The 52258-nt window shown below is 65.8% G+C and carries 61 protein-coding genes and 1 tRNA gene (2 of these 62 only partly in view); 32 read left to right on the top strand and 30 right to left on the bottom strand.

Annotated elements, in window-relative coordinates; translation table 11 throughout:
- Nucleotides 1-418, top strand: partial view of a cob(I)yrinic acid a,c-diamide adenosyltransferase gene (locus tag HAPAU_RS07675; protein WP_066381266.1) — the 3' portion only. It extends 116 nt beyond the left edge of the window; only the last 418 of its 534 coding nucleotides appear in the window; the start codon falls outside the window, past its left edge; its stop codon occupies nucleotides 416-418.
- Here the strand turns inward: HAPAU_RS07675 and HAPAU_RS07670 are convergent.
- A complete protein-coding gene (locus HAPAU_RS07670) occupies nucleotides 412-2115 on the bottom strand; it encodes an adenine deaminase C-terminal domain-containing protein (RefSeq protein ID WP_066381265.1) in 1704 nt (567 codons plus the stop codon). The genes HAPAU_RS07675 and HAPAU_RS07670 overlap by 7 nt on opposite strands.
- A 140-nt stretch (nucleotides 2116-2255) precedes the next feature.
- Here HAPAU_RS07670 and HAPAU_RS07665 point away from each other — a divergent pair.
- Nucleotides 2256-2330 (top strand) — tRNA-Val (locus tag HAPAU_RS07665).
- Nucleotides 2331-2792: 462 nt separating this feature from the next.
- Here HAPAU_RS07665 and HAPAU_RS22760 read toward each other — a convergent pair.
- Together HAPAU_RS22760 and HAPAU_RS07660 are read right to left on the bottom strand one after the other, a co-directional pair.
- On the bottom strand, nucleotides 2793-2918 hold the full coding sequence (locus HAPAU_RS22760) for a hypothetical protein (protein WP_281177874.1): 126 nt from the start codon (nucleotides 2916-2918) through the stop codon (nucleotides 2793-2795).
- Nucleotides 2919-2966: 48 nt separating this feature from the next.
- Nucleotides 2967-3605 carry an SOUL family heme-binding protein gene (locus HAPAU_RS07660; RefSeq protein WP_066381264.1) on the bottom strand — a complete coding sequence of 213 codons (639 nt, stop codon included), beginning with the start codon at nucleotides 3603-3605 and terminating at the stop codon, nucleotides 2967-2969.
- Between the two features lie 124 nt (nucleotides 3606-3729).
- On the opposite strand from HAPAU_RS07660, the gene map reads away from it, so the two are divergent.
- Nucleotides 3730-4626: a type II methionyl aminopeptidase gene (gene map / locus HAPAU_RS07655; RefSeq protein WP_066381263.1), complete on the top strand. Its 897-nt coding sequence runs from the start codon at nucleotides 3730-3732 to the stop codon at nucleotides 4624-4626.
- A gap of 138 nt (nucleotides 4627-4764) precedes the next feature.
- On the opposite strand, the gene HAPAU_RS07650 is transcribed toward map, so the two are convergent.
- Nucleotides 4765-4965 carry a DUF7835 family putative zinc beta-ribbon protein gene (locus HAPAU_RS07650; RefSeq protein WP_066381261.1) on the bottom strand — a complete coding sequence of 67 codons (201 nt, stop codon included), beginning with the start codon at nucleotides 4963-4965 and terminating at the stop codon, nucleotides 4765-4767.
- Nucleotides 4966-5081: 116 nt separating this feature from the next.
- Here HAPAU_RS07650 and HAPAU_RS07645 point away from each other — a divergent pair, with 116 nt between their 5' ends.
- From HAPAU_RS07645 to HAPAU_RS07635, 3 genes are all read left to right on the top strand, one after another.
- Nucleotides 5082-5618, top strand: a complete 537-nt coding sequence (locus tag HAPAU_RS07645) for an HIT family protein (RefSeq protein ID WP_066381259.1) — start codon at nucleotides 5082-5084, stop codon at nucleotides 5616-5618.
- Between the two features lie 39 nt (nucleotides 5619-5657).
- On the top strand, nucleotides 5658-6581 hold the full coding sequence (locus HAPAU_RS07640) for a cation diffusion facilitator family transporter (RefSeq protein WP_066381257.1): 924 nt from the start codon (nucleotides 5658-5660) through the stop codon (nucleotides 6579-6581).
- Nucleotides 6582-6654: 73 nt separating this feature from the next.
- The gene (locus HAPAU_RS07635; RefSeq protein ID WP_066381255.1) at nucleotides 6655-7539 is read left to right on the top strand and encodes a mechanosensitive ion channel family protein; all 885 of its coding nucleotides are present in this window, start codon (nucleotides 6655-6657) and stop codon (nucleotides 7537-7539) included.
- Here the strand turns inward: HAPAU_RS07635 and HAPAU_RS07630 are convergent.
- The 5 genes from HAPAU_RS07630 to HAPAU_RS07610 all read right to left on the bottom strand — a co-directional run bounded on the left by HAPAU_RS07630 (nucleotide 7536) and on the right by HAPAU_RS07610 (nucleotide 14555).
- Complete coding sequence (locus HAPAU_RS07630; RefSeq protein WP_066381253.1) at nucleotides 7536-8780, bottom strand: tRNA (N(6)-L-threonylcarbamoyladenosine(37)-C(2))-methylthiotransferase; 1245 nt, start codon at nucleotides 8778-8780, stop codon at nucleotides 7536-7538. The genes HAPAU_RS07635 and HAPAU_RS07630 overlap by 4 nt on opposite strands.
- A gap of 46 nt (nucleotides 8781-8826) precedes the next feature.
- On the bottom strand, nucleotides 8827-10638 hold the full coding sequence (locus HAPAU_RS07625; protein ID WP_066381252.1) for a formate/nitrite transporter family protein: 1812 nt from the start codon (nucleotides 10636-10638) through the stop codon (nucleotides 8827-8829).
- Between the two features lie 73 nt (nucleotides 10639-10711).
- Nucleotides 10712-12967: an amino acid permease gene (locus tag HAPAU_RS07620; RefSeq protein ID WP_066381251.1), complete on the bottom strand. Its 2256-nt coding sequence runs from the start codon at nucleotides 12965-12967 to the stop codon at nucleotides 10712-10714.
- 192 nt (nucleotides 12968-13159) lie between these two features.
- A complete protein-coding gene (gene deoC / locus HAPAU_RS07615) occupies nucleotides 13160-13795 on the bottom strand; it encodes a deoxyribose-phosphate aldolase (RefSeq protein WP_066381250.1) in 636 nt (211 codons plus the stop codon).
- A 79-nt stretch (nucleotides 13796-13874) separates the two neighbouring features.
- Entirely contained in the window at nucleotides 13875-14555 is a 681-nt protein-coding gene (locus HAPAU_RS07610; RefSeq protein WP_066381249.1) for a helix-turn-helix domain-containing protein, read from the bottom strand.
- Between the two features lie 266 nt (nucleotides 14556-14821).
- Here HAPAU_RS07610 and HAPAU_RS07605 point away from each other — a divergent pair, with 266 nt between their 5' ends.
- The 4 genes from HAPAU_RS07605 (at nucleotide 14822) to HAPAU_RS07590 (ending at nucleotide 18581) form a co-directional block, all read left to right on the top strand.
- The gene (locus HAPAU_RS07605) at nucleotides 14822-15610 is read left to right on the top strand and encodes a DUF63 family protein (RefSeq protein ID WP_066381248.1); all 789 of its coding nucleotides are present in this window, start codon (nucleotides 14822-14824) and stop codon (nucleotides 15608-15610) included.
- 152 nt (nucleotides 15611-15762) lie between these two features.
- Entirely contained in the window at nucleotides 15763-16491 is a 729-nt protein-coding gene (locus tag HAPAU_RS07600; protein WP_066381247.1) for a nucleoside phosphorylase, read from the top strand.
- Between the two features lie 41 nt (nucleotides 16492-16532).
- Nucleotides 16533-17531 carry an AI-2E family transporter gene (locus HAPAU_RS07595; protein ID WP_245634052.1) on the top strand — a complete coding sequence of 333 codons (999 nt, stop codon included), beginning with the start codon at nucleotides 16533-16535 and terminating at the stop codon, nucleotides 17529-17531.
- Nucleotides 17532-17573: 42 nt separating this feature from the next.
- Nucleotides 17574-18581 (top strand): AI-2E family transporter, encoded by a 1008-nt coding sequence (locus tag HAPAU_RS07590; RefSeq protein WP_066381958.1) that lies wholly within the window; start codon nucleotides 17574-17576, stop codon nucleotides 18579-18581.
- On the opposite strand, the gene HAPAU_RS07585 is transcribed toward HAPAU_RS07590, so the two are convergent.
- Together HAPAU_RS07585 and HAPAU_RS07580 are read right to left on the bottom strand one after the other, a co-directional pair.
- Nucleotides 18578-19735, bottom strand: coding sequence for an NAD-binding protein (locus tag HAPAU_RS07585; RefSeq protein WP_066381245.1), 1158 nt, complete (start codon nucleotides 19733-19735; stop codon nucleotides 18578-18580). The genes HAPAU_RS07590 and HAPAU_RS07585 overlap by 4 nt on opposite strands.
- Nucleotides 19736-19796: 61 nt before the next feature.
- Entirely contained in the window at nucleotides 19797-21014 is a 1218-nt protein-coding gene (locus HAPAU_RS07580; protein WP_066381243.1) for a cation:proton antiporter, read from the bottom strand.
- 130 nt (nucleotides 21015-21144) lie between these two features.
- Here HAPAU_RS07580 and HAPAU_RS07575 point away from each other — a divergent pair, with 130 nt between their 5' ends.
- Genes HAPAU_RS07575 through HAPAU_RS07565 form a run of 4 tightly spaced genes read left to right on the top strand, consistent with a single transcriptional unit; the run spans nucleotide 21145 to nucleotide 24009 of the window.
- The gene (locus HAPAU_RS07575) at nucleotides 21145-21624 is read left to right on the top strand and encodes a cation:proton antiporter regulatory subunit (protein ID WP_066381240.1); all 480 of its coding nucleotides are present in this window, start codon (nucleotides 21145-21147) and stop codon (nucleotides 21622-21624) included.
- 38 nt (nucleotides 21625-21662) lie between these two features.
- On the top strand, nucleotides 21663-22769 hold the full coding sequence (locus HAPAU_RS07570; protein WP_066381236.1) for a potassium transporter TrkA: 1107 nt from the start codon (nucleotides 21663-21665) through the stop codon (nucleotides 22767-22769).
- On the top strand, nucleotides 22766-22933 hold the full coding sequence (locus tag HAPAU_RS20885; RefSeq protein ID WP_157078433.1) for a hypothetical protein: 168 nt from the start codon (nucleotides 22766-22768) through the stop codon (nucleotides 22931-22933). Before HAPAU_RS07570 ends, HAPAU_RS20885 begins: the two co-directional genes overlap by 4 nt.
- Complete coding sequence (locus tag HAPAU_RS07565) at nucleotides 22930-24009, top strand: potassium transporter TrkA (protein WP_066381234.1); 1080 nt, start codon at nucleotides 22930-22932, stop codon at nucleotides 24007-24009. Before HAPAU_RS20885 ends, HAPAU_RS07565 begins: the two co-directional genes overlap by 4 nt.
- Here HAPAU_RS07565 and HAPAU_RS07560 read toward each other — a convergent pair.
- Nucleotides 23991-24218, bottom strand: a complete 228-nt coding sequence (locus HAPAU_RS07560; RefSeq protein WP_066381232.1) for a TrmB family transcriptional regulator — start codon at nucleotides 24216-24218, stop codon at nucleotides 23991-23993. The genes HAPAU_RS07565 and HAPAU_RS07560 overlap by 19 nt on opposite strands.
- A gap of 147 nt (nucleotides 24219-24365) precedes the next feature.
- On the opposite strand from HAPAU_RS07560, the gene HAPAU_RS07555 reads away from it, so the two are divergent.
- The gene (locus tag HAPAU_RS07555) at nucleotides 24366-24656 is read left to right on the top strand and encodes a ubiquitin-like small modifier protein 1 (RefSeq protein WP_066381227.1); all 291 of its coding nucleotides are present in this window, start codon (nucleotides 24366-24368) and stop codon (nucleotides 24654-24656) included.
- Here the strand turns inward: HAPAU_RS07555 and HAPAU_RS07550 are convergent.
- Both HAPAU_RS07550 and gatD read right to left on the bottom strand, forming a co-directional pair.
- Nucleotides 24631-25533: a GNAT family N-acetyltransferase gene (locus tag HAPAU_RS07550; RefSeq protein WP_066381225.1), complete on the bottom strand. Its 903-nt coding sequence runs from the start codon at nucleotides 25531-25533 to the stop codon at nucleotides 24631-24633. The two genes, HAPAU_RS07555 and HAPAU_RS07550, sit on opposite strands and share 26 nt — an antisense overlap.
- Nucleotides 25524-26774 carry a Glu-tRNA(Gln) amidotransferase subunit GatD gene (gene gatD / locus HAPAU_RS07545; RefSeq protein ID WP_066381223.1) on the bottom strand — a complete coding sequence of 417 codons (1251 nt, stop codon included), beginning with the start codon at nucleotides 26772-26774 and terminating at the stop codon, nucleotides 25524-25526. The genes HAPAU_RS07550 and gatD overlap by 10 nt, the downstream gene beginning before the upstream one ends.
- A 91-nt stretch (nucleotides 26775-26865) precedes the next feature.
- On the opposite strand from gatD, the gene HAPAU_RS07540 reads away from it, so the two are divergent.
- A complete protein-coding gene (locus HAPAU_RS07540; RefSeq protein ID WP_066381221.1) occupies nucleotides 26866-27312 on the top strand; it encodes a hypothetical protein in 447 nt (148 codons plus the stop codon).
- Here HAPAU_RS07540 and HAPAU_RS07535 read toward each other — a convergent pair.
- Together HAPAU_RS07535 and HAPAU_RS07530 are read right to left on the bottom strand one after the other, a co-directional pair.
- On the bottom strand, nucleotides 27309-27962 hold the full coding sequence (locus tag HAPAU_RS07535; protein ID WP_066381215.1) for an ArsR/SmtB family transcription factor: 654 nt from the start codon (nucleotides 27960-27962) through the stop codon (nucleotides 27309-27311). The genes HAPAU_RS07540 and HAPAU_RS07535 overlap by 4 nt on opposite strands.
- A gap of 50 nt (nucleotides 27963-28012) precedes the next feature.
- Nucleotides 28013-28639 (bottom strand): DUF1405 domain-containing protein, encoded by a 627-nt coding sequence (locus HAPAU_RS07530; protein ID WP_066381214.1) that lies wholly within the window; start codon nucleotides 28637-28639, stop codon nucleotides 28013-28015.
- 117 nt (nucleotides 28640-28756) lie between these two features.
- Here HAPAU_RS07530 and HAPAU_RS07525 point away from each other — a divergent pair, with 117 nt between their 5' ends.
- Together HAPAU_RS07525 and HAPAU_RS07520 are read left to right on the top strand one after the other, a co-directional pair.
- Complete coding sequence (locus tag HAPAU_RS07525; RefSeq protein WP_066381213.1) at nucleotides 28757-29110, top strand: DUF5802 family protein; 354 nt, start codon at nucleotides 28757-28759, stop codon at nucleotides 29108-29110.
- Nucleotides 29111-29136: 26 nt separating this feature from the next.
- Entirely contained in the window at nucleotides 29137-30015 is an 879-nt protein-coding gene (locus HAPAU_RS07520; protein ID WP_066381212.1) for a Vms1/Ankzf1 family peptidyl-tRNA hydrolase, read from the top strand.
- Between the two features lie 3 nt (nucleotides 30016-30018).
- Here the strand turns inward: HAPAU_RS07520 and HAPAU_RS07515 are convergent, their stop codons facing one another.
- The 3 genes from HAPAU_RS07515 to HAPAU_RS07505 form a co-directional block, all read right to left on the bottom strand.
- Entirely contained in the window at nucleotides 30019-31905 is a 1887-nt protein-coding gene (locus HAPAU_RS07515) for an SLC13 family permease (RefSeq protein ID WP_084383680.1), read from the bottom strand.
- A gap of 103 nt (nucleotides 31906-32008) precedes the next feature.
- Nucleotides 32009-32206, bottom strand: a complete 198-nt coding sequence (locus HAPAU_RS07510; RefSeq protein ID WP_066381211.1) for a hypothetical protein — start codon at nucleotides 32204-32206, stop codon at nucleotides 32009-32011.
- 110 nt (nucleotides 32207-32316) lie between these two features.
- On the bottom strand, nucleotides 32317-33492 hold the full coding sequence (locus HAPAU_RS07505; RefSeq protein WP_066381209.1) for an inorganic phosphate transporter: 1176 nt from the start codon (nucleotides 33490-33492) through the stop codon (nucleotides 32317-32319).
- A gap of 174 nt (nucleotides 33493-33666) precedes the next feature.
- Between HAPAU_RS07505 and HAPAU_RS07500 the strand changes: the two genes are divergently transcribed.
- The gene (locus HAPAU_RS07500) at nucleotides 33667-34680 is read left to right on the top strand and encodes a DUF1611 domain-containing protein (protein WP_066381207.1); all 1014 of its coding nucleotides are present in this window, start codon (nucleotides 33667-33669) and stop codon (nucleotides 34678-34680) included.
- The gene (locus HAPAU_RS07495) at nucleotides 34677-35711 is read left to right on the top strand and encodes a dipeptide epimerase (protein ID WP_066381205.1); all 1035 of its coding nucleotides are present in this window, start codon (nucleotides 34677-34679) and stop codon (nucleotides 35709-35711) included. Before HAPAU_RS07500 ends, HAPAU_RS07495 begins: the two co-directional genes overlap by 4 nt.
- Here the strand turns inward: HAPAU_RS07495 and HAPAU_RS07490 are convergent.
- Together HAPAU_RS07490 and HAPAU_RS22230 are read right to left on the bottom strand one after the other, a co-directional pair.
- A complete protein-coding gene (locus HAPAU_RS07490) occupies nucleotides 35700-36197 on the bottom strand; it encodes an FxLYD domain-containing protein (RefSeq protein WP_066381203.1) in 498 nt (165 codons plus the stop codon). The two genes, HAPAU_RS07495 and HAPAU_RS07490, sit on opposite strands and share 12 nt — an antisense overlap.
- A 139-nt stretch (nucleotides 36198-36336) precedes the next feature.
- Complete coding sequence (locus tag HAPAU_RS22230; RefSeq protein WP_245634051.1) at nucleotides 36337-37026, bottom strand: hypothetical protein; 690 nt, start codon at nucleotides 37024-37026, stop codon at nucleotides 36337-36339.
- Between the two features lie 28 nt (nucleotides 37027-37054).
- Between HAPAU_RS22230 and HAPAU_RS22225 the strand changes: the two genes are divergently transcribed.
- Entirely contained in the window at nucleotides 37055-37414 is a 360-nt protein-coding gene (locus tag HAPAU_RS22225) for a hypothetical protein (protein WP_245634050.1), read from the top strand.
- A 1-nt stretch (nucleotide 37415) separates the two neighbouring features.
- Here the strand turns inward: HAPAU_RS22225 and HAPAU_RS07480 are convergent, their stop codons facing one another.
- Entirely contained in the window at nucleotides 37416-37607 is a 192-nt protein-coding gene (locus HAPAU_RS07480; protein WP_066381202.1) for a hypothetical protein, read from the bottom strand.
- A gap of 43 nt (nucleotides 37608-37650) precedes the next feature.
- Nucleotides 37651-38679: a hypothetical protein gene (locus HAPAU_RS07475; RefSeq protein WP_066381201.1), complete on the bottom strand. Its 1029-nt coding sequence runs from the start codon at nucleotides 38677-38679 to the stop codon at nucleotides 37651-37653.
- Between the two features lie 180 nt (nucleotides 38680-38859).
- On the opposite strand from HAPAU_RS07475, the gene HAPAU_RS07470 reads away from it, so the two are divergent.
- The gene (locus HAPAU_RS07470) at nucleotides 38860-39876 is read left to right on the top strand and encodes a hypothetical protein (protein WP_066381200.1); all 1017 of its coding nucleotides are present in this window, start codon (nucleotides 38860-38862) and stop codon (nucleotides 39874-39876) included.
- A gap of 15 nt (nucleotides 39877-39891) precedes the next feature.
- Here HAPAU_RS07470 and HAPAU_RS07465 read toward each other — a convergent pair whose 3' ends face one another.
- Nucleotides 39892-40920 (bottom strand): hypothetical protein, encoded by a 1029-nt coding sequence (locus tag HAPAU_RS07465; protein WP_066381199.1) that lies wholly within the window; start codon nucleotides 40918-40920, stop codon nucleotides 39892-39894.
- Between the two features lie 107 nt (nucleotides 40921-41027).
- Here HAPAU_RS07465 and HAPAU_RS07460 point away from each other — a divergent pair, with 107 nt between their 5' ends.
- Nucleotides 41028-41525, top strand: coding sequence for an HPP family protein (locus HAPAU_RS07460; RefSeq protein WP_066381193.1), 498 nt, complete (start codon nucleotides 41028-41030; stop codon nucleotides 41523-41525).
- A gap of 64 nt (nucleotides 41526-41589) precedes the next feature.
- Here HAPAU_RS07460 and HAPAU_RS07455 read toward each other — a convergent pair whose 3' ends face one another.
- Nucleotides 41590-42438, bottom strand: coding sequence for a PspA/IM30 family protein (locus tag HAPAU_RS07455; protein WP_066381191.1), 849 nt, complete (start codon nucleotides 42436-42438; stop codon nucleotides 41590-41592).
- Between the two features lie 50 nt (nucleotides 42439-42488).
- Here HAPAU_RS07455 and HAPAU_RS07450 point away from each other — a divergent pair, with 50 nt between their 5' ends.
- The 5 genes from HAPAU_RS07450 (at nucleotide 42489) to HAPAU_RS07430 (ending at nucleotide 46458) form a co-directional block, all read left to right on the top strand.
- Nucleotides 42489-43079: an alpha/beta hydrolase gene (locus HAPAU_RS07450; protein ID WP_066381189.1), complete on the top strand. Its 591-nt coding sequence runs from the start codon at nucleotides 42489-42491 to the stop codon at nucleotides 43077-43079.
- A gap of 142 nt (nucleotides 43080-43221) precedes the next feature.
- Complete coding sequence (locus HAPAU_RS07445) at nucleotides 43222-44865, top strand: CTP synthase (RefSeq protein ID WP_066381186.1); 1644 nt, start codon at nucleotides 43222-43224, stop codon at nucleotides 44863-44865.
- Nucleotides 44865-45782 (top strand): glutamine-hydrolyzing GMP synthase, encoded by a 918-nt coding sequence (gene guaA / locus HAPAU_RS07440; RefSeq protein ID WP_066381182.1) that lies wholly within the window; start codon nucleotides 44865-44867, stop codon nucleotides 45780-45782. The genes HAPAU_RS07445 and guaA overlap by 1 nt, the downstream gene beginning before the upstream one ends.
- Nucleotides 45779-46093, top strand: a complete 315-nt coding sequence (locus HAPAU_RS07435) for a DUF7126 family protein (protein ID WP_066381181.1) — start codon at nucleotides 45779-45781, stop codon at nucleotides 46091-46093. Before guaA ends, HAPAU_RS07435 begins: the two co-directional genes overlap by 4 nt.
- Nucleotides 46094-46134: 41 nt before the next feature.
- Nucleotides 46135-46458 carry a cupin domain-containing protein gene (locus HAPAU_RS07430; protein WP_066381180.1) on the top strand — a complete coding sequence of 108 codons (324 nt, stop codon included), beginning with the start codon at nucleotides 46135-46137 and terminating at the stop codon, nucleotides 46456-46458.
- A gap of 6 nt (nucleotides 46459-46464) precedes the next feature.
- Here HAPAU_RS07430 and HAPAU_RS07425 read toward each other — a convergent pair whose 3' ends face one another.
- The gene (locus HAPAU_RS07425) at nucleotides 46465-47079 is read right to left on the bottom strand and encodes a MogA/MoaB family molybdenum cofactor biosynthesis protein (RefSeq protein WP_066381178.1); all 615 of its coding nucleotides are present in this window, start codon (nucleotides 47077-47079) and stop codon (nucleotides 46465-46467) included.
- Between the two features lie 75 nt (nucleotides 47080-47154).
- On the opposite strand from HAPAU_RS07425, the gene HAPAU_RS07420 reads away from it, so the two are divergent.
- Nucleotides 47155-48180: a zinc-binding dehydrogenase gene (locus tag HAPAU_RS07420; RefSeq protein ID WP_066381176.1), complete on the top strand. Its 1026-nt coding sequence runs from the start codon at nucleotides 47155-47157 to the stop codon at nucleotides 48178-48180.
- A gap of 3 nt (nucleotides 48181-48183) precedes the next feature.
- Nucleotides 48184-48429 (top strand): hypothetical protein, encoded by a 246-nt coding sequence (locus HAPAU_RS07415; RefSeq protein WP_066381174.1) that lies wholly within the window; start codon nucleotides 48184-48186, stop codon nucleotides 48427-48429.
- Here HAPAU_RS07415 and HAPAU_RS07410 read toward each other — a convergent pair.
- Nucleotides 48426-48656, bottom strand: a complete 231-nt coding sequence (locus tag HAPAU_RS07410; RefSeq protein WP_066381172.1) for a hypothetical protein — start codon at nucleotides 48654-48656, stop codon at nucleotides 48426-48428. The genes HAPAU_RS07415 and HAPAU_RS07410 overlap by 4 nt on opposite strands.
- A gap of 38 nt (nucleotides 48657-48694) precedes the next feature.
- Complete coding sequence (locus HAPAU_RS07405; RefSeq protein ID WP_066381170.1) at nucleotides 48695-49357, bottom strand: MBL fold metallo-hydrolase; 663 nt, start codon at nucleotides 49355-49357, stop codon at nucleotides 48695-48697.
- A gap of 189 nt (nucleotides 49358-49546) precedes the next feature.
- Between HAPAU_RS07405 and HAPAU_RS07400 the strand changes: the two genes are divergently transcribed.
- The gene (locus HAPAU_RS07400; protein WP_066381168.1) at nucleotides 49547-50113 is read left to right on the top strand and encodes a dihydrofolate reductase family protein; all 567 of its coding nucleotides are present in this window, start codon (nucleotides 49547-49549) and stop codon (nucleotides 50111-50113) included.
- A 95-nt stretch (nucleotides 50114-50208) separates the two neighbouring features.
- On the opposite strand, the gene HAPAU_RS07395 is transcribed toward HAPAU_RS07400, so the two are convergent.
- Both HAPAU_RS07395 and HAPAU_RS07390 read right to left on the bottom strand, forming a co-directional pair.
- Nucleotides 50209-50775 carry an NUDIX hydrolase gene (locus HAPAU_RS07395; RefSeq protein WP_066381166.1) on the bottom strand — a complete coding sequence of 189 codons (567 nt, stop codon included), beginning with the start codon at nucleotides 50773-50775 and terminating at the stop codon, nucleotides 50209-50211.
- A 22-nt stretch (nucleotides 50776-50797) separates the two neighbouring features.
- Nucleotides 50798-51724 carry a diacylglycerol/lipid kinase family protein gene (locus tag HAPAU_RS07390; RefSeq protein ID WP_066381164.1) on the bottom strand — a complete coding sequence of 309 codons (927 nt, stop codon included), beginning with the start codon at nucleotides 51722-51724 and terminating at the stop codon, nucleotides 50798-50800.
- Between the two features lie 51 nt (nucleotides 51725-51775).
- Between HAPAU_RS07390 and HAPAU_RS07385 the strand changes: the two genes are divergently transcribed.
- Nucleotides 51776-52258, top strand: partial view of a CehA/McbA family metallohydrolase gene (locus HAPAU_RS07385; protein WP_066381162.1) — the 5' portion only. It continues 210 nt past the right edge of the window; only the first 483 of its 693 coding nucleotides appear in the window; the start codon lies at nucleotides 51776-51778; the stop codon falls past the right edge of the window.

Below are 52258 nucleotides of genomic sequence, written 5' to 3'. Positions count from 1 at the left end.
CCTGCTCGGGACGGTGAGACCGACGGGCTACGACGACATCGACGAGCAGTTGGCGGGGATCCAGAACCACCTCCACATCGTACAGGCCGACTTCGCGAACCCGGAGCCCGACGAGGACGACCACCGCGTGCGCGAGGACCACGTCGAGCAGTTGGAGGGATGGATAGACGGCTACGACGACGAACTCGATCCCCTCCAGAAGTTCATCCTCCCCGGCGGGAGCGAGGCGGGGGCGAAACTCCACCACGCCCGTGCCGTGACCCGTCGGGCGGAGCGCCGCGCGGTCGCACTTGCGGGCGCGGAACCGGTAAACGAAGCGGCCGTCACCTACCTTAATCGGCTCTCGGACGCGCTGTTCGTCATCGCACGGGCGGTGAACAAACGCGAGGGGAGCCGCGAGGAGAACCCGAGTTACTGAAGCCCGACGAGTTCGTGCGCTCTGATGTCGGCGTACCCCGAAAACGACAGCTTCAGCGACGGCACGCCCGGAAACGAGAGCGTCTGGACCGCGAGCAGCGGTCGGTCGATTCCGACTCCACGCGCCCGGAGTGCGCTCTCGATGGTTCCCAACAGGGTCGCCGTCTCCTCGACGTCGAGATCGGAACAGGTCGCGCCGACCCGGAGGGGGAGTTCAGCGACGATCCCGTCGTCGGCGACGGTCCACCCGCCGCCCATCTCCTCGACGCGCGCTGCGGCACGCGCCATCTCGATCTCGTCGGTTCCGACGACGACCACGCCGGGGCGTTCCCACGTGAGCGAGGTAGCCGCCGCCCCCGATTCGAGGCCGAACCCCGTGAGAAACCCTGTGAAACCGTCGTCGTGCCCTCGCCGCCGGTCCAGAAGCGTGACCTTGAGAACGTCCCCGTCGGGATTGGGCCGGAACTCGCCGTCCTCGACCGGCGGCGAGACGCGCGTCTCACCCGTCAACAGCCCGCCTTCGAGGGAGATCGCACGGACGGACTCTCCGTCGGCGGGAACCGAGAACGTCCCCGGATCGGTGGGGATCGAAACGTCGTCGTAGAACGCCTCGGGATACTCGCGGTTTCGTGGACCGACCGTCGCCGAACCGTTTCTGACGACGACCTCTCCGCCGCTGACGACGGTCTCCACTCGAACCTCCTCCAGATCCGAGAGCACGACCACGTCGGCGACGTTGCCCGGCGCGAGCGAGCCCCGGTCGTCGAGCCCGAAGTGACGGGCCGCCGAGAGCGTCGCCATCCGGATCGCGTCCGTGGGGGCGATGCCGGCCTCGATGGCGCGGCGGATCACGCGATCCATGTGGCCGTCGGACAGGTCCCGCGGCCAGACCCCGTCGCTCGACAGCGAGCACTCGGCGGAGTCGACCCGGTCGGTAGCCGCGGCGAGCGCCTCGATGTCGTCGCGGACCGACCCGCAGCGCCCGACGACGTGGATCCCGTTCTCGGCGCGCTCGATGACCCCCTCGCGGGTGATCGCCTCGTGGTCGTCGTCGATGATCGAGGAAAACGCCGCGAGCTTCTCGCCCCGACAGCCGGCGGCGTGGCCCGTCACCGGCTTGCCGAGTTCGTGGGCACGCTCGTAGAGCGCTTCGGCGGGCGTATCGCGGCCGACGGCGTGGATCCAGTCGGTCTCGCCGACGCCGACGACCCGGTCGTCCTCCAGCAGGTCGATCAGTTCGCTCGCGTCCTCGCCCGTCGCTCCGGGCGGTTCGAAGGTGTCGAACAGCGGGGTCGGCGGGAGCGCCGCCCGGACCGTCACGGGGAGGTAGGCCGTCGCCGCGAGGAACTCCCTGATCCCGCGCGGGCCGAACGCGCCGAAGGCCGAACACTCCGATATCACCGTTGTCGTCCCGCCCTCAAGCGAGTAGTGGTACGCGAGTTCGTAACACTGAAACAGGTCCAGATGGGTGTGTGCGTCGACGAACCCCGGTACGACGGCCCCGCCGTCGGCGTGGATCACCTCCGTATCGGGGCCGATCACCGACTCGGCGTCCTCGGGGAGCGCCGCGACGCGGTTGTCCACGACCGCGACGGCCCGCGACTGGAACTCGCCGAGTTCGGGAAGCAACACGTGTCCGCCCTCGACGACGAGATCGGCGGGCTGGTCGCCGAGTGCGACCGGCTGGAGGTCGTTCATCCGTCGATCACTGCCCAAAGGCACGTCCTCATTGGCACGTGATACCGGAGCGGGGGCTAAACCAGTTGTGTCACAGGAAGTGAGTTTCTCTCGCCGGGAGACAGAATCCTTAAGTCCGGCGCGAGGGAACTACCCGCTGCGGGTTGGTGATCTAGTCCGGCTATGATACCTCCTTCACACGGAGGAAGTCGGCGGTTCAAATCCGCCCCAACCCATTTCTGGCAGTACAATACGACGAGCGAGGCCAGGGGTCTGTACTGTCGAAATGGTACGAAGATTTGAAGCAGGGAGTGAAACGAGCGTCAGCGAGTGGAACGACCGAGGTTCAAATCCGCCCCAACCCACTGAGCATTTCTGACGGTGTCACCAGAATGCGTAGCGTTCGGGCTGATCAACAGGATCGCGTAGCGATCCTGCGGCGAGCGTTTTCACGAGTCGCAGACCCGGCATCGAAGAGCTCTCCGATCGGGACGAAGGGACACGATCGAGACCCATCCACCAGTCGATAGTATAGGACCCCGGCCGGTGACGGCCGAAGGTCTTAGTGGCCGGATGGATTCCGATGGAGCATGAACGCTGGACTCAAAGGCATGCTCAAACGAATCCTCACACTGAAAGCACTCAAGAAACTCCTGCGAAAACTCCGGTGAGCGTCACCGAGTAACTGATCGGAGCGATCAGAACACGAGACCGACGAGCCGATAGAGGAGACCGATCACGAACAGGGCGATCAGCAGGGTCGTCACCACGGGGACGACAGGCGAGAGCGTTCCCGGTTCGAATCCGAGCGTCTCCTCTAGCATACTCGCGGGAAACCCCTCCTGAGCCATAAGCCTTCCCTCGAGCGCGACTCAGGGCTCCTCGATATCGACGGCGACCTCGTTCGTCCGGAAGAACGGCGGGGTCAACGGCGGATCGTAGCGCAGGAGGAACGGCTCCCCCGCCGGAGAGATTCTGTGCCCGGCGAGGGTCTCCTCGAGTCGTGTAGTGACCCGTTCTGTACGCGCTGCCGTCGCGTACCACGAGAACGACGCGACCGCAAGGGTTCGTGTCGGTTCGACGACGAGCCGAACCGACGGGTCCGTCGGAATCGGGGCGCTCGCGGGATCGTACGCCGCGGGGAGGTAGAACGCCATCGTCACCTCGGCTCTCTCGGTTCCGTCGCCGGTTCTGACCGGCGCGGTCATCGGGAGCTCGATGCCCTCCCCGCCCTTGTCGGTACGGACCGGAGCGGTCATTTCCACGTCCTCGCTCGCGTCGTTTGCGCCGCCGAGATACCGAAAGAGGCGGTCGAACGCGGTTCGCCCGTCGGCTGCGGTCGTCTCGACCAGCAGGGTTTGGGGATACCGGCGGAGTTCGACGCCGTCGAGACGGTCGACCACCTCGTAGGGAACGCGCTCGGCCGATCGTCCCTCGTAGACGCGTCTCGCCGAGATCGCCGCGATGACGGCGACGCCTGCGGTCAGAAGGCCGGTAGTTCGACGGTTCATACCGGAGAAATGCACTCGGGTGATAAGTACTATCGGCTGTCATCCGACTCGCGGAGTGGGTACCTCGTGATACCGTCGGAAGGCGCAACGCAAGGGCTTTGGATCGCTCGTCCGAAGCGCGTCCATGCCCAACAGCCGCATCGAACTGGAGAGCGAGGCACACGAGAAACACCGCGAGGCCGGCGAGATCCTCGCACAGGTCCGCGAGGAGGCCGCAGACCGGGTGGAAGTCGGCGCGGGCCACCTCGCAGTCGCCGAGTTCGCAGAGGATCGCATCCGCGAACTCGGCGGCGAACCCGCTTTCCCCGTCAACGTCTCCATCGACGAGGAGGCCGCCCACGCGACCCCGAGCGCCGACGACGAGAGCACCTTCGGCGAGGAGATGATCAACCTCGACATCGGCGTCCACGTCGACGGCTGGCTCGCCGACACCGCGATCACCGTGGACCTCTCGGGCCACGACGACCTCGCGAAAGCGCCCGCCGAGGCGCTCGAAGCCGCCATCGACCTCGTGGAACCGGGCGTCGAGACCGGCGAACTCGGCGCGGCAATCGAGGAGACGATCGAGGGCTACGGTTTCAACCCCGTCGTCAACCTCTCGGGTCACGGACTCGGCCACTGGGACCAGCACACCGAGCCGAGCGTTCCCAATCGCGCGGTCTCCCAGAGCACGACGCTCGAAGCGGGCGACGTGGTCGCGATCGAGCCCTTCGCGACCGACGGCAGCGGCAAGGTGACGGAGGGGAGCGACGAGGAGATCTTTGCGCTCGAACGCGAGGGATCGGTGCGCGATCGGGGAGCGCGCGAGGCCTTAGCGCAGATCACCGAGGAGTTCCGTACCCTCCCGTTCGCGACCCGATGGCTCGACACCTCACGGCCCGAAATGGCGCTTCGGCGCCTGAAATCCCAAGGATTCGTCCACGGCTATCCGGTCCTGAACGAGGACGACGGCACACTGGTCAGCCAGAAAGAGCATACCGTAATCGTTACCGAGGAGGGGTGTGAAGTAACCACTCGCTAAGTTTTAGCGTAGCTTTTGCGAGCGAGTGAAGCGAGCGGAGTAAAAGGTACGAACGTACCGTGATCGTCACCGAGGACGGCTGCGAGGTGACGACGCGGGGCTAACCGCGGTCGCGATTGGAGGGCGACCCGAACCGGATCAGGCGTTGTTCATCCGCTGGCTACGGCGTTCACCACAGCCGAGACACCGCGTCAGGCGGTACGGTTCGCGCGAGTAGTGGTCGGTCTTGGGGTTCGATCCTTCCGTCCGTATCTCGAGCGAGACGGCGTGTTCGGTCTCGCGATCGCAGGTCATACACCACTCGTTCATCGTCTGGGAGGACCGTTCTTTGGCGGCCATTACATTGTTACTAGACCCAATCATAAAAAATCTATCTTTTTTAGAGTGGTATTAATAGGTGTCATCGCCGGCAGCGAGTGGGGTGTAGCTAAGGCCGTGCTCACCGACCCGGGGACATGGAGCAGGTATTCGCCCCGTGGCGCATCGAGTGGGTTGAACGCGACGGGAAGAACCCCGAGGTCGAGTGTGTGTTCTGTGCGTTCGAGGCCGAGGAGACGGACCGAGAGAACCGCGTCGTCGCCCGCAGCGAGCACGCGTTCGTCCTGTTGAACAACTACCCATACAGTCCGGGACACGTCATGGTGATCCCCTCGCGGCACACCGGCGAGTACGCGGCCCTCCCCGAGAACGAACTGCTCGATCACGCGCGGCTGAAACAGCGGACCCTGCGGGCGATCGAGGCTGCGTTCTCGCCCGACGGCGTCAACGCGGGCTACAACTTCGGGCGGGGCGCGGGCGGCTCGATCGACGACCACTTGCATGCCCACGTCGTCCCGCGCTGGGAGGGCGATACGAACTTCATGCCGGTGATAAGCGACACGAAGGTGATCGTCGAGGCCTTAGAGGAGAGTTACGACCGGCTTCACGACGCGTTCGGGGAACTGGAAGGGGCCGACGGGAGTGACGACGAGCGCGCGGTCCGCTTCGGATAGCCCGAAGCCCATTTATTCGCCCGCTGTGAACCCCGTTCCGTGAGTCGGGCCTCGGCCGTACGCAGGGTCGGTTTGCTGGTCCTCGGAGCGAACCTGGGGCTCGTCGTCGCGAAGGCGATCGTCTGGTTTCGAACGGGGAGCCTCGCGGTCGGTTCGGAGGCCGTAAACAGCCTCACGGACGTGATCTACAGCTTCGTCATCCTCGCGGGACTCTACCTGACGACCCAGCCGCCGGACACCGACCACCCCCACGGCCACGAGCGCATCGAACCGCTCGTCTCGCTCTTCATCGCGATGGCCATCTTCGCCGCCGGCGGCGTGATCCTCTGGCAGGCCGCCCGCGCGCTGTACGCCGGGGAGATCGCCGTCACGACCGGCCCTGCCGCGGTCGTCGTCCTCGTCGGGGCCGGTGCGGTGAAACTCGGGCTCTATCGGTTCTGTCTTCGCGTCGGCAACGAGCACAACTCGCCCGCGATCGTCGCGACCGGCCTCGACAGCAGGAACGACGTCCTGACCGTCGTCGCCGCACTCGTCGGCGTTCTCGGTGCCCGCGCCGGCCTCCCGATCCTCGATCCGCTGGCCGCCATCGTCGTCTCGGCCGGGATCTTCTACACCGGCTGGGACGTCCTCAGGGACAACGTCGACTACCTCATCGGCCGCGCGCCGCCCGAGGACCTCCACGCGGAGATCGTCCGCCGGACCATCGTCCATCCCGACGTCGAGGGCGTCCACGACGTCGTCGCCCACTACGTCGGCCCCGAGATCGACGTCTCGTTGCACATCGAGGTCGAGGGCGAGCGAACCCTGCTCGAAGCACACGAGATCGAAAGCGAGATCGTCGAGACGGTGCGTGAACTCCCCGAGATCGACGACGTATTCGTCCACATCGATCCGAAGGAACTCGGCGAGTGGAAGGAGGACGCGGAAGCCGACCGACTACTCGAGTTCGAGAAGGACGACTGAGTAGCCGCCGGATCGCCCGGCGGAGCGGCGTGCCGGGCGAAGGTTTGAGGGGGAGCGTCGCGTCGAACTACCCGTGCCCGTAGGTACCCGCGTTACCGAGTTGCTCTCGGCCTATGCGACCCTCCTCGACAACGTCGCGACGTTCCTCCTCACGTTCGCGCTGGTGTACGCCCTCGGCCGGTTCGTCGTGGTACCGATAGCGGATTCACTGATGGAACTCAAGGGTACGGAGCCGACGCTTCAGCGGGGACTCCAGCAACTGCTCGGGGTCGGTGTCGTCGTTGCGGCCGTCGTGTCCGGGTTGTGGGTCGCCGGACTCGGCCATCTGCTGAATCGCTCGGCGATCGTCGTCGCGGCCCTGACGGTCGCACTCGGATTCGCCGCCCAGGACGTCGTCGGCAACGTCGTCAGCGGCGTCTTCATCGTCACCGACCCGAAGTTCAACATCGGCGACTGGATCCGGTGGGAGGACGGCGAGGGGACCATCGAGGACATCAGCTTCCGGGCGACCCGCGTGCGGACGTTCGACAACGAGGTCGTCACCGTCCCGAACGCCGCGCTCACGACCACGACCGTCGTCAACCCTGTCTTGAACGACCGACTGCGGATCGAACTCCCGCTCGAACTCGGTCACGGCGACGACATAGAGGCCGCCGTCGCGACGCTCGTGAGCGCCGCCGAGGACCACCCGGAGGTGCTCGATACGCCGGAACCCTCGGTCAGAGTCACCACCGTCGACGGGGCGGTTCGACTCTCGGCCCGAATCTGGATAGCCGACCCCACCCGGGAAGCGTTCGCGCGTGTCCGCTCGGAGTACGCCCGCGAGATCGCGACTCGGCTTCGGGAGGCCGGGATCGATCTCGATGGGGCGGGGGCGACCGAACTCGGTGGGGAGGTCGGCGTCGAACTCCGCGGTGGTGGTCCGTACGATCTTGCCGGGGGCTCTGAGGGGCGCTAAACCGGCTTCCCGAACGCGTACATCGTCTGGCTCGTGGTGATCTCCACGTCGAGGAAGTCGCCCGGTTCGACTCCCCACTCCGAGGCGTTCTGCACGATTACCTGCCGGTAGGCCGAGTCCCGGCACTTCACCGAGTCGCCGGTGCCCGGTTCGACACAGAGGACCTCCCGCTCGTCGCCGACCATCCCCTCGTAGACCTCGCCGACGATCTCCCGCTTTAACTCGCTCATCGCTTTTGACCGGTTCTTCTTGACCTGCCCGCCGAGGCCCTTCATCTCGGCGGCGTCGGTCTTCGGTCGCTTCGAGAAGCGTGTGACGTTGACCTTCTCGGGGCGGACCTCTCGGAGGAGGTCCATGCTCAGTTCGTGGTCGGCCTCGGTTTCGGTCGGAAAGCCGACGATGAAATCAGTTGAAAGCGTCCAATAGTCGAGTTCGCGGTCGAAGGTGTCGACGACTTCCCTGAATTTCCCGACCCTGTGTTGGCGGCGCATCTCCTCCAACACCTCGTCGCTTCCCGACTGGACCGGCGCGTGGATGAAGTCGTACAGTTTCTCGTTGTCGGCAAATACCTCGACGAGTTCCTCGTGGATGCCGTGAATCCCGCCGGGGTTCGCCATCCCGAGGCGCACGCGGAAGTCGCCCTCGATCGCACAGATCCGCGAGAGGAGTTCGGGGAGTTTTCGCTCTCCCGTGTCCCAGCCGTAGACACCGGTGTCCTGGCCTGTAACCCGAATCTCCTTCGCGCCGGCGTGGACCAGCGCGCGGGCCTTCTCGACGTTTGCCTCGACGCTCGGCGAGTCCACCCGGCCGGTGGCGTGCTTGGTGATGCAGTACGAGCAGTTCGACATACAGCCCCGTGCGATCGGGAGGATACCGACGACGCCGTCGAGAACGGGCTCGACACCGGGGCCGGGGGTTGGACACTCGCCGTTCAGCGCGGCTTGGGGCACTTCGTCCCAGTGCATCACGCGGGCGTCGATGTCGGCGAAGGCCTCGCCCTGGGCGAGCGCCATACAGCCCGTGACGATCAGATCCGTGGTTTCGTTTTCCAACTCCTCGGCCCGCCGCAGCATGTTCGTCTCGGTCTTCTCGACGACGGTGCAGGTGTTGAGAATAGCGACATCGGCAGTCTCGGGACCCTCCGCCCGGTAGTGGCCGGCGTCGCGCAGCGCGGACTCGATCGCGCGGCTCTCGCCGCGGTTCGAGGTACAGCCGTAGGTCTCGATGTGATACCGGGCCATATCCGAGAGAGCGCTTCGGAGAGGAAAAGCCCGACGGATCGTGTCCCTATCGGCGCCCGAACAGCCGCGCGAGGAGGTTCCGTCCACTCGGGCGTTCTGCGAGCAACAGCGAGCAATCGACCTCGTTGAGCACGTCGAAATGCAGCGTGCCGGTCACGAGCCGCGAGAGCAGGCCCCGTTCGGTCGCCCCGATCACCACCATGGTGTGATCGACCGCGGCCCGTCCGATCGCGTCCTCGATGTCGCCCGAGTCGTCGACGACGAACTCGGCGTCCCCCAGGCCGTGTTCGGTCGCCCAGTCCGCGAGGAATTGCTCGCCCTCTTCGCGCTCCTCGGGACCGTCGACGATGTGCAACAGCGTGACCTCCGAGCCGACGGTCTCCCGGAGCGCGGCGGCGACCTCGGCGCTCAGATCCGAATCCGGCCCGCCGGCGGTCGGCAAGAGGATCCGCGAGGCGTCTTGGCCGCGATCCTTCAGGACGAGGAAGTCACAGGGAAGGCGGCTGGTCAGTTCGCTGAGCGGGCGCTCGGCCCGGGCGGCGGTCCACAGCTGGTTGTCCTCGCCGCCCATCAACACGAGGTCGGCGTTCTCGCGTCCGGCGACGGTGAAGATCTCCTCGAACGACCGCTTGGAGACGATCGTCGAGGTCTCACATCCGACGTCGTATCCCTCGATCGTGTCCCGGACAGTCTCCATCTGCTCCTCGGAGCGTTCGACGATCCGCCCGCGTTGGGTGGCGCCAGCGTTCATCGTTCTCCTGCCGGGCGTCTGGATGATGTGAACCGCGTGGACAGTCGCGTCCTCCTTGCGGCTTGCGAGGGCACACGCGATCTCGACGATCCGCGATTCCGTCCGCGGGTTCGCGATCGGGACCACGATCCGGTATGAGCTGTCGTGGACGACCGGGTCGGTGGTATCGACCATCGGGACGTACGAGCGGCCGATGAGACCGCCGAAGGCCCACTCGCGGGGCGTGAGCTGGCGGTCTGCCCCCTCGAACCGGACGGATTCCAGTCGTTGCTCGGTTGTCTGGAAGTAGTTGACGACCGTTACCAACGCGATCCCGCCGATCGTGTTGCCGAGCAGTACCGGCAGGACGAAGTCGGTCATCCCGACGACGAACCCGAGGTCACCGGCAAAGACCATGAAGATCATCTCCGTGAACGACGTCACCACGTGAAACAGATCACCGAGCGGGATCGCGAGGAACGCGAGATAGACGATCACGAGCCGGGAGATCGTGTCCCGGGAGGCATAGACGATCCAGACGACGCCGGCGACGATCAATCCAGCGAAGGCGGCTTTGAAGAACAACGCCGATGCGCTCGTCTCCAAGCCGTGTTCCGCGTGGTGTATCGCCGCCGCCGCCGCCTCCGGCGAGAACACGCCGCCCCACGCGAGCACCGCGGCGCCGATCGAGCCGCCGGTGAAGTTGCCGACGAGAACGATCAGCCAGTGGCGCAACAGCTGCGGGATGCTCGCCAGCCGTTCGAGGGTCAGCGCGACCGGCGGGAGCGTGTTCTCGGTGTAGAGCTGATAGCCGCCGATGATGATGTAGATGAACCCCAGCGGGTACAACAGCGCGCTCAGGATCGGGTGTTCGTTCGTCGACGCCGTCAACGAGGCATAGAGCATGACCGTGATCGTGATCGCGAAGCCAGCGGCGAGCGCGCTGAAGAACAGTTCGCGGTTCCCCGAGGTGATCTCCTCGTCGGCGACGACGACGATCCGCTGGAACACCTCATCAGCGGAGAAGCGGTCGCGCACGACCGCACCGGCCGCCGGAGCGCCGCTTCTGGACCGTTCGACCGCGTCCCGAACGGCGTCACCGTCGTCGGGACGATCGGAATCACTCATTGGTCGGTCCAACTCGCAGCGGGGACTAAGCAATTGGCTTTTGATCCGATAGTGCGCACCGACGCGGGGGCGGTCAGTTCTCGGCGTCGGAGCCGGACCCGAACAGCCGCTCGCGGATCGAGCGCTTCGAGGGGCGTTCGGCGAGCAGCACGGAACACTCGACCTCGTCGATCACGTCGAAGACGAGCGAGGCGCTGAGCAATCGCGAGAGCAGCCCCCGCTCGGTCGCCCCGATGATGACGAGATCACGTCCTTCGGAAGCCCGCCCGATCGCGTCCTCGACGTCACCCGACTCGTCGATCAGGATCTCCGCACCCGAGAGGCCGTGGCCGGCCGCCCACTCCGTGAGGAACGTCTCGCCCTCCTCGTACTCGTCCTCGCCGTCGACGACGTACAACAACGTGATCGACGAGCCGACATGATCGCGCAATGTACGGGCGATCTCGGCGCTCAGGTCTGAGTCGGGCCCGCCCGCCGTCGGCACGAGGACCCGGTCGACGCTGAGGTCCCTGTCTTTGAGAACGAGGAAGTCACACGGCAGGTCGTGCGTGAGCTCGTCGAAGGTGCCTTCGGCCCGTCCGGCAGCCCACGGACGATCCTCGCTCCAGCCCATGATCGTCACGTCCGCCTCGTAGGTCCGGGCGGCCTCGAAGACCTCCTCGAACCCGCGATGCGAGACGAGCGTGTGGGTCTCGACCGGCACGCCGAAGGTCTCCGCGTTTTCGCGGGCCTGTTCGAGCAGCGTCGTCGAGGTAGCGTCGAGTTCGTCGATGTGGTCTGCGGCGGCCGACAGGGGCACCTGATCGGGCACCTGCACGATGTGGACGGCGTGGACCGTCCCCCCGTTGGCCTTCGCGATGGTGCTTCCGAGCGTGATGAGGTTCTCCTCGGTCCGGGGGTTCGAAACCGGCACGAGAACCCGGTAGTCGGCGGCATCGGGTTTGACGCTTTCTGCGGCCGAGACCGCGGCGTCGGGCATCTCCTCCGAACGCGTGAGGATGTACTCCGAGAGGACGCCCTCGTGTTCGGTCTTGGTCCGGGCGTAGGCGAGATACCAGACCGCCGCGAAGGCGACGAATACCGCACAGAGGACGATCACGGTCGGCTCGATGAAGCCGATCAGCGCGAACGAGAGCACGGCCCCCAGTATGGGGGTGATCGGATATAAGGGGACCGTGAAATCGGGGTCGTATCCCGAGGGATTGGCCTCGCGCATGACGACCAGCGCGACGTTCAACAGGCCGTAGACGACGAGGTGGAGAACGCTTCCCGCCGTTGCGAGCAGTTCGAGGTCGCCGACGACGATGAACAGCAGGATCAACGCGCCGGTGATCGCGATCGAGCGGTACGGCGTCCCGAACTTCGGGTGGATCTCGTTGAGCTTCGGGCTGACGATCTTCTCACGGCCCATCGCGAAGTTGATCCGCGACGACGAGAGGATCGAGGCGTTCGCCGAGGATGCCGTCGCGAGCAGCCCCCCGAACAGCATCGCGGCCCCGCCCAGCGGCCCGATGAGTAGTTCCGCGACCTGCACGACCGCGGTGTCGTTGCCGGCGACGAGCGAGTTGGGCACCGCCGCGAGCACCGCGATCAACACCAGCGCGTAGATCGCCGTCACGATCACGACGCTACCGACGACCGCGATCGGGAGGTTCTTCCCGGGGTTTTTGATCTCCTCTGCGACGGAGGTGATCTGGACGAAGCCGAGATACGAGACGAAGATCAGCCCCGTGACCGGGAGCAGGGCCGTATAGCCGTCGGGTGCGAGCGGCCGGAGCGTCTCGAAGTCGGCGTTCAGAACGCCGAATAAGGTAAACACCACGAGGATCGCGAGCAGCGTCACGACGATGACGTTCTGGAGCCTGCCGGTTTCCTTCGCGCCGACGTAGTTGACGCCGACGAAGAAGCCAGCCCCCAGCAGCGCGACGATCTCCGGGCCCGAGAGCGCGAGAGCCCCGGTGCCGATCCCGGGCACCGAGACGAACGCGGCGACGTACTCGCCGAAGCCGAACATGTAGAACGCCGAGGCGAAGGTCAGCCCGATCCAGTTGCCCCAACCCGCGATCGAGCCAAAGAGCGGCCCGAGCGCGCGGTTGATGTAGAAGTACGCGCCGCCGGCTTTCGGCATCGCGGTGCCGAGTTCGCTGGCCGACAGCGCGGTAAACAGCGCGATGACCCCGCCCAGAACGAACGACGCGGCCGCGAGCGGGCCGGCGATGCTGACGGCCGCCCCCGGGAGGACGAAGATGCCCGCGCCGATCATCGTCCCGATCCCGATGGTGAGTGCCGACAGCAGGCCGAGGTCCTTGGCGAGTTCTTCGTCGGCCATTACCGCTCGTGTCCGTTCGGGTGGACGCTATCGCCTGTGCTACCGCGTTCCCGGTCCGCATAACTCGAAGACGATGACATGGGCGTCCCTTTTCGAGGTAACTCCTTAACAGATTCGAAGCCGGCCAGTCGTTCGACGGGCACGCCGACCGGAAATCGGATCCGTCCGGCCCGTCGGTTCCGACCGACAGTATCAGTCGGGAAACCCTTCGATCAGCGTGACCCCCGAGGAGGCGCCGATCCGCTCGGCCCCCGCCTCGAGCATCGCCATCGCCGTCTCGTAGTCGCCGATGCCACCGCTGGCCTTCACCGGGAGGTACTCCGCGAGCAACTCGACGTCCTCGACGCGCGCCCCGCCCTCGCCGAAGCCCGTGGAGGTCTTGAGCATCGCGGCGTCGGCCTCGACGGCGAGGTCTGCGGCCTGGCGTATCTCCTCGCCCGTCAGCTCGCTCGTCTCGAGGATCACCTTCACAGGAATCGGGACCGCGGCGACGATCTCGGCGAGTTCCTCGTGAAAGCGCTCGGATTCGTCCCCGAGCAGGCGGCCCCGGTTGCAGACCACGTCGAGTTCGTCCGCGCCCGCCCGCCACGCCTCGACGCCCTCCTTGCGCTTGGTCTCGGGCGAGTTCTGGCCGTGGGGGAAACCCACGACGGTCGCAAGCGTCACCTCGGGGCGGTGCTCGCCGGCCTCCTCGACGTAACACGGCGGGATGCAGGCGTTCATTCCGTACTCGTCGGCCTCCTCGACGGTTTCGAGGGCGTCCTCGAGGGTGGTCTCGGGTCCGAGAACGGTGTGATCGATGGCCGCGGCGAACTCCGCTCTGTCCATGCGCCGTCGGAGACGCTCCGGAACCAAATAGGCTACCGATACCGACACCGATTCGCGGACCCACATCGGCCGGCCGGGATCACTGCTCGGGCCGTATCGGGCCGTTGGTCCGGTCGTCGTACGAACGCAGCGTGCGCTCGATGAGCCGCCCGTGGCCGCGACGGAGGCGCTCGGAGAGCGCCTGATGGGAGACACCGAGCGCGTCCGAGAGGTCGGAGAGGGAGACCTCACGGGGGACGTCGTAGTAGCCCATCTCCTTGGCCTTCACGAGCGATGCGTGCTGTGAGTCGGTCAGCCCGTGTTCCGAGCCGTCGCTGCTGTCTGGTTCGTAGATCGCATCGACGGAGAGCGTGAGGCCGTTCTCCTCGCAGAACGCGTAGATCTCCGAGAGCGAGTGGTGTTCGGGACACATCAGCCGGAACTCCCACGCCTCCCCGCCCGTCCGGAGGGCCGTGATCGCCCCGTCCTCTTCGAGCAGGAGGTCGAGGACGAAACCGACATCGTCGCCCCACTCCATCCGGTAGAGCCGCTCGTCGCCGTAGTCGGCGATACAGGAGGCGGCCTCGACGGAGGGATCGACCGCGAGCGCGCGCTCGAACGCCTCGAAATCGTCCGTCTCGACTCGGACGAACGGGATAACGGAATTGGTGGCTTGCACAGCGAAGCGCTCGGCTTCGACGTCGAGTTCCGCCACCGCCTCGAACGTCGTGGCCAACGCGAACCGGTCGAGGGGGATCCGAAACTCGATGATCGATACCATACTGCCGTAACACCGCCGATCGGAATAAGGGTTCAGATCGTTCGGATCCCATACCTGTGTCGGAGGCGCTAGGTCAGAATAGGCAGGACGGGGGCTGTACTGTCCGTGTATGATCGTTCGATCCGATATATTGTCGATCAGACTCTACGAAAGGGTCGGGGACCGTCACGAACGGTCGCCGGAGTCACGGACGGTCCCAACCGTCGCCGGGTGCTCGACGGGGATCGTATCGCAACGCTTTCTATTTCACGGCGGGATGCGTTCGCATGGTCCTCCCCGACGGTTTTTCCCTCCCCTCGATCCCGTATCTCCTCGCCCTGCTCGCCGCGTCTGCGGCGGTCGCGGCGGCACTGTGGCGTCGGCGACCCCCGATCAGGGAGACGACGGTGCTGGCGTTCGTCCCGTGGATGGTCGCCGGGGCGGCCGCACACGTCCTCGAGGTGATCGACGCCGTTCCCCCGACTCTCGCGCCGCTCTTCGGGACCCCGAGCGTCTACGTCAGTACGTTCGTCCTCGCGGGGGCGATCTGGGCGGTCACGGACGACCGGATCCTCGCCACGGCGGGCACGCTCGCGGCGCTGCTCGCGGTCGCGGCGGCCTTCGCCGTCGGCTACACGCGGGGGACGATCACGCCCGTCTGGCCGCTGGTCGCGCTCGCCTGCTCGATCGCCCTCGCGGCGGGGACGTGGGGACTCTTCCGGCGTGCGGTTCCGGGCGTGGCGGCGACGACCGGCGCGGCCGGCGCGCTGGTCGTCCTCGCACACGCCCTCGACGGTGTCTCGACGGCAGTCGGGATCGACGTACTGGAGGTCACCGAACGCTCGCCGCTCCCGCGGGCGATCATGGAGTTTGCCGAGACGCTTCCCACCTCGGAGGCGATCGGCGTCGGCTGGCTGTTCGTCCTCGTGAAACTCACACTGGCCTGTGGGATCGTCTGGCTCATGGCCGAGTACGTCGAGGACGAACCAAGTGAGGGCTACCTGCTGCTCGCGCTGATCGCCGCCGTCGGATTCGGCCCCGGCGTCCATAACCTGCTGCTGTTCGCGGTCGGGTAATGAGTTGTCGGTCACAACTCCGTGAACCGAGTGGAGCCACGGCGGGCGCGGTTCATGCTGGTGTCCGTCGACTCATGCCACCGCAGATAGACTCCCATGGCCGACAGTACGAGGACCGCACGGCTTTTGGCCGGCCCCCGAGAGGCGGGCGTATGGCGAAACAGCCACACCTCTTGGTGGAGCCGGGCGACCTCAATGAGATCGCGCTGATCCCGGGCGACCCCGGCCGCGTCGACCGGATCGCCGGCCTCTGTGATGAAAGCGAGGTCGTCGCCGAAAACCGCGAGTACAAACTCGTCAACACGACCTACGAAGGGACGGACCTGACGATCTGCTCTACGGGAATCGGCTGTCCCTCCGCGGCCATCGCGATCGAGGAACTCGAACGCGTGGGCGTCGAGACGGTGATCCGCGTGGGAACGACGGGCGCCCTGCAAAGCGACATCGAGATCGGCGACATGATCGTCGCGACCGGCGCGGCCAAGGACGAGGGCACGACGAAACGCTACGAGTCGGTCACCTACCCCGCCGTATCGGATTACGGCGTACTCTCGGCGCTGGTCGACGGCGCGGAGAGTCGGGGCGAGGAGGTCCACGTCGGCCCGATCGCCTCCGACGACGCCTTCTACGCCGAGACCGACGCGTACGTCGACGAGTGGGAGCGGGCGGGCATCCTCTCGGTCGAGATGGAGGCCGCCGCCGTCTTCACTCTCGCGCGGCGCAAGGGGATGCGTGCGGGCGCGATCTGCACAGTTGATGGAAACCTCGTCGAGGGGACCCAGAAGGGCGAGACCGACGACGAGGAACTGCCCGAGAAGGCCAAAGACAATGTCGAGCGCGCCATCGGCATCAGCCTCGATGCCGTGGTCGCGCTCTCGTAGCGCCGGGTCGTTTTATCCCCTTCGATAGCGTGTCATCTCGCATGGATGTGAGCAGGGGGTTCATGCTGGTCGTGATCGGCGCGCTCGGCGGGCTGTCGCTCGCGATCGTCTGGCCGTTCCGCCAGTACCTGCTGCTGGCGGTGTTGATCGCGTACCTGCTCACCCCGATCTATCGGCGTCTCGCGCCCGTTACGGGCGAGACGGGGGGTGCACTCGTGTTGATGGGGGGTGCGACGGGCGCGGTCATCCTGCCGTTTGCCGCGTTGGTCTCCTTCGTCGCCAGCGACGCGTTCGATCTAGCCCAGCGCCTGAGCGACAGCGACATCGACCTCGGAGAGGCAGAGGCCGTCATCGCCGATGCGACGGGCCGGGAGGTCGACCTCTCGACGACGCTCGGCACTGCAGGGGAGAACTTCGCGAGCGTGCTCGTCGGGAGCGCCTCGGATCTGGTCGGCGTGTTCACCCATGCCGTGATCGGCATCACCCTCTCGGCGTTCCTGCTGTTTTTCTTCCTTCGGGACGGGCGGTACTTCACGGAGTGGCTGTTCGAGGTCACGCCGCTTCCCGACGTCGTCCTCGAGGAACTCTCGTCGAACGTCGACGACCTCATGTGGGCGGTGCTCGTGGGCCACGTCCTCGTCTCGGCGATCCAGGGGCTGCTGGCGGGGATCGGCCTGGCAGTGACCGGCATTCCGAACGCCGTCTTCTGGACGCTCGTGATGATGCTGCTCGCGCTGTTGCCGGTCGTCGGCGCGTTTCTCGTCTGGGGGCCGGCGGCGGTCTATCTCGTCGTGCTCGGCAACTCGGTCGCGGGTGGCGCGTTGTTCCTCTACGGGGTGACCGTCGTGGGGTTCTCGGACAACTACCTGCGGTCGATCCTCGTCGACCGGCGGGCCCAACTCAACCCCGCGACGATCATGCTCGGGGTCGTCGGCGGGCTCTACCTACTGGGGGTGATGGGGCTGTTTTTCGGACCGGTGATCGTCGGCGCGTTCAAGATCGCCATCGAGACGTTCGATACGTACTACGTCGATCGGTAACGCAAGGCCGCGTTTTATCCGGCGGGCATGTTCAGGACCCGTATGAACATACGACGGGGATTTCTGCTCGGGCTGATCGTGCTGTTGCTCGCGGTCTCGTTCGCGATGATCCAGCCGTTTCTGCAGTACGTGATGCTGGCGCTGCTACTCGCGTTCGTCCTCTATCCGCTCCAGCGCCGGCTCGAATCACGGCTGAGTGAGGGGATCGCTGCATTGGTCCTGATCGTCGGGGCGGTGATCGCCTTTTTCGTCCCGTTCGTCGTGATCGGGGCCACCGTCGCTGGCGACGCGATGGCGCTCGCACAACAACTCCAAAACGGCGGGTTCAGCGGGTTCGGCGTCTCGCAGGTTGAAGCGCTGATCCAGCAGTACGCCGGCGTCCAGATCGATCTCGCCTCACGACTGAGCGGGTACGCACAAAGCGCCGCACGGACGCTGGCCGGGGGCGTGCCCGGCGCGGTCTCGGCGCTCACCCACGTCCTCGTGGGGCTAGGGCTGCTCGTCTTCGTCCTCTTCTTCCTCTTGAAGGACGGCGAGAAGCTCTACAGGTGGGTTCGGACCGTCACGCCGCTGCCGGAGACGGTTCAGGACGACCTCTATACGAGCCTGAACGACATCACGTGGGCGGTCCTGTTGGGCCACGTGCTGGTCGCCACCGTCCAGGGCGGCATCGCAGGGCTCGGACTGATCGTCACCGGGATCCCCAACGCCGTCTTCTGGACGTTCATCATGATCGTCCTGTCGCTGATCCCGATCGTCGGCTCCATCCTGATCTGGGGGCCCGCGGCGATCTATCTCGTCACGAGCGGACGGACGGTCGCGGGGGCGGCGCTGATCGTCTGGGGGATGATCGTGGTGAACGCTACCGACGACTTCCTCCGGCCGATCCTCGTCGACCGCCATGCGAATCTCAACCCGAGCGTCATCATCGTCGGCGTGATCGGCGGAGTCTACCTGATAGGCTTCATGGGGCTGTTCATCGGCCCGATACTCGTCGGCGCGTTGAAGGTCGTCCTCGAGATCTTCGACGAACACTACGAGGCGCTCTAACGGTCGCCCAGCAGCCTGTCGGCGACGTCCTCGGTGTCCTCCCGACCCAGCGCCGACTGGACCATGAGCCGCCCGCCGATGGTCGCGGGACTGATCACCGTATCCGCCCCCGCACGCCTGAGTTTGACGACGTTTTCGCGGTCCGTTGCCGCCGAGACGATGCGAACATCGGGGCGAAGCTGTCTGACGGTCAGCACCGTCAGGGCGTCCTCGGCGTCGGTGTCGGTCGCGACGACGACCGCCCGCGCGCGTTCGAGCCCGGCGCGCTCGATCGTCTCCTCGTCGCTGGGATCGCCCCGAAGAACGAGGACGTCGCGGTCGGCGAGGCGCTCTGCGCGCTCGTCGTGGTCGGTCACGACGACGAAGGGGGCGCGGGTTTCGAGTTCCTGCAGGATCGGCTCGGTGAGTTCGCCGTAGCCGAGAACCAGTACGTGATCGTCCAGTGTGGCGAGTTCTGCGTCGTTCATCTTTCCGAGTGCGGCAGCGAGGCGGGCTTCGATGACGGGGCTGAGCAGGGCACCGAGCGCGACCGCGAAACTGGCCGTGCCCACGAGAAGCACCGACATCCCGAACAGCCGTGCCTCCTGTGTCGTCGGCGTCGCGTCGCCGTAGCCGACGGTGCTCGCGGTGACGAGCGTGAAATAAAACGCGTCTAGGATCGTCTCGACCTCGGCGAACTCCTCGCGCAGCGCGTAGGTTCCCAGCGTCCCGTAGGCCTGTGCGCCGACTAACGCGAGTCCCGCGGCGATCTGCGTGTTCGTGAGTTCGAGTTCGCGGTCGAACTGCGCGCGGTTCGCGAGCAGGTTGGGCATCGCCAGCACCGAGACGAGTATGAGGGGGATCGAGAGCACGCTCGACTGGAGCAGCCCCTGGATCGCGGTCATCGGCAACAGGACGGCCGTCGACCACCACGCGACCCGGAGGCGGGTGCGAAGGCCGTAGGCCGAAAGCAACATCAGAAAGCCGGTCATCGTCCCGGTGAACCCGGCGGTCCGGTGGACGATCACCGGAATGGCGATCCGGTCGTAGAGCAGTCCGACCGCCGGCGCGCTGATGTTCGCGATCCCGGTGATGATCGAGAGCACGGCGACGATGCCCGTCAGCGCGACCGTCAGGTGCGTGCCGATCAGCCCCCAGCGTTCGCCCCACTCCATACTACCCCTCGCTCGCTCGGCGTTATAGACCCCTCGTGTCGGGGACGACCTCGGACCCGCCTCAGGTCCCGGCGGGGTCGTTCGACAGCCGCGCGACGACACGCTCCTCGAAGACCGAGGAGTACCGCATCAGGGTCGTCCCGAGGATGCTCATCACGAGGACGTAACCCACCGCGAACGCCTGAATAGTGTTCGCCGTCGTCTCGGGGAGCGTCACACCCGCGCCGCCGACGGCGACGGTCGCGATGATCAGCGAGAACTCCCCGCGGGTGACCATGCCGAGACCGACGCGGGTCGACCGGCGCTCGTCGAGGCCATAAACCCGCCCAGCGAGAAAGCCGCTTGCGAGTTTCGTGGGCGTCGTGAGCAGGACGGCCAGTGCGACCAGCCCGGCGACCGCCGGGAACAACAGGGGATCGGTGACGAGGCCGATCCAGAAGAAAAAGACCGCGGCGAAGGTGTCCCGGATCGCCTCCAAGTTGTGTTCGAGTTCGTCGACGTAGTTCGTGGAACTGAAGCCCATCCCGATGAAGAAGGCCGCGACGGCCTCGCTCACACCGGCGGCCAGCGCCGCTCCCGCGACGAGGACGGTGATCCCGATCACCCGCAGGACGAAGAACTCGTTGGACTGGGTGTGCAACGCCCTCTCGAACCACGCGGTACCGAAATACACCACGAGGAGCAACACGAGGATGAAACCCATCGCGACCCCTACCGACTCAAGCGCCTCGCCCACGTCGCCTCCACCGAGGACGAGCGCCGAGACAACCGAGAGGTAGACCGCGATGAAGAGGTCCTCGTAGACGAGCGTCCCCAGCATCGGGTCGCTCTCGCGGTTGGCGACCCAGCCCAGATCGATCAGCGACTTGGTGATGATCGCGGACGAGGAGATGTAGACGATTCCGGCGATCAACAGGGCCGACAGGAGCGTCCCGAAGACGGCGTACCCGAGGACGAGTCCGGCCCCGAAGTTGACCACGAGGTCGATGGTGCCGGCCTTCCCGATCCGGTCCTTGCTCTCGATGAGTCGGTCGAGGTTGAACTCCAGCCCGAGGAAAAACAGGAGGAAGACGATCCCGAGTTCCGCGCCGATCTCGACGAAGGTGGTCTCCTCGACGAACGGGAGGCCGATCTGCCCGAGGACGTGCGGACCAAGCAGCATCCCGATCAGGATGTAAAACGGGATGACCGACTGGTCGAGTCGGTCCGCGACGAGGCCCATCGTGGCGACCGCGGCGAACATGACCCCGACGTCGAGTAGGTGGTTTTCGACGGCCATATTCAGCGAAACGACAGAAGCCGGGCGCTCGACCTACGATACATATCTAGTCGATACGAGAGACCGAGGAATAGTCTTTCCATCCGCCCGAGGGTTCTACATTTATACGCGCGAAGCTAGAAGTCGGTGTATGGACGTCTCGGAAACGGACCTGCCGGGGGTCGGCAAGCGCTTCGAGGTCGACCTCGAAGAGGGGGGTGTCGCGGTCGTCGTCATTCACAACAGCGGCCGTCGCGAACTGTTCTATCGGGAGTCGCCCGACGCAGACGGGGAGGAACTGCTCGACCTGACCGACGAGGAGTCCCGGGTCGTCGGATCGATCCTCGAGGGGGCCTTCTTCCAGCCCGTTCGGACCGAATCGCCCGAGGCGACGCTCGGGGAGGGCGTCATCCTCGAGTGGTACACCCTCAATGGGGAGACGCCGGTCGTCGGAGAGACTCTCGAGGAAGCGCGGGTCAGGGAACGGACCGGGTCGACGGTCATCGCCGTCGAGCGCGGCGAGGAGTGTATCGCCAGCCCCGAGGCCGACTTCACCCTCGAGGAGGGCGACATCGTCATTGCGGTCGGCACCCGCGAGAACCAACGCGACCTCGAGGAACTGCTGGAGTAGTCGACAGGCCTATAGTCGGTCGCCGGGAGCGATTTCCCATGCCCGAATCGATCCTCGCACAGCTCCTCATGGGACTCTATCTCGGTGCCCTCACGGGCGTGTTGCCCGCGTTCGTCTCGTGGACGCTCGGCTTCTCGTTTCGCTACGTGACCGGCGTCACCGTCCCGGGACTCGGGGTCGTCGTCGTCGCGGCGGCCATCGCCGGCCTCTCGGGGGGGTTGCTCGGCCTGCTCGATCCCGCGATCTCCGAGACTCCCGTGGGTGTCGTCGCCGCGCTGGTCGTGTTGATGGCCTCCTTCTGGGCGCACAACCAGGGCGACAAGATGGGCGAGGCGTTCCCGCGACGGATCACCCTCGAATCCATCCGCAGACGGACGCTCTCGGCCGACGTCGTCGAGCGGGTCGGTCGGTTCGGACAGGTCCGCGTTCGGGTCAAAACCGTCGAGGACGTCGAGGGGTACCCGCCGCTTCCCGACGGACTGCGCGAGAAACTCGAGGACGAACGGGTCTCCCTCCCTGCCGACCTGCCGCTCTCGGAGCTCGAAACGCGCGTGCGCGACCGCCTGCGCTCGTCGTACGACCTCGAGACGGTGAGCGTCTCGCTGGACCGACGCGCGAACGCGACGGTCGTGGCCGCCCCCGCCCTCGGGGGGTTCTCCCGGCGCGTTCCGACGGGCAAGCGGGCGGTTTCGGTCGAAGCGTTGATCCCCGCGGGTGCCGATCGGGGCGATCGAACGTTCCTCGGGCTCCCCGACGGGACGGTCGAGGGACGGGTTCTCGGCGTCGGCGAACCGGAAGAGGACCGGCAGACGAGACGGTTGACCGTCGCCGTCTCGCCGACCGCCGTCGAGTCGGTCCTCGTTGCCGAGGAGGTCCGGGTCGCGATCCGTGGCGAGCCCAACGGGCGGGACCTGCTCGCCCGGCTGAAGGCGGTGGGGCTCCGCGTTCGGCGGATCGGGATCGGGCGCGGGCGGACGCTCGATCCGGACGCGCTCCGTGCGGAGACCGGCGCGCAGGTGCTCGCAGTGCGCGGAACCGGCGGGATGCAGGTTCCCGACGGACCGATCAGCACGGACGGGGACGAGGAGCTGTTGGCCGTGGGAACGCCGGACGCGCTTCGGGCGCTTCGGGAGGTGGTCGCGTGAGCCGGGCGGGACCGAAGTCTGCAGAAATCGGAGATTTCCGCGAGCCCGAAAACGCGAAGCGTTTTCGAGGAGTCCCGCTGGAAAACGGCCGCGAAGCCACCGGTAACGAGTGTAACGAGCGAGCACGACGACGCCAGAACACGGCTCTGGCGGTGATCGCGTGATCTCGCTCCAGATCCAGATCGCGATCGGGACCGCGATCTCGGTCGCCGTCAGGGTGCTCGGACTCGCGGTGCTGGCGGGGGCGGTCACGGGGACGATCGCGGCGGGCTACCGGCTGTACGCCCGCGAGACGATGCCCGCGCGGCTGGGCGTGCTCGTCGGGCTGAGCGCGGTCGCGGTCTGGCTCAACACGGTCGTCGCGCTGAGCCAGTACGTCGCCCCGGGGACGGATCCGCTCGCGCTCCCGGTCGTCCTCCGAAACGTCCTCGCGTTCGCCGCCAGCGCGGGGGCGGCCGACGTCGGCCGGCGCGTTGGCGACCGTCTCGCGGCGAACTCCTCGGTGCTTACGGGGGCGCGCTCGGTCGAGGGCGAGGTTAGCCCGCTCGTGAAGGCGGTCGGGCGTGTGATCACCGTCACGCTCCCGGCGACGATCGGGGATGTCTCGGGCTACGAGCCGGTCCCCGAGGGGACGAAAGAGGAGCTAGCGGGGGCGACGTTCGTCTTCCCACGCGGGCTGACCGTCGCGGAGCTGCGCGATCGGCTCGAAACCCGGCTCGCCGACGACCACGGGATCGGCCACGTCGATTGTGAGATCGGCACGGACGGAACGGTGAGGAACCTCTCGGTCGGGCTCCGGGCGTCGGGACTCGGACCGAGGCTCGCGCCCGATACGAGCGCCGTCGCGATCCGTGCCGATCCGGCCCCGGGTGCGAGCCCCGGCGACACCGTCCAACTCTGGCACGCGGGCGAGCGGGTCTCGACGGGCGAACTCAGGGATTCGACGGAGGAGATCGCCACCCTCGCGCTCGAATCAGGCGAGACACCGCTCGAGTCCGGCGAGTACCGGCTGGTGACGCTGGGGGTGGGAACCGGTGCGGAACGGAGCGTTCGCACGCTGTTTCGCTCCGTCGCGCGCGAACGCGAGGTGGACGCCTCGCTCGCGGGAACGTGCGTCGCCGACTGGGACGGGGTCGTGCTGGCGATCGAGGGAGCGCGCTTCGAGGCACTGCCCGATTCGGATCGCCGGCTCGAGAAGGGTGAGGTCGTCTACGCGCTCGATCAGGCCGCGACGGTGTAACGCTCGCCGTCGCGAGCGACGAGTCCCGAACTCGAGAGCGTATCGAGGATGGGGAACAACGCGAGCTGTTTCATGCCGAGCGAGGACTGGAGTTCCTCGATGGTCGCCTCGCCGGCGGTCTGAAGGTAGAGGTAGACGAGCTTCGAACCGGTCGATTCGATCTCCGTCGGGATTTCGGTGCGGTCGTGGGTGAGTGTGGTCGCGCTCATACCGGAATGCTGTCTGCCATCCAATATAAACCTAATCCATATATCGGCTAATGCGTAAGTGTGTTATATAATGTCATAATGTAGTGTGCTGGCGTGTGACGAGGGGACGAGCGGAACGCTCATTCGGTCCGGGAAGCGAGTACGGGTATGGAGTGGAAACTCTTCGCCGATCTGGCGGAGCTGGCCGGTGGGAAACGGATCGCGGTCGACGCCGGGCCCGGAGACACAGTCGGGGAGGCACTGGAGGCGCTACTCGAGTCCCATCCGGCGCTCGAAGAACGGGTACTCGACGAGGACGGCGAACTCGAGGATCACATCAACCTGCTTCGCAACGGATCGAATGTCTTCACACAGGAAGGGGGACTGGGGACAGAACTCGAAGCCGGCGACGAACTCGCGCTGTTTCCCCCCGTCAGCGGCGGATCCGCTCCGCGCTGAGGTCCGCACTCAGCACGAAATCCGGTTCGTCGGCGATCTCCGTTCGGGTGTAGGCCGCATCCGAGACCGCACGGGCGGTCTCGGGGATCAGTACTCTGGTTCGGTCCGCACCGACCGCGGCGGCGTCGCGGGCGATGGCCGCAAAGAGCGCGCGGGCGGCGGGAAGGTCGTCCCAAGAGGCGACGCCGTACTCCGCGAAGCGTTCGGTTTCGCCCTCCCGCTCGCGCTCGGCGATCCGACTTCGATAACTCATCCCCCGTAGGCCGTCCTCGCGAACGGCGACGACCGCCGATTCCTCGGCCGCGCGTTCGAGGGCCGTCCGCGTGAGTTCGGACATCGCCCACGACTCGTCCGTGTCCAGCGCCAGTCCACGGAGGTGTTCGCGGACGTCGCTTTCGGCCCACGCGCGCCACGCGGCGGCCGGATCCGCGCTGATTTCGAGGGCGGGATCGGCGTCGGGATCCGGTTCGGGATGTGCGAAGCGGAACTCGGTGACGGGCTCGAACCCCACCGATCGGGACTGGCCGAGTCCGGCAGCGTTCCACGAGAAGACCATGTTGCGCGCGACGAGCGCGCCCCGCTCGCGTGCCCACTCGAACGCCCCGTAGCTCAGGCGTTTCGAGACGTCAGCTCCCCAAAACTCGGGGTTGACGCGCATCCCCTGACACCACGCCTCGTCGGGCGAGAGCAAGACACACTGGACGATACCAGCGATGTCGTCGCCGGCATCGACCACGAGGGTGTGGGTGTCCTCGCCGTCGATCCACTCGGGGTAGACCTCGGGGATGTAGTCCTCGCCCTCGCGGTCGGGCCATGTCTCGCGGGTGAAGGCGGCGACCGCCTCGTGGTCCTCCAGACGGGCCTCCCTCAACTCCATGGCACGGATCGTTCGGTGAGTTCGCCCGCCACGTCGGTCCGCATCGTTTCGTCTACTTCGGCGACCGACCCGGCGTTCGCGAGCGCCCACATGAGTTTGACCTTCGCAGTACCGGGCAGGGTGTCGCCGGCCTCGATCACGCCTGCGTCGAGCAGATCACGTCCGGTGTCGTAGACCCGATCACAGACCCGTCCCTCGATGCACTGGCTGGTCATCACGACCGGCGTCCCCGATTCGACAAGTTCCTCGATCCGGGGGATCCAGTCGGTGTGGACGTGGCCCAGACCGGTGGCCTCGATCACGAGGCCCGCCGCGTTCTCGGCGATCGAGAGCGCCCCCGGACCCATCCCGGGCGTGTACTTCAGGAGTTCGACGTCGGCTTCGAGGTCGGAAGAGAGTGCGAGCTCCCGCTCGCCCCGCGTCGCGTGCTCGCTCCGAACCGTGAGTTGGCGGCTCTCGTAGTCGACTTCCGCCAACGGCTTTGCACCCACGGTTTCGAAGGCATCCCTCCGAGAAGTGTGATTTTTCCGGACTCGGGTCCCGCGATGGAGCGCACACCGGTCGTCGGAGTCGGTGGCGTGCATGCAGACGAGCACCTCCGCGAGGTCGCTCTTGGCGGCTTCGACCGCACAGACCGCGTTCATGACGTTGTCCGAGGAGGGGCGATCCGCCGAGCGCTGGCTGCCGGTGAAGACCACCGGAACGGGGGTGTCGAGCATGAACGAGAGCGCCGACGCGGAGAACTGCATCGTGTCGGTACCGTGCATGACGACCACGCCGTCGGCACCGGCCTCGATCTCCTCGGACACCGCCTCGGCGAGCTCGCGCCAGATATTGGGTGTCATGTTCTCCGAGAGGATGTTCGCCACGACGCGACCCCGATAGTTCGCGAGTCCGGCGAGGTCGGGGACGGCCCGAAGCACGTCCTCGGCGTCGAACTGGGCCGTGACGGCACCGGTCCGATAATCAACCGTCGAGGCGATCGTCCCGCCCGTCGAGATCAGCGAGACCGTCGGAAGGTCCTCGTCGAACTCGATCGCCGAACTCTCGCCCCCGTTCTCGCCGCCGATGTCGTAGACGTCCGATTCGATGAGCTCGACCTCGACATCCCCGCGTTCGATTCCGACGTTGTAGCCACCGTCGAGTTTGAGGACGAGGTGCTCCGACGTCGAGGAGGGCAAGAGGACGCCCTCGTACTCCGTGTCGGCCCGCTTCGTGCGGACGCGGTCGCCTGCGTTCATAGTAGTGGATTCCGGCGATCGGACTTCAATCCACTCGTTCACGGTTCCCGGCGGGCGAAAACTCCTTGCTCCTCCGGGGACGAGTGTCAGTATGGCGGAACGAACCGACCAGCTGACCGAAACCCGCTCGGCCGACCACGAGGTCGACCTCGACGGGTCCTCGGAGCCCCCCCGAGGGCGGATCCGCGAGCGGGCCGGGACGCTCTTCTCCCCGAAACGGTTCCTCGTGGCGCTCGCACTCGTCGCCGTAGGCGTGTTCGTCGGAGGAGCGACGATCCCGCTCGCCGGCGGGCTCCTCGGGGCGTTCATCGCCGCCTTCCTCCTGGGTGTCGCGAGCGAACGCCGTCCGATGGCGGAGGCGGGAACGGCGAGTGCGGCGGTTCTCGGGCTCTCGACGGTGTTCGATTCGCTCGCGTGGATTCTCGCCGACAACGGGCTGGCGATCGTCGCGCTCGGTGCAGTCCTCGGACTGGTACTCGGGGCGCTCGGGGCGTACTTCGGGTCGGATCTCCGGGACGGACTCACCCGCGAGCTCTAGTCGAGCGCCCAGCCGCCCTCGGTTCGATGAACGATCCCGTGGTCCGCGAGCACCGACAGGGCCTCGTCGGCGACCGGCATCGGCAGGTCGGTCTCCTCGGCGATCGTCTCCGTCCGTGTCGCGCCGCCGTCGAGCGCCGAGAGGACCGCGGCGTAGAGCCGGCTGTTCTCGGCGTCGCCGATCGCCTCGCTGATGCGCTCGTGGGCCTCGGCGATCCGACCCTGCACCCAGCGCTGAGCCAGCGAGAGCTCGTCTTCGAGCTCTTCGAGGGTTCGGAGTTCGCCCGCCAGATCGCAGATGTCGCCGCCGTCGGTGGCGGTGACGTTGATCGAGAGGTGGGTACAGGAACTGGTCATGTCGAGGCTCGAACTCGCGGGATAGGCGCTCTTCGAGGCGAAGCCATAGGGCGAGACGCTCACTTCGAGCCGGAGGTTGCGCGCGATGTGGAAGTACTTGCGGCGCTTGTCGTCGACCCGGCTCTCGACCAGTCCCGCTTCCTCGAGTTTGCGGAGGTGGTCGATAACCGCCTTCGGGCTCACCCCGAGATAGTCCGAGATCTCCGTGACGTAGCAGGGCTTATGCGAGAGGAGACGCAGGATCCGCCGTCGGTTCTCGTTTCCGAGGAGATCCAGCAACGCCGCGGAGTCCATCTATTCCGAGGTAGGCGATGAGGACTGAAAAGCGTGTCTCCGTTCGGGTATTATCGGCTTGCACTGGCAGGCTCTAGCCTGTTGAACGCCCGTGCAGCGAGCCAGACCGAGAGGATCGAAAGGCCCACGGTCGAGATCGGGAGCGCGAGTCCGGGGTCGTAGCGAAGCGGCGGGTGGGAACCAAAGACGTAATCGAAGACGTCGTTTGCCAGCAGGAGGACGAGCGAGAGTCCCAGCGCCCCCCGTGTGGTCTTCCCGTAATGGGGTATCAGGAAGGCCTCGAGGACGAACGCGAGGTGTGTGATGACGATGAACCAGTAGTCATAGAGGTCGGGGAAGTAGTTCGAGAAGCCGAGGTTCAACGCCACGAAGGTCCAGAGTCCGTACTTGACGAGCCAGACGAACGCCAGCGTGTGCAGATACGCGAGGGCACGGTTGTGGGACACCTCGTCGAGCGAACGCCCGAGGTTCGCGAGCAGCGTCACCAGCGAGAGCGTACCGAGAAACAGCGCGGCCGGCGAGTCGAGGTAGAGAAGCCACAGAAACGTCGGGATCGCCGGCATCGTCTCGACGTAAAACCGCACGCCGACGAGCATCGCGAGGACGTTGACGCCGAGCAGCCAGACCAGGCTGGGGGCGTTCTCGAGGTAGTAGCGGGCGTACCGACGAGGAATCATCGTCCGGTGAGGCGAGCGCCACCGACAAAGCCGTACCGCTGTCCTCGTCCCGTGGTTCGATATAAACATGTCCCACAACCGTTATATCCTCTCGCGCCAAACGTGATACCGTATAGCATGTTTGAGACATTCTCCCGCAGCTACTACGTTGGGCGGCTGTTCGTCGAGCCCTACAGTGGAGCGCACGCGGTGTTGCGCCGTGACCACCACGAGCGAGTCAACGAACAGTTGTACGCCACTGGCGACGGCGTCGAGCGCCTCGACCTCCCGCTCGTGATGAAGCTCTCCCAGCAGCACTTCGCGGTTCACGGCGACGACGGCGTCCCTGAACACACCCTGTTGGTCCCCGAAGAACGGCTCGATCCGGGCTACATCGATACGCTGCCGGCGCCCCGAGAGGTACTGCTGGCGAAGGCGGATCGAGCCTCCCAACTGCTGGAGATCGTTTCCCCGGACCGGGCCGGAAGATAAAAGCCATCCACCCCCGGTCTTCCGGTATGCTCGACGGGTTGCTCGGCCGGGCCGAACTCAAGGAGCGGATCGCCGAGTTGGAAGCGGAACGCGAACGATTGGAGGGGCGCTTCGCAGCCGAGCGCGAGCGCCGCCGCGAGGCCGTACGCGACAAACAGGACGCAGAGGAGCGCGAGAACCGCCTCGAAGACCGGATCAGCGATCTGGAAGGACGGCTCGAACGGGTAGACGAGGAGGCCGAACTGGAGTTTCGTGGGGTCGAAACACTGCGTGGCGAGCGCCTCCGCGAAGTCCTCGATCGGCTGGACATCCTCCGAACCGGCGAGGAGGGCGTACTGACCGCGATGATCGACGACGAACTCGAAACGGAGATCGAGGAGGCGTTCGGCGAGCGTGCGGCGCTCCTCTCGCGGGCCGCGCCGTGTCTCGCGATCACGGACGACGCCGGACTCGTGAGCGTCGTCCTCCGGCCGCCACTCGCGCCCGACCCGTTCTGGACGTGGAGCGATACGGTCGATCTCGAGTTCGGCTGGTTCCTCCCGGAGGGCGAGTTCGCGTTCGCGCTCGTCCGCTCGGACCTCTTCGCGATGGGCGAGTACCGGGGGAGCGAGCGCGAGTCGTTTCACGCCTTCGAGAGCGACGTGAAGGGCGACCACTCGAAGGGCGGGTTCTCACAGGGCCGTTTCGAGCGTCGTCGGGACAATCAGATCGCGGCTCACCTCGAGAAGTGCCGAGACGCACTGACGCGCCGCGACGCCGACCGGCTGATCGTCGTCGGCCAGCGCACCCTTTTGACGGAGTTCGACGCCGACGCCACGCGGGCGGTCGACGCGACGGGCGACCCTGAGGACGCCCTCGAAGGGGCGTTCCGGGACTTCTTTACGACCCGGCTCTACCGGCTCTAAGGTTCAGACGCCCCAGATGGCGGCGATCCCCAGCGTGGTGACGACCATCAGAATCAACTGGAGGGGGGCACCCACGCGCGCGAAGTCGGTGAACTCGTAACCGCCGGGACCGTAGACCATCAGGTTGGTCTGATAGCCGATGGGGGTGATCATCGCTGCCGAGGCGGCGAACGTCACCGCCAGCACGAACGAGAACGGCTCCGCGTCGATCCGGTTCGCCGCGTCGACCGCGACGGGAATCATCAACACGACGCTGGCGCTGTTACTGATGACGTTCGTGATCAGCGCCGTAAACAGGTAGAAGACCCCGAGGACGATCACGGCGTCCATCGTGGCGACGGTGGTGACGACGTGTGCTGCGAGGAATGCGGCCGCACCGGTGCGTTCCATCGCGATTCCGAGCGGGATCAGTCCGGCGAGCATGAAGATCACCGACCAATCGACGGCGTCGTAGATCTCGTTGGGTTCGAGCACGCCGGTCGCGACCATCGCGACGGCCCCGGCCATCGAGGTGACGAGGATCGGGTAGAGATCGAGGGCGGCGACGCCGACGACCGCGGCGACGATCGCGAGCGCGGTCGGGAGTTTCGAGCGCCGATACTCGGCGCGGGCGACCTCGCTTCCGACGACGAACTCGCGGTTCGTACCCAGTCGCTCGATGGATCCCCGGCTGGCCTGAACGAGCAGGGTGTCGCCGCCGCGAAGCTCGACGTGGTCCATCCGGCGGTGCAACACCGTCGATCCCCGGCGGAACGCGAGGACGGTCGCGTCGTAGTGGTCCCGGAAGTTCCCGCTCACGAGCGTCTCGCCGACCAGCGAGGAGTCGGGTGGGATCATCACCTCGACGAGGTCCTGTTCGACGCCGCGCTCGGTTCGCCGCCCGGCCTCGTCGGCGGCCAGGTCGGCGTCGGTAAACGAGACGTGCGGGAGCAGGTCGATCCCCTCGATGTCGATGATGTCGACCACGGTGTCCCGGCCGGTGCGCACGACGAGGATATCGTCGGGTCGGATCGTCTTCTGGGCCAACGGCTCGCCGAAGACCTCGTCGTCTCGCACCAGCTGGACGAGGTCGAACTCGAACTCCTCGCCCTCGATCGCCTCCCGAACCGTCCGCCCGACGAAGGGCGAGTCCTCGCGGACGACTACCTCGGTGAGGTAGTCGGCCATCCCGAACTCCTCGGCGAGGTCGCCCTCCGCGGGGAGTCGGTCGGGCAACAACCGCGGGGCGGCCAGCAGTAGATAGAGCGAGCCGACGAGGAGGACGAGCGCGCCGAGACTCGTGAACTCGAACATCGAGAACGGCCGGTCGAGCAGTCGTGCGGAGACGTCGCTCGCGAGGATGTTCGTCGAAGTGCCGATCAGCGTCAGCATCCCGCCCATCATCGAAGCAAAGGAGAGCGGGATCATGAACCGAGAGGGCGAAACCCGCGCTCGACGGGCGATATCGCTCGCCATCGGGATCATGATCGCGACCACCGGGGTGTTGTTGATGAAGCCTGCAGAGAGCCCGGAAACGCCGATGATCGAGCCGAGCTGTTTTCGCTCGTCGTCGCCGGCGAACTCGGAGATCCCGGCGCTCACGAGCTGAACGAGGCCCGTCTTCCTGACCCCCTCGCTCAAGACGAACATCATCAGAACGGTGATCGTCGCGGAGCTCGCAAAGCCCGAGACGCCCTCTGTGGGCCCGATCTCCGTCCACGGTTCGAGGACGATCAGCGTCACCATCACCCCGATCGCGGTGACGTCGATGGGAACCGGTTCGGTGACGAACAGGACGAGCGCGAGGAGGACGATCCCGAAGACGACGAGCATCCCCGTCGTGAGGGCGGGGATCTCGGCGGTCTGTAAAAAGGAGGCCGCTGGAGGGAAAAGCGAACGCAGGAATGGCATTTCTCGGTCCTACACCGCGTGCAAGCAAAAACGTACAGGACGTCCCCTACGGGTTCGTCGACGGCGGATCGGAAGACGGAACGATGGCCCGCGAAGCAATCGGCTATAAGTCGTGTTCGACGGTCTCTTGATCGGTGGACTGAATAATGATCTTGTCCTTCCGCACGCGAACGAACACCTCGTCGCCGATGTCCAATCCGGCGACCGTGAGTTCGTCCTCGTGGAGGTTGAGATGGACGTTGTGGTACTCGCCCTGTTGGTCTTTCGTCCCGCTCGGACTCAGTTTCTTCTTTCGGACCATCCGTGTCCGAGGCTATAGAGGGGTCCCGACCATAGCTCTGTTCCCTTCTCTAGAGACGGATCCGATCCGCGTCCCGCACTCGTCTCCAGCGGGGGCGTCAGGAGACCGGCTCACGGCGTCCCGGCGATCGGCAGGAGGACGAACGCGATATACGAGAGGATCGTCGCCAGCGACGGCCCGATGATCCAAAAGGAGACGAACCGGATCACGGCCGACCCGTCGAACAGCTGTTCGACGCCCTGGAGGTCCTCGGGCGTTTCCTCGCCGACCCGCGGGATCTCCTCCGCCGTCTCTGCCGTGATCGCGTCGACCGAGACGCTCTCGTCCAGATCGCCCCGCACGAGGTCGGTCGCGGTCGCCTGACGGGTGGCCCGTCCCCACCCCAATCCGACGATCGTCATGACCGTCGACAGCGCGAGGCTCATCGGGATACCGAGCCACGAGAGGAACGTGGTGATGCTCGAAGCGATCACCATGACGATCGTCGCGGCCAGAAGCGGCAGCGCCGTAAGGTCGTTGCCGACCGAGTCCATCGTCCGGCGCGCGATCGTAAAGGCGCCCAGCCCGATCGCGACCGTCCCGAGCGTGACACCCGCTTCGATCCCGATGAGACCGCCACCGACGAGGGGCGCAACGGCGTTTGCGACGTTGCTCGCGCCCGCGCTGAAGGCCATGTAGCAGGCTATCAGAACGACGACCACCGTACTGACGGCCTCCCGTGGGGTCGTTCCGGGCCCTAGCGCCGGTTTCGGGAGCGCACCCGTGCGATCGAGGGCGAGAAGCGGGCCCTCGGACTGCTGGATTGCGAACTTCCGGTCGAGATATGGGTAGAAATAGCGCCCGACGACGGCACCACACCAGAACCCCACGATCGGCGAGACCATCCACCAGATGACGATCCCACCGAGCACCGCCATGTCGAGTTGGCCCGTCGCCAGTCCGAGTCCCGAGATCGCGCCGACGGCCGTCATCGAGGTCGAGACCGGCACGCCGTAGACGTTCGCGACCAGCATCCCCAGCCCGATGAAAAAGAGGACGACGATGCTCGCCTCGATCGTGAAGATCGTCTGCGGGACGATGTCCCCGCCGAGCGTCGCGATCACGTTCCGCCCGACCGTCCATCCTCCGAGGAAGACGAAAAACGTCATTAGCGCCGCGGCGGCGGTCTTGTTGATGATCTTCGCACCGACCGATGGCCCCCACGCGACGCCCGTCGAGGAGCCGCCGATGTTGAACCCGACGAACACCGCAGCCAGTATACCCAAAGTCAAGAACACAGAAACCATACGATAACTTACGGAATGGATCGGTGTATAGGTTGCGATCATAACCCGGTGGCTTATATCGGATATCGAACCTAACGTCGTTCGAATGATATGTGAGCGGGCTGTTCCGATCCGTCCCGAACGCGTGCCGATCCGCATCTAAAGGGTTAACATCCCCTTGTGCCTCCCTCCGGTATGCAAGTCGCCGTTCTCGCACACGAGAAGTTCCCCGAGCGCGCAAAGACCGCCGTCGGCGTTATCCGATACTCCGATTACGACGTGACCGCCGTGCTGGATCGCGATCGCGCGGGCGGACAGGTCAACGAGTACCTGCCGGGCGTGCCCGATGCCCCCATTGTCTCGGGCATGGAAGACGTCGAGAACGCCGACGCCCTGTTGATCGGGATCGCCCCGATCGGTGGGGGGTTCGACGAGAGCTGGCGTGCGGACGTCGAAAACGCCCTGAACCGGGGGTGTGACGTGATCTCCGGGCTGCACTACTTCCTCTCGGAGGACCCCGAATTCGCCGAACTCGCCGCGGCAAACGACTGTGAGCTGTGGGACGTGCGAAAGCCCAGAGAGGACCTCACCGTGAGCCAGGGGATCGGGAAGGACGTCGACGCCGAGGTGATCCTCACCGTTGGGACCGACTGCTCGGTCGGGAAGATGACCGTCTCGCTCGAACTCGCGCGCGCCGCCCAGGAACGGGGCATCGACGCCGCGTTCATCCCGACCGGTCAGACGGGTATCATGATCGAGGGCTGGGGTAACCCGATCGACCGCGTGGTTTCGGATTTCACCGCCGGGGCGGTCGAGGAGATGATCGTCGAGAAGGGCGACGAGTACGACTACCTCTTCGTCGAGGGTCAGGGAACCATCATCCACCCCGCCTACTCGGCGGTGACCTGCGGGATCCTCCACGGATCGATGCCCGACAAGCTGGTGCTCTGTCACGCGGCCGGTCGCGAGTCGATCCATGGCTACGAGGACTTTTCGATCCCGCCCGTCGAGACCTACATCGATCTCTACGAGGACCTCGCCGCGCCGGTCCACGAAACGGAGGTGGCCGCGGGCGCGCTCAACACGATGGACATCGTCGAGGACGGACCCGCCCGCAACGCCGTCTCCGAGTACGCCGAGGATCTGGGCGTGCCCGCGACCGATCCCGTCCGCTTCGAGAAGAGCGAGGTGCTGGAGGCGCTGTTGTGAGCCTCGACACCGAGTTCGAGCGCGTCTCGCTGTCACTGGAGTTCCCCTTCACTATCTCGCGGGGCACCACTGAGGAGGCCGAGAACGTAATCGTCCGCGTGAACGACGGCAACTACGAGGGGATCGGTGGGGCCGCACCCTCGGCCCATTACGGCGAGACGGTCGACACCGTCGAAGCCGTCTTGCCCACGCTCTTGGCGGTCGTCGAGGACGTGGGCGATCCCCACCAGTTGGCACGCATCGAGCGCCGGATGAAAGAGCGAGTGAACCACAACCCCGCCGCTCGGTGTGCGATATCGATCGCGCTGCACGACCTGGTGGCCAACCGAATGGGTCTCCCGCTGTATCGCTACTGGGGGCTCGATCCCGAGGAAGTGGTAGCAACCTCCTATACGATCGGGATCGACGACACGGACCGAATGGCCGAGAAGACCGCCACCGCGTGCGAGCGGGGCTACAGTACGCTGAAGGTCAAGCTCGGGACGGGACGGGACGAAGAGATCATCGAGACCGTGCGCGAGGAGGCTCCCGACGCCACGATCCGCGTCGACGCCAACGAGGCGTGGTCACCCCGCGAGGCCGTGCGGAAGATCGAGGCGCTCGACGAATTCGGCGTGGAGTTCGTCGAACAGCCCGTGCCCGCCGAGAACCCCGAGGGCATGCGGTTCGTCCGCGAACGGGCGGCGCTGCCGATCGCCGCCGACGAGTCCTGTGTGACACTTGCGGATATCCCTCACGTGGCCGAAATCGCCGACATCGCGAACGTCAAGCTGATGAAGTGTGGCTCGCTCCGCGAGGCGCGGGCGATGTTCGAGACGGCGCGCGCACACGGGTTGGAGACGATGTTGGGCTGTATGACCGAGTCGAACGCCTCGATCGCCGCGGCGTGTCACCTCGCGCCGCTGTTGGATTACGCAGATCTGGACGGGTCGCTGTTGCTCGCGGAGGACCCCTACGGAGGCGTTGCGATGCCCGAGGGGGAGATCGACCTCATAGGAGTTTCGCGGGGTACCGGCGCGTCAGTCCGGTAGGCCGACCGACGCGATGTCATAGTCGGCGATGTCCGAGGGCGATTCGAGCAGGATCACCTGAAAGGACCACTCCTCGCCGGCGTCGAGGTCCGTGGTCGAGGCGATATACAGCCCGAGTTGTTGGCCGTCGCCGTTGTAGACTCGCACCCGGACCTCCGCGGAACTGATCCGCGTACTGCCGGTGTTCTCGGCCGTTCCCTGGACCGTCGAGCCGGTGTAGCTCCCCTCGAAGACGAACTCGTGATCGGTAATCGTGAGTCCCTCGAGCGGGGCGAGTTCGCCGCGCGGAGTCGTGCCCGCGGCCGCCTGTGCGGTGGCCATTTCACTCGTGTTGCGCTCGCTGCCGTTGATGTCGTCGGGGACGTCACCGGATTCGTAGGTGGGCTGGCCCGACGACCCCGACCCGAGACAGCCCGCGAGGCCGAACAGACCGCCCGCCCCCAACGCGACGAACCGGCGGCGTCCGATCTCCTCGTACCGTCCCATGCTATCGACCTCCCCTCCGGTCGAGGGCTGCGTGCGAGTCCATGTATCGATAGATCGAAGCGCGCGCGCTTGAATCTGCTCCTTGATATCGAGCGGCCCCGGACGGCAGACCACCGTCGGCCGTCTCGGTATGGAACGATTATAGGCGGCCCCCCGACAAGAGCGACGCATGGTCGATGCCGAGGAAGTGTTGTCGCCGCCGGCGGACACGATGCGCGAACGAGTCGGCGACAGCCGGCCCAAGGTCTGGTTTCTCATCGACGGTAACCGGTGGGCAGTCGCGGGGATCCTTCTTGGAATCTCCTTTCTCGTCATCACGCTCGTGGGACTCGCCTTCCCGCGGTCGTTCGAGACGGCGCTGACGACCTCGTCGATCCGCTCGCTGTTCCAGTCGATCTTCCTTGCGACGGTCACGAGCATCGCGCTCACCCTGACGATCGGCCAGCTCATCCTCTCGGAGGAGATGGGCGATCTGGGCGAGCAGCGGAGCCGGATGCAGGACGAGATCCAGTTCCGAAAGGACGTCCAGACCTCGATGGACGTGGGCGTCCCGCCCGCGACGCCGACGGGATTCCTCCGGACCCTGATTTTGGGCGCCAGACAGGACGCGACGGCGCTCCGCGAGCAGGTCGCCGGGGAGCCCGACTCCGAGGCCGCGGCGGAGATCGAACGGCTCGCGACGCTCGTCGACGAGCACGGCAAACAGGTAATGGGGGACCTCGACGACGCGGAGTTCGGGACGTTCGAAACGCTGTCGGCGGTACTCGACTTCAACTACTCCTGGACGAACCGCCCGCCGGCTCCGAGGGCGCCACGCGGAGGAACTCACGCCCGAGACCGACCGCCTGCTCGACGAGTTGGTCCAGAATCTCAGTCTCTTCGGGCCCGCCCGCCAGTACTTCAAACTACTGTACTACCAACACGAACTGATCGACGTCTCGCGGGTGTTGCTCTACACCGCGATGCCCGCGCTGGGGTTGACGACGTTCATGGGCTTTGCCTTCGACGTCGCGCCCTTTTCGGGGACGCTCCTCGGGCTCGACAGCGCGTTCGTGATCGTCTCCGTCGTGATCGTCCTCTCGTTGTTCCCCTTCGCGCTGCTGTTGTCGTTCGTGTTGCGGATGGTGACGGTCTCCCAGCGCACGCTCACCATCGGTCCGTTCATCCTTCGAGAGGAGGAGGAGGACGCCGAGGACATCGGCGCGGTCGACAACTGACTCAGTCCCCGGCCGTCGAACGCTTGAACAGCAGGTACTTCGTGCCGCCGCCGGTGTAGTCGATCGTTCCGGGGAACTCCCAGCCGTCCGCGCCCAGTTCGTTCATCTCCGCCTCGGGGTCGCCCGCTTCCTTCTGGGTCGCCTCCCGCGGCGGGACGAGCGTCCGGTACTCCCACGTGGTGTCTCCGTCCATCGGTACTCCAACGGGGACCGGCCGCGAGGTTAACCGCTGGGGTTCAGACATCGCTGTCGGCGTCGCGGCTCGATTCCCGCAGGATAAAGGGCCCCATCGCCAGCGTCCGCTGGGCGACGGTCGCGATCCGGAGGACGAAACTCACCAGGAGGACGAACGGCGCGAGCGTGAGGACGAACGCGCCGCTGACCAACAGGGTGAGCGTATCGATCCCGAGGACGGCCCCCGAGACGGCGCCCGGGTCGACGTACATGATCATCGCGGCGACGACGACCAGCGCCGGCGGCCCGGCGTACAACAGCGCCCGCGAGAGGTTGATCAGCTCGTGTTGGAAGTACAGCGTCTTCAAGTGCTCGCGGGCGGGACCGAAGAACTGCAGCGAGACGATCAGGTCGTCGAGGGCCTCGTCGGCCTCCTCGGAAAGCGCCTCGCTGTGGTCGGTGCGGATCTCGCGGGCCTGAAAGATCTTCCAGGAGTAGTTGAAATCGAGCGCGGCCCAGAGCACGTCGAACGTCCCGAACTGAGTGTCTGCGATCTCCTCGCGGACGGTTTCCGCGTGCTCGTCCAGCGCGTCGACGTACTCGGTGACCCGCTCTTTTAGCTCCTCGTCGCGTTCGTCTCCCATCTCCTCGCGGAGGCGTTCGGCGTGGTCCTCGACCCCCGCGACGAGTTCGCGCAGGAACGCGGAGGGCTCGGGCGGGCTGACGCCCTGATCGGTTTTGGACTCGATGTCGCGGCGAAACTCCATGGCCTCCTGCATGCGTTCGCGCTGGTCGCCGACCGCCCCGAGTTCCTGTGAGAGCACGAGTTGTCCGATGGTCGCGACCAGCGTTACGCCCGTGATGATCGGCCCGACCATCGAACTGAACAGCGTCTGGATCGCGTCGGGGTCCTGCACCGAGAGCACCCGAAGCGGGTTCAGACCGACGAATCCCAGCGAGACGATCGCGACGAACACGCCGAGCATGATCGTCCCCGCGAGCACGTACCGGTTCATCCGCATCAACACCCACAGCCGAGTGCCGCTCTCCTCGGCGCGCTCGCGCATCGTGTCGCTCGGCTCGTCGCTCATTACGATGTGGTAGGAGAGAACTCACAAAAGGATGCGGTTGTCCGTTCGATCGTATCTGCCGAACGATACGTTCGAGCGCGTCGTCCCGCTGACGGGCGAGTGAGCCGTCGATCCTGCGATCGGCAGCGGTCGCCACTGCCGGGAGACGTTTTTTACCCCCGACGGCCGTCGGTTCTGACGATGGGAGAGGAGCGAACGGGATCGACGATCGGTTCGGAAAGCGGACTACTACGATGGATCCTCCTCGACGGCAATCGGTTTCTCGTCACCGCAGGTATCCTCGCGGCCAGCGGCCTCGTGCTCTCTGCGCTCACCGCGATGGACGTGATCGCATTCACCAACGAGAACTCGATGAACCGCCTCGCCAACGGGATGGTCGCGGGCACCTTCAGCGTCGTCACGATCGTCATCACGATCAACCAACTCATCCTCTCACGACAGTTCGCCTCGGCCGGGGAGCTTCGTGATCGGCTCGCCGGCGTGATGGAACTGCGCGAGGACATCGCCCGGAAAGCCGACATCCACGCCAGCCCCGCCGAGCCGACCGCGCTGCTTGGGGTTGTGATGGAGGCGGTCGAACACCGGGCGACTCGGCTCGGAGAAACCGTCACGGAGGACGACGACGAGCAGAGTCGGGAACTTACCGAGTACGCAGCGGCCGTCTCCGAGGCCGCAGAATGCGCCCACAAACGGCTCGAAAACGCCGACTTCGGGACGTTTCACGCCGTCTCGCTCACGATCGACTACGACGACTCCCAGCAGATCTACGCCGGACGCTATCTGCAGCGCGAACACGCCGAGGGGATCGACGAGGAGACCGACGAGGCCCTCGACGACCTGCTCGAAACGCTCCAGCTGTTCAACGTGGCGCGCTCGCACTTCAAGACGACGTACATGGAACGGGAGCTCTCGCGTCTGTCGCGGCTGATTACCTCCCTCGGGATCCCGGCGATCCTCGCCGCGGTGACAATCGGGCTGCTCTACGGGGATATCCGGGGGTTGACGATCTCGCCGGCGGTCGCGCCCACGGTCATCATCCTGCTGATACTCGTGGTGCTCTCGCCGCTGGCGTTGCTCTCGGCGTTCGTGCTCCGCTCTGCGACGGTGAGCCGACGGACCGCCTCGATCGGGCCGATGGTCCCGAGCAAGGAGACCGAGGAGGGATCGGCGGCCGTGACCGATACCACGGAACACTGAACTCGCGCGTTGCGATCAGTCCATGTCGCCCGCGTGTTTGGTCTCCCGGAGGATGAACGGACCGAGCGCGAGCGTCCGTTTCGTGACGGTGACTATCCGGAGGATGTAGGCGAGTACCACCGTAAACGGCAGGAGTGCGAGGGCGTAGACGATCCCGACGGCGAGATACCGATCGGGGACCGCGAACGTCGAGCCCGTAACGAGGCTCGCGTCGAACGCGAGGATCATGTAGGCGGCGATCGCCAGAGAGGGGATCGAGGCGTACAGCACGCCCCGTGCGATGTTGTTGATCTCCCACTGGAAGTACAGCATCTTGAAGTACTCGCGGGCCGGGGCGAAGAACCGAAGCGATTCGATCACGTCCGTGAGGTGGTCCTCGGTCTCCTCCGTGATCGAATCGGCGTGTCTCGCCGCTAGTTTTCGCCCGGCGACGATCTTCCAGGAGTAGTTGTAGTTCAACACCGGCAGGATCACCTCGAACGAACCGAACTTCGTGTGGTCCAACTGCTCGCTGACTTGCTCGCCGTGCTCGATGAGCGAGTCGGCGTACTCGACGAGTTCCTCGGTGTCCGTGTCGGCGTCTGTCGTGGAGTCCTTGAGCGCCCGTGCCTGGCGGTCGACCGCCTCGATGAGCGCCGAGAGGAACGCCGACGGCGTGGCGGGGCCGACGGCGTCGTCGATCCGCTCTTCGATGTCGCTTCGGAACTCGATCTGATCGCGCATCTCGGCCTGTTTCTCGCCGAGTGGGCCCATCTGCTCGGACAACACGAGCTGGGCGATGGCCAGGATGAGCGAGACGCCGGTGACGACGGCGATGATCACCGAGCCGAAGACGTTGCCGACCGACGACGCTCCCAACACGCCCCGGAGGTTCGTCGGTCCGAGAAAGTAGAGCCCGACGAAGATGGCCAGCATCGCGACCGAGAGGAGCCCGGTGACGATCCAGCGGTTCGCCGTGACGAGAAACCAGATCTTCACCGTGCTCTCGTTGGTCCGTTCCCGCATCGTATGGGCGGGCGGAACGAGGTCGTCCGATTGGCTCACAGTGGCTCCGCCTACAGGGGTCCGCCACCTCAATCTGCCGATCAGGAAAGGGCGACCGCCGCTGGGAGGTTGGACAGGGTTTTAGGACGTGCCGGTAGAGGACGGGTATGGTACGCCGACGGATCGGAACGAGCCTCTATGCGGGGTTTCTCTTTACGGTCCTCGGGCTCGTCGCGTGGGCGAGCGGCCAGCCGTTCGTCTTCCCGAGCCTCGGCCCCTCGGCGTTCATCCTCGCGTTCGACCGTCGGGGTGAGCGCACCAGAACCTACAGGATCGTCGGGAGTCACCTCATCGGCGGGGTCGTCGGCCTCGTCGCCTACACCCTGCTCGCCAACGGCGTTGCGATCACCACGACGCCGGCGGCGTTCTCCCCCGACGGGCTCCGACTGGCCGCAAGCGGCGTCTGCTCGATAATCCTGACGAGTTGGGGTATGATCGCGACGGACACGAACCACGCCCCGGCGTGTGCCACGACGCTGATCGTTTCCCTCGGACTCCTTTCGACGCCGCTGCAGGTCGCGATCATCGTCGTCAGCGTCGTCGTACTCGTCGAGACCCACTCGATCGTTCTGTTGCTGTTCGATCGGCTGGTCGGCGAGTCATAGCCGCGTTCGAACGGGTGAACGGACGAAGAATATAATCGTGTATATCGACAATCGTTCGGCCGTCTCAGCGCCCTTCGTCGCGGATCTCCTCTAGCTCCTCGTCTATCTCGCTCGATTCGAGTTCCTCCTCGACGTCGACGTTCTCGTCTGAATCGGCGTCCATTTCGTCCTCCGTGTCGTCCTCGGTCGTTTCGGGTTCCTCGACCGACGCGGTCTCCTTGCCCATCTCGCCTTTCAGCGTCTCGAGTTCGGCCTCGACCTCGCTGTCGGTCCGGCCGGCCTCGAGTTCGCGGTCGATGCTGTCCTGATCCGAGAGCGCGTCGTCGAATGCCCCCGTGTCCTGGAGTTCGTCCATCGCCGCGGAGCGTGCCTCCATCTCCTCGGTGTCCTCCTCGGCGCGTTCGATGGCCCGCGAGACGTCCTCCATCTCGTCGCCCGCGCCCGTCATCGCCTCCGAGACGCGCACGCTGGCCTCGCTTGCCTCGTACTGGGCCTTCATCGTCTCCTTTTTCGTGCGGAACTGCTCGATGCGGCTCTGGAGTTCGTTCTTCTGCTCGACGAGGTTCTCCTGTTTGTTCTGGAGGTCCGCGATCTGGGTCTCGAGCTGTTCGATCTGGCTCATCTTCGCCTTCTTCTTCTCGAGGGCCTGACGGGCCAGGTCGTCACGGTCCTGGGCGACGGCCTCGCGGGCCTGCTCGTTGTGCTTCTCGACGTTCTCCTCGAGGCGGCGTTTCTGCATCTCGAGGCGTTTCTTCTGGGTGGTGAGGTCCGCGATCCCCTGTTTGACGTCCTGCAGGCGGTCGCGCATCTGTTCGTAGGAGTAATCGAGCGTTTCCCGGGGGTCCTCGGAGCGGTTGAGGACCGCGTTGACCTTCGACCGGATGACGTACGACATCCGCGAGAGTATTCCCATAGCCGTAGTTGCGGCCCAGTGCTTAAAAATATCCCCGCCGAACGGGGCGTATGGCCGACGTGGTCGTTCCGGGTAGCCGTGATGTCCGAGGGACGCTCGACGGGACGGGGGAGGCGTGCGTCGTCGCCTGCCCGCCCCACCCCCAGCATCGCGGCCATCGGGGCGACCCCAGACTGACGGCGGTGAGCGACGCCCTCGTCGAGCGCGGGATCGCCTGTTTCCGATTCGACTACGGCGAGTGGGACGAGGGCCACGGCGAACGCGAGGACGTCCGCAACGCGATCCGGTGGGCGGCCGGGGAGTTCGATTCGGTAGGGGTGTTCGGCTACAGTTTCGGCGGGGCGATGGCGATCCTCGCCGCAGCCTCGGTCGAAGAACCGCTGATCGGCGTGTCGGCGCTCGCGCCCGCAGCGCAGGTCGGCGGCGATCTCGACGTGGTCGGGGCCGTTTCGGAGCTCGACTGTCCGCTGCAGGTAGTCTACGGAACGCGAGACGACACCGCCGAGTGGGAGCCGGTTGTGGCGGCCACGAGAGGACGGGGAGCGCACATCGAGGAGCTGTCGGCCGATCACTTCTTCCTCGGCAAGCACGACAGGATCGCCGGAGCGGTCGCGGCGTTTTTCGCGGAATCTGGGAGGTAGCCCTCGGGATCGACGAATTCGCGGGAGTCCGACGGAATCGATCCTCGGGCGCCGAATCGCCGCGGCCGTTCCGGTCGTGCCAACGCGTGTCCCGGCGACCCCCCTCCGAAATCGTTTTTTATCCCCTTCGCACAGGGTCAGTATGCCGACCGAACCCGAATCGGAGTACGACCCTTCTCTCGGACGCAAGTTCATCTTCGTGACCGGGGGCGTGATGAGCGGCCTCGGCAAGGGGATCACCGCCGCGAGCACCGGCCGCCTGCTGAAAAACGCCGGCTTCTCGGTGACGGCGGTGAAGATCGACCCGTATCTGAACGTCGACGCCGGGACCATGAACCCCTACCAGCACGGGGAGGTCTACGTGCTGAAAGACGGCGGCGAGGTCGATCTGGACCTCGGGAACTACGAGCGGTTCCTCGACATCGACATGACGTTCGACCACAACGTCACGACGGGCAAGACCTACCAGCACGTCATCGAAAAGGAACGCGCCGGCGATTATCTGGGAAAGACCGTCCAGATCATCCCCCACATCACCGACGACATCAAACGCCGCATTCGGGAGGCCGCCGAAGGTACTGACGTCTGTCTCATCGAAGTCGGCGGGACCGTCGGCGACATCGAGGGGATGCCCTATCTCGAAGCGTTGCGCCAGTTCGCCCACGAGGAGGACGACGAGGGCATCCTCTTCGCCCACGTGACGCTGGTGCCGTACTCGAAAAACGGCGAGCAGAAGACCAAGCCGACCCAGCACAGCGTCAAGGAACTGCGCTCGATCGGCCTCCAGCCCGACATCGTCGTCGGGCGTTGTGACGACCGTCTGGAGCCCGAAACCAAGGAGAAGATCGCCCTGTTCGGCGACGTTCCCACCGAGGCCGTCTTCTCTAACCCCGACGTCGAGGACATCTACGAGGTGCCCCTGATGGTCGAAGAGGAGGGCCTCGACGAGTACGTCATGGAACGGCTCGGCCTCACCGGAGAGGCCCTCCCCGAAGGCGAGCGCGAAAACGAGTGGCGCGAACTCGTCACGCAGGAGGCGGACCAGGAGGTCGACGTCGCGCTCGTAGGCAAGTACGCCCTCGAGGACGCGTATCTCTCGATCCACGAGGCGCTGAAACACGCCGGCCTCGAGCGGAACGTCGAGGTCAACATCCAGTGGGTCGATTCCGACGAGATGGCCGCCGCCCACCAGGAACGACTGGAGGACGCCGACGGGATCGTCGTGCCCGGCGGGTTCGGATCGCGTGGCACGCGCGGGAAGATCGAGGCGGTGCGCTACGCCCGTGAGAACGACGTGCCCTTCCTCGGGCTCTGTCTGGGATTCCAGATGGCGGTCGTCGACTACGCCCGGCACGTCTGCGGGCTCGAGGGTGCTCACTCGGCCGAGATCGACCCCGATGCCCGCCACCCCGTAATCGACATCCTCCCCGAGCAGTACGAGGTCGAGGACATGGGCGGGACGATGCGTCTCGGTGCCCACGACACCGATATCGAGTCGGGAACCCTCGCGAGCGAGGTCTACGGCGGCGCGAGCGCGTGTACCGAGCGCCACCGCCACAGGTACGAAGTGAACCCCGAGTACATCGAGCGTCTGGAAAGCGAAGGGCTCACCTTCTCGGGACGAGCCGGGAACCGTATGGAGATCCTCGAACTCGATTCGCACCCCTACTTCCTCGGCACGCAGTTCCACCCCGAGTTCCGCTCGCGGCCCGGCCGGGCGAGCCCGCCCTTCATCGGGCTGGTCGATGCCGTCCTCGAACGCACCAGTCAGGAGGTCGAAGTCTGATGGTGAACCCCGAGGAGTTCATCGACGAGGCGGTAACGGGGATCCGCGAGGAGATCGGCGACGCCAACGCCGTGATCGCGCTCTCGGGCGGGGTCGACTCCTCCGTGGCCGCCGCGCTGGCCTACGAGGCCGTCGGCGACCAGCTCACACCCGTCTACGTCGACACCGGGCTGATGAGAAAGGGCGAGACCGAACAAGTGAGTGAAACCTTCTCGTATATGGAGTCGCTTCGAGTGATCGACGCCGAGGAGCGCTTTCTAGAGGCACTCTCGGGCGTGACGGACCCCGAGGAGAAGCGCGAGGTAATAGGGGAGGAATTCATCCGCGAGTTCGAACGCGAGGCCCGCGAGGCCGACGCCGATTATCTGGTGCAGGGGACGATCTACCCCGACCGGATCGAGAGCGAGGGCGGCATCAAGTCCCACCACAACGTCGGCGGCCTCCCCGAGCGGATCGATTTCGAGGGGATCGTCGAACCCGTCCGTGATCTGTACAAGGACGAGGTCCGGGAGGTCGCGCGCGAACTCGGCCTCGAGGAACTCGTCGCAGAACGCATGCCGTTCCCGGGTCCGGGACTCGCAGTTAGGGTCATCGGCGAGGTCACGGAGGAGAAGCTAGAGGTGGCCCGCGAGGCGTGTCACGTCGTCGAGGACGAGTTAGAGGAGTACGAGCCGTGGCAGGCGCTCGCGGCCGTGATCGGCAAGGCCACGGGTGTCAAGGGCGACAACCGAGTTCACGGCTGGGTCGTCTCGGTCAGATCGGTCGAGAGCCGGGACGGCATGACCGCCCGCGCCCAGGAGATCGACTGGGAGACGCTTCAGCGCATCCAGAGCCGCATCACCGGCGAGAACGAGAACGTCGCGCGCGTCGTCTACGACGTGACCCACAAGCCGCCGGCGACCATCGAGTACGAATGAACGCCATCATCGCCGGTGAGGACGCCGAGGGACTGGGCGAGGCGCTCGAAGCCGAGGGGTTCGACGTGAAGCGAATCGAGGGCTTTGCCGACCGCGAGGCGCTCGAATCCGCGGGCATCGAATCCGCGGACGTCTTTGCGATCACCGACACGGTTCACGCGACGGGCATCCCGGTCGCGCGCGAACTCAACGAGGACCTTCGGATCGTCGTGTATGCCGCCGATTCGCTTCCGGAGTTCGCCCGCCCGCTCGCGGATCTGATCGTCGACCCCGACCTCCTGAGCCCCGACGCGGTCGCACAGGAGCTGTAAGCGACCGCCGTATTTTTGTGACGATCCGCCGAAGGGGGGCTATGACACTCGATCGCTACGGGGAACACGGCCTCGATCCCGACGAGGGCGAGGTCGAAAGCACGGAACTGGTGGTAGAGGACGACGTGCTGGTCAAGGCGTTCGCGCTCGGGCCGGGCGCGAAACTGGCGGCGCACGAACACGGCGACTCGACGAACGTCTTTCACGTCCTCGAAGGGACCGTGACCGTGCTTCAGGAGGACGAAGAGGAGGCGACCGCCGCACCGGGTGTCGTCCTCCACGAGCGCGGGATCGCCCACGGCGCGCGAAACGACACCGACGAAGTCGTGGTCTTCACCGCGAGCCTCTGTCCGCTGCCATCGTAGGGCGAGTCACCCCTCGTTTTCGTCCGCATCGAGGTCGCGGGCGGCGAGGCCGACCAGATGCGAGGCCTCCTCGACGATGATCTCACGGGTTCCCAACCGAACGGCGTTCTCGCTGCCGGGGAGACAGAAGACGGGGACGCCGTCCGCGATTCCGGCGATCGCCCGCGTGGCGACGACGTGGGTGTCGACCTCCTCGTAGGAGAGCCGTCGAAACAGTTCGCCGAAGCCGGGAAGCGTCTTGCTCAGTAGCGGCTCGACGGCCTCGACGGTCACGTCGTCGGGGGTGACGCCCGTGCCGCCGGTCGTGACGATGAGGGTCACGTCGTCGCGATCCGTGAGGTTGTCCACCGTCTGCTGGACCTTGTCGAACTCGTCGGGGATGAGTTCGCGGTGGGTCAGTTCGATGCCGTGGTCTTCGAGGATCTCGATTATCGCGTCACCCGAAGGGTCCTCGCCGGATCCGCGCGAGGACGACACCGTCACGACGCCCGCCGAGATCTCCTCTGCATCGTGGACGTGGTGGTCGTGATCCCGTTGGCCGTGATCGTGATCGTGCTCTCCGCCTTCCTCGTGGTGGTCGTGTTCGTTCTTGCGGTCGTCGTGTCGTGTTTCCTCGGCCATAGTCGGCCTTCTCGCGCCACCGTCTAAAAGGCCGCCACCAGTACAGTTTTGGGCACGGTAGCCATGCCCACGCGTATGGACGCAGTCCAGTTCGCGGAACACGGCGACCGGGAGGTAATCGAGTACGGCGAGTTCCCCGACCCCGAAATCGAGAGCGACGAGGTGCTCGTCGACGTGAAAGCCGGCGCGCTGAACCATCTGGACATCTGGACGCGAAAGGGCCTACCCGGAATCGATCTCGAGATGCCCCACGTCCCCGGAAGCGACTGTGCGGGCGTCGTGAGCGAAATCGGGGAGGACGTCACCCGATTCGAGGAGGGCGACCGCGTCGCCCTGCTTGCGGGCGTCGGTGACGAACGCATGGACGACCCGACGCTCGACCTCCGATTCCACATCATCGGCGAGCATGTGAGGGGAGTCCACAGCGAGTACGCCGCGATCCCCGAGGCAAACCTCGTTTCGGTTCCCGAGCACGTGGAATGGGAGACGGCCGCCGCGGCTCCGCTGGTCTTCCAGACGGCGTGGCGCATGCTGATCGAACGCGGCGAGCTTCAGGCCGGCGAGGACGTTCTGGTACTGGGGGCCTCGGGAGGCGTGGGTCACGCCGCAGTGCAGGTCGCCGCCCACGCGGGCGCGACGGTATATGCGACGGCAAGTTCGGACGAAAAGTTGGAGTACGCGGAGGGGATCGGCGCCGACGAGACGATCAACTACGCCGAGGCGGAGTTCGGCAGCGAGATCAAGTCGCTGACCGACGGGCGAGGCGTCGACATGGTGGTCGATCACATCGGCGAGGCGACGTGGGACGAGTCCTTGAAAAGCCTCGCGAAGGGCGGACGGATCGTTACCTGCGGGGCGACCACGGGCCCCAATCCGGACGCCGGGCTCAACCGGATGTTCTGGAACCAGCTCTCGGTGATCGGCTCGACGATGGCCACCCCCGAGCAGGCGGAAACGGCCCTCTCGCTGGTGTGGGACGGTACCTTCGAGCCCAAAATCCGGGAGACGCTGCCGATGAGCGAGGCCGCCCGCGCCCACGAGATCATCGAGGAGCGCGAGGGATTCGGAAAGGTAGTTGTGGTTCCGGACAGTGAACTGTAGGTAATGAGCGATGATCGGGGGTACGTCTACGAACCGGGGGTCGAGCGGACGACCAGCCCCGACGAGCGGGAGTTCGACTGGCGGGGCTGGACGCTCGTCGGCGTGATCGTCTTCGCGTTCCTCGTCGCGCCCGCGGTCATCCTCTTTCACCCGCCCGAGGCGGTGCCCTTCTTCGTCGCGTATCTCGTACTTCCCCTGCTTCCGGCCGTGCTGTTGGGATTCGTGGCCGTCTGGTCGACGACGCGCTAGTTCGAGAGGTCCACGGGACCGACCCGCTCGACCTCGTTTGAGAGATCCTCGATCCGGTCGACGGGCCCGCGGACGAACATCGCGTGGGCCATCAACCCCGCGGCGAGCGCGGAGGTGGCGATTACGGCAGGAACGATCCCGACGGCCGTGAACGCGCCGATCAGCCGCCCGAGGACGACGCTTCCGGCGATACCCAGCAATACGAGGTCGTAGTACTGAAGTCCCATGTCCAGTCAGAGCGGAGCCGACGAAATAAGGGTTCGGCCTACAGTCCGGCCGCAACCCGTCGAAGGACGGCGCTCGCGCCCGCGGTAATGGGTTCACCGTGGCCCGGCGCGCCGTAGTCGAAAGTCGGGGTTCGCTCCGACAGGTCTTTGATGCTCTCGTGGTTTCGCTCGGCGTCCGCACACAGCCAGCCGGTCATGGGCTGGAGAGTGCTCTCGGACTCGCGCACGCAGTCCCCGAGGAAGGCGATATCCAGTTCCTCGTGGAGGTAGACCATATGACCCATCGTGTGGCCCGGCGTGTGATACGCTCGAAACCCGCCGATCACCTCGCCGTCGGTCACCGGAACCGAGGTGAGGTCGGGGAGATCGAGGTTCCGTCCCAGAACGCGCTGGGTGAGGCCCTTCTTGTCGAACAGCGGCGGTTTCGCCGCCCCCGTCACGTAGGTCGCGTCGGGTTCGCCCGCGTGGATCGGCGCGTTCAGTCCGAGCGAGGCCAGCGCCCCGACGTGGTCGTAGTCGTAGTGAGTAAGCAAAACGCGGTCCACGTCGACGACGGCGTGGCCAAGCGCTCGGATCCCCTCGCGGATCGCCTTCGCGTCGCTCGGGACCCCGGCGTCGACCAGCGTGAGATCGCCATCATCGACGAGATAGACGTTCGAGGGACCGTCGACGAGGCGATAGACGCGACTGGCGAGTTCCATACACCCGCTTCTCGCGCCGGAGACAAAAAATCCCCTCAGTGACCCCGTCGAAATATCCGATGAGTGAGGTTTCGGAAGCCGTAATACGGGGCACAGACCCAGGGGGACGAACCGGTGGAAGATCGTAGCCGTCTTCGGGTATTCACACGAGCTTATCGCGTCGGAACGCGTCTTAGGCAGCGATCGAACGTGAAGACCCAATACTACACGGCAACGAGCGTCGACGGGTATCTGGCGGACGAGGACGACTCCCTCGAATGGCTCTTTCAGTTCGGCGAAGTCGAGGAGATCGAGGGCGTGAGCGATGACCACGCCCGATTCGTTGACCAGGTGGGCGCCTTGGCCATGGGCTCGACGACCTATGAGTGGCTCATCGAGCACGAAGCTCTACTGGAGAACCCGGAAGAGTGGCCGTATGACGTTCCGGCGTGGGTGTTCAGCACTCGGGAGTTACCGGCCGTCGCGGGTGCGGACATCCGCTTCGTACAGGGGGACGTCGCACCCGTGTACGCGGATATGGTGAAGGCCGCGAATGGGGGGAACGTCTGGCTCGTCGGTGGCGGCGACCTCGCCGGACAGTTCCACGACGTCGGGCTGCTGGACGAGATCGTCCTCAGCGTCGCTCCCGTCACGCTCGCTTCCGGCGCGCCGCTCCTGCCGCGCCGGATCACCGATCCGCCCCTGAAGCTGGTCGACGTGGAGAAACAGGGGGACGCCTTCGCGGTTCTGACCTACGAGGTGCAAACGGTCCGCTGAGAACTGAATGATGGGACGCCCCAACGCCTCCGTTCCCCCTGCGCTGCTCGCCAGTCGTGTTTCTCGGAAAGGATTTGGATAACGGCCGTCAGTCGTTATTCGAAGTCACGGCGCATCGCGATCTCGAACCACGGACACAGGCGGAGTTGGCGGTACCACTTCGGGTTGTCGTACAGGCGCTCGTAGGGCACCCACAGCAGGCCGGCGACCTCGTCCTCGTCGGGGTCGAGCGCCGTATCGTCGAGCGTGCATTTCAGCACCGAGCAGACCTCCCATTCGAGGCCCTCGTTGGGGTAGTAGCGTTTGTACTCGAACTTGTCGGTCAACCGGAGGTCGGTGTACTGACCAGGCTGAACGCCGAGTTCGTCGGCGAGTCGTTCCTCGGTAGCCTCCTCCTGGGTCTGGCCCTCGACGGGATGGGAGGCGACGGTACCGTCCCAGTAGGTGTCCCAGAGGCGTTTTCCGGGGCTTCGCTGGGCCAGCAGGATCCGCCCGTCGTGATCGAACACGAGCGCCGTAAACGCCCGATGACGGACCCCGTCGCCGGTGTGGGCTTCGAGGCGGTTGACGACGCCCTGTTCTACATCATCGGAATCGACCGCGACGACGTTCTGGCGGGCGTTCTCGTGGGTCTCCTCGCCCGCGGTGTCCTGAACGCTCATACCCCGATATCAGCGAGTGGGGTCAAACACCCTTCGGTTCGGGCGGAACCGGGTCGTAGCCGTTGCCGACGCGAACAGCGAGGGTTTGCGGGCGAACCCGACACGAGAGGCGATCGAACTGGGAGATCTCGCCGTCGAAACTGAACGATACCGACCGTCCGTCCCTGACCTCGACGGTCAGTGAGGAGGCGGTCATCCGATGAATGGCGCTCACCTCGCCACCGAGCAGACGCCGGGTTGCAGTTTCGCGGACCAACTGGCCCGTCGAGACGTCCTCGATGATCGTCACCTCGAATAGGCCGTCCTCGACGTTGGCCTGCTCCTGTCCGCCCGCGGGGAACCGTCGGGCATTACCGATCAGGACGAACATCGCGTCGCCGTCCCAGATCTCGTCTTCTTCCTCGGCGTGGACGTGCAGCGGGATCGCCTCGAAATCGCGCATTCGGTTGATGGTGTTGAAGACGTACGCGAGTTCGCCGAACCGGCCCTTCAGCTCCGAGGACGTGCTCTCGCTGGCGTCGGCGGTCAGCCCGCAGACACAGGAGTTGACGAACAGTTCGTCGCCGGCGACACCCAGATCGATCCGGCGGGTGTCTCCGTCGGCGAGCAGTGAGAAGCCGTGTTCGACGCTCTCGACGCCCATGTTGCCCGCGAAGTTGTTGCCCGTGCCGGCGGGGATTACTCCGAGGGTCGTCGAACCGAGGGCGTCGGCCTCGTCGATCCCGCGGACGACCTCGTTTACCGTTCCGTCGCCGCCACAGGCCCCGATCCGGGTCGTGCCCGCCTCGATGGCCTCGCGCGTCAGCGAGACGGGTTCGCCCGCCTCCTCGGAGACCGCGAGGTCGAACCCGTACTCGGTCGCCAGTTCACGGATTTCCGAGATGTCGTCGTCGGGTCCGCCGCTTTCGGGATTTACCACGACGACGCAGTCGTCTTCGTCTCCGGCCATACCCGATCGTCGAGACGCAAGCGCAAAGGGCTGGCGACACTCAGGGGGGATATGCTCTCGCTCGATCTCCACACCCATACGCGGTTCTTCCACGGCCACGACCGTCTGGCCCATCGATTCGACCCGTATGGCCACGCCGCACTCGCCGCGTTCGCCAAGCGTCGCGGACTCGACGGGGTCGCCCTAACGAACCATGACTACTACCGGCCGCTAGGCAGCGCTCTCGACGGGTTTCTCTCGATACCGGGAATCGAGATCTCGACGACGGAGGGCCACGTCGTCGTCCTCGGCTCGGACCCGCCGACCCGGACGAAAAAGGGGGAACTCACGCCCGAGGAGGCGGTCGAATTGGCTCACGACCGGGACTGCGTGGCGATCATCGCCCACCCGTTTCGCAACAGCACGATCCGCGAGACCGACATCGCCTTCGACGCCATCGAGTGCAACGGCAAACACCCCCGGACGTGGCCGCTGGTCCGTGAGCTCGCGGAAGAACGGGGGATACCGCTGGTCGGCGGCAGCGACGCCCACTAC

It is taken from the genome of Halalkalicoccus paucihalophilus, from assembly GCF_001593955.1.
GTDB lineage: Archaea > Halobacteriota > Halobacteria > Halobacteriales > Halalkalicoccaceae > Halalkalicoccus > Halalkalicoccus paucihalophilus.
This window is presented reverse-complemented; position numbering and strand designations above follow the sequence as displayed.

What these genes read in the sequence shown, in the direction of transcription:
- HAPAU_RS07670 (WP_066381265.1), bottom strand. Translation starts at nt 2,115, where the DNA reads ATGAACGACCTCCAGCCGGTCGCACTCGGCGACCAGCCCGCCGATCTC.
- HAPAU_RS22760 (WP_281177874.1), bottom strand. Translation starts at nt 2,918, where the DNA reads ATGCTAGAGGAGACGCTCGGATTCGAACCGGGAACGCTCTCGCCTGTC.
- HAPAU_RS07660 (WP_066381264.1), bottom strand. Translation starts at nt 3,605, where the DNA reads ATGAACCGTCGAACTACCGGCCTTCTGACCGCAGGCGTCGCCGTCATC.
- map (WP_066381263.1), top strand. Translation starts at nt 3,730, where the DNA reads ATGCCCAACAGCCGCATCGAACTGGAGAGCGAGGCACACGAGAAACAC.
- HAPAU_RS07650 (WP_066381261.1), bottom strand. Translation starts at nt 4,965, where the DNA reads ATGGCCGCCAAAGAACGGTCCTCCCAGACGATGAACGAGTGGTGTATG.
- HAPAU_RS07645 (WP_066381259.1), top strand. Translation starts at nt 5,082, where the DNA reads ATGGAGCAGGTATTCGCCCCGTGGCGCATCGAGTGGGTTGAACGCGAC.
- HAPAU_RS07630 (WP_066381253.1), bottom strand. Translation starts at nt 8,780, where the DNA reads ATGGCCCGGTATCACATCGAGACCTACGGCTGTACCTCGAACCGCGGC.
- HAPAU_RS07625 (WP_066381252.1), bottom strand. Translation starts at nt 10,638, where the DNA reads ATGAGTGATTCCGATCGTCCCGACGACGGTGACGCCGTTCGGGACGCG.
- HAPAU_RS07620 (WP_066381251.1), bottom strand. Translation starts at nt 12,967, where the DNA reads ATGGCCGACGAAGAACTCGCCAAGGACCTCGGCCTGCTGTCGGCACTC.
- deoC (WP_066381250.1), bottom strand. Translation starts at nt 13,795, where the DNA reads ATGGACAGAGCGGAGTTCGCCGCGGCCATCGATCACACCGTTCTCGGA.
- HAPAU_RS07610 (WP_066381249.1), bottom strand. Translation starts at nt 14,555, where the DNA reads ATGGTATCGATCATCGAGTTTCGGATCCCCCTCGACCGGTTCGCGTTG.
- HAPAU_RS07605 (WP_066381248.1), top strand. Translation starts at nt 14,822, where the DNA reads ATGGTCCTCCCCGACGGTTTTTCCCTCCCCTCGATCCCGTATCTCCTC.
- HAPAU_RS07600 (WP_066381247.1), top strand. Translation starts at nt 15,763, where the DNA reads ATGGCGAAACAGCCACACCTCTTGGTGGAGCCGGGCGACCTCAATGAG.
- HAPAU_RS07595 (WP_245634052.1), top strand. Translation starts at nt 16,533, where the DNA reads ATGGATGTGAGCAGGGGGTTCATGCTGGTCGTGATCGGCGCGCTCGGC.
- HAPAU_RS07590 (WP_066381958.1), top strand. Translation starts at nt 17,574, where the DNA reads ATGAACATACGACGGGGATTTCTGCTCGGGCTGATCGTGCTGTTGCTC.
- HAPAU_RS07585 (WP_066381245.1), bottom strand. Translation starts at nt 19,735, where the DNA reads ATGGAGTGGGGCGAACGCTGGGGGCTGATCGGCACGCACCTGACGGTC.
- HAPAU_RS07580 (WP_066381243.1), bottom strand. Translation starts at nt 21,014, where the DNA reads ATGGCCGTCGAAAACCACCTACTCGACGTCGGGGTCATGTTCGCCGCG.
- HAPAU_RS07575 (WP_066381240.1), top strand. Translation starts at nt 21,145, where the DNA reads ATGGACGTCTCGGAAACGGACCTGCCGGGGGTCGGCAAGCGCTTCGAG.
- HAPAU_RS07570 (WP_066381236.1), top strand. Translation starts at nt 21,663, where the DNA reads ATGCCCGAATCGATCCTCGCACAGCTCCTCATGGGACTCTATCTCGGT.
- HAPAU_RS07560 (WP_066381232.1), bottom strand. Translation starts at nt 24,218, where the DNA reads ATGAGCGCGACCACACTCACCCACGACCGCACCGAAATCCCGACGGAG.
- HAPAU_RS07555 (WP_066381227.1), top strand. Translation starts at nt 24,366, where the DNA reads ATGGAGTGGAAACTCTTCGCCGATCTGGCGGAGCTGGCCGGTGGGAAA.
- HAPAU_RS07550 (WP_066381225.1), bottom strand. Translation starts at nt 25,533, where the DNA reads ATGGAGTTGAGGGAGGCCCGTCTGGAGGACCACGAGGCGGTCGCCGCC.
- gatD (WP_066381223.1), bottom strand. Translation starts at nt 26,774, where the DNA reads ATGAACGCAGGCGACCGCGTCCGCACGAAGCGGGCCGACACGGAGTAC.
- HAPAU_RS07540 (WP_066381221.1), top strand. Translation starts at nt 26,866, where the DNA reads ATGGCGGAACGAACCGACCAGCTGACCGAAACCCGCTCGGCCGACCAC.
- HAPAU_RS07535 (WP_066381215.1), bottom strand. Translation starts at nt 27,962, where the DNA reads ATGGACTCCGCGGCGTTGCTGGATCTCCTCGGAAACGAGAACCGACGG.
- HAPAU_RS07530 (WP_066381214.1), bottom strand. Translation starts at nt 28,639, where the DNA reads ATGATTCCTCGTCGGTACGCCCGCTACTACCTCGAGAACGCCCCCAGC.
- HAPAU_RS07525 (WP_066381213.1), top strand. Translation starts at nt 28,757, where the DNA reads ATGTTTGAGACATTCTCCCGCAGCTACTACGTTGGGCGGCTGTTCGTC.
- HAPAU_RS07520 (WP_066381212.1), top strand. Translation starts at nt 29,137, where the DNA reads ATGCTCGACGGGTTGCTCGGCCGGGCCGAACTCAAGGAGCGGATCGCC.
- HAPAU_RS07515 (WP_084383680.1), bottom strand. Translation starts at nt 31,905, where the DNA reads ATGCCATTCCTGCGTTCGCTTTTCCCTCCAGCGGCCTCCTTTTTACAG.
- HAPAU_RS07510 (WP_066381211.1), bottom strand. Translation starts at nt 32,206, where the DNA reads ATGGTCCGAAAGAAGAAACTGAGTCCGAGCGGGACGAAAGACCAACAG.
- HAPAU_RS07505 (WP_066381209.1), bottom strand. Translation starts at nt 33,492, where the DNA reads ATGGTTTCTGTGTTCTTGACTTTGGGTATACTGGCTGCGGTGTTCGTC.
- HAPAU_RS07500 (WP_066381207.1), top strand. Translation starts at nt 33,667, where the DNA reads ATGCAAGTCGCCGTTCTCGCACACGAGAAGTTCCCCGAGCGCGCAAAG.
- HAPAU_RS07490 (WP_066381203.1), bottom strand. Translation starts at nt 36,197, where the DNA reads ATGGGACGGTACGAGGAGATCGGACGCCGCCGGTTCGTCGCGTTGGGG.
- HAPAU_RS07480 (WP_066381202.1), bottom strand. Translation starts at nt 37,607, where the DNA reads ATGGACGGAGACACCACGTGGGAGTACCGGACGCTCGTCCCGCCGCGG.
- HAPAU_RS07475 (WP_066381201.1), bottom strand. Translation starts at nt 38,679, where the DNA reads ATGAGCGACGAGCCGAGCGACACGATGCGCGAGCGCGCCGAGGAGAGC.
- HAPAU_RS07470 (WP_066381200.1), top strand. Translation starts at nt 38,860, where the DNA reads ATGGGAGAGGAGCGAACGGGATCGACGATCGGTTCGGAAAGCGGACTA.
- HAPAU_RS07460 (WP_066381193.1), top strand. Translation starts at nt 41,028, where the DNA reads ATGGTACGCCGACGGATCGGAACGAGCCTCTATGCGGGGTTTCTCTTT.
- HAPAU_RS07455 (WP_066381191.1), bottom strand. Translation starts at nt 42,438, where the DNA reads ATGGGAATACTCTCGCGGATGTCGTACGTCATCCGGTCGAAGGTCAAC.
- HAPAU_RS07450 (WP_066381189.1), top strand. Translation starts at nt 42,489, where the DNA reads ATGGCCGACGTGGTCGTTCCGGGTAGCCGTGATGTCCGAGGGACGCTC.
- HAPAU_RS07445 (WP_066381186.1), top strand. Translation starts at nt 43,222, where the DNA reads ATGCCGACCGAACCCGAATCGGAGTACGACCCTTCTCTCGGACGCAAG.
- guaA (WP_066381182.1), top strand. Translation starts at nt 44,865, where the DNA reads ATGGTGAACCCCGAGGAGTTCATCGACGAGGCGGTAACGGGGATCCGC.
- HAPAU_RS07435 (WP_066381181.1), top strand. Translation starts at nt 45,779, where the DNA reads ATGAACGCCATCATCGCCGGTGAGGACGCCGAGGGACTGGGCGAGGCG.
- HAPAU_RS07430 (WP_066381180.1), top strand. Translation starts at nt 46,135, where the DNA reads ATGACACTCGATCGCTACGGGGAACACGGCCTCGATCCCGACGAGGGC.
- HAPAU_RS07425 (WP_066381178.1), bottom strand. Translation starts at nt 47,079, where the DNA reads ATGGCCGAGGAAACACGACACGACGACCGCAAGAACGAACACGACCAC.
- HAPAU_RS07420 (WP_066381176.1), top strand. Translation starts at nt 47,155, where the DNA reads ATGGACGCAGTCCAGTTCGCGGAACACGGCGACCGGGAGGTAATCGAG.
- HAPAU_RS07415 (WP_066381174.1), top strand. Translation starts at nt 48,184, where the DNA reads ATGAGCGATGATCGGGGGTACGTCTACGAACCGGGGGTCGAGCGGACG.
- HAPAU_RS07410 (WP_066381172.1), bottom strand. Translation starts at nt 48,656, where the DNA reads ATGGGACTTCAGTACTACGACCTCGTATTGCTGGGTATCGCCGGAAGC.
- HAPAU_RS07405 (WP_066381170.1), bottom strand. Translation starts at nt 49,357, where the DNA reads ATGGAACTCGCCAGTCGCGTCTATCGCCTCGTCGACGGTCCCTCGAAC.
- HAPAU_RS07395 (WP_066381166.1), bottom strand. Translation starts at nt 50,775, where the DNA reads ATGAGCGTTCAGGACACCGCGGGCGAGGAGACCCACGAGAACGCCCGC.
- HAPAU_RS07390 (WP_066381164.1), bottom strand. Translation starts at nt 51,724, where the DNA reads ATGGCCGGAGACGAAGACGACTGCGTCGTCGTGGTAAATCCCGAAAGC.